This is a genomic window from Microbacterium sp. cf332, assembly GCF_900102175.1.
Lineage (GTDB): Bacteria > Actinomycetota > Actinomycetes > Actinomycetales > Microbacteriaceae > Microbacterium.
Genome location: NZ_FNKN01000002.1, coordinates 504,886 through 560,808 on the forward strand (window position 1 = coordinate 504,886; position 55,923 = coordinate 560,808).

The 55,923-nt window shown below is 71.0% G+C and carries 55 protein-coding genes (2 of these 55 cut by a window edge); 23 read left to right on the plus strand and 32 right to left on the minus strand.

Translation table 11 applies throughout. From position 1 onward, the window contains the following. From BLT21_RS09475 to BLT21_RS09485, 3 genes are all read right to left on the minus strand, one after another. Window positions 1-656: the 5' portion of a MetQ/NlpA family ABC transporter substrate-binding protein gene (locus tag BLT21_RS09475; RefSeq protein WP_091501397.1), read on the minus strand. Its footprint begins 178 nt before the window's first position; only the first 656 of its 834 coding nucleotides appear in the window; its start codon is at window positions 654-656; the stop codon falls past the left edge of the window. 75 nt (window positions 657-731) lie between these two features. Beyond that, window positions 732-1,475 carry a methionine ABC transporter permease gene (locus BLT21_RS09480; RefSeq protein WP_091501400.1) on the minus strand — a complete coding sequence of 248 codons (744 nt, stop codon included), beginning with the start codon at window positions 1,473-1,475 and terminating at the stop codon, window positions 732-734. Continuing rightward, window positions 1,472-2,503, minus strand: a complete 1,032-nt coding sequence (locus tag BLT21_RS09485) for a methionine ABC transporter ATP-binding protein (RefSeq protein ID WP_091501403.1) — start codon at window positions 2,501-2,503, stop codon at window positions 1,472-1,474. The genes BLT21_RS09480 and BLT21_RS09485 overlap by 4 nt, the downstream gene beginning before the upstream one ends. A 228-nt stretch (window positions 2,504-2,731) precedes the next feature. On the opposite strand from BLT21_RS09485, the gene BLT21_RS09490 reads away from it, so the two are divergent. Continuing rightward, window positions 2,732-3,940, plus strand: coding sequence for an MFS transporter (locus BLT21_RS09490; protein ID WP_091502203.1), 1,209 nt, complete (start codon window positions 2,732-2,734; stop codon window positions 3,938-3,940). 57 nt (window positions 3,941-3,997) lie between these two features. Here BLT21_RS09490 and BLT21_RS09495 read toward each other — a convergent pair whose 3' ends face one another. From BLT21_RS09495 to BLT21_RS09520, 6 genes are all read right to left on the minus strand, one after another. Beyond that, window positions 3,998-4,879, minus strand: coding sequence for a helix-turn-helix transcriptional regulator (locus BLT21_RS09495; protein WP_091501406.1), 882 nt, complete (start codon window positions 4,877-4,879; stop codon window positions 3,998-4,000). Window positions 4,880-4,948: 69 nt separating this feature from the next. Next, window positions 4,949-5,911, minus strand: coding sequence for a 5-formyltetrahydrofolate cyclo-ligase (locus BLT21_RS09500; protein WP_091501407.1), 963 nt, complete (start codon window positions 5,909-5,911; stop codon window positions 4,949-4,951). Between the two features lie 35 nt (window positions 5,912-5,946). Further along, a complete protein-coding gene (locus tag BLT21_RS09505; RefSeq protein WP_143024965.1) occupies window positions 5,947-7,494 on the minus strand; it encodes an ABC transporter permease in 1,548 nt (515 codons plus the stop codon). After that, window positions 7,491-8,288, minus strand: coding sequence for an ABC transporter ATP-binding protein (locus BLT21_RS09510; protein ID WP_091501411.1), 798 nt, complete (start codon window positions 8,286-8,288; stop codon window positions 7,491-7,493). Before BLT21_RS09510 ends, BLT21_RS09505 begins: the two co-directional genes overlap by 4 nt. Next, entirely contained in the window at window positions 8,285-9,031 is a 747-nt protein-coding gene (locus tag BLT21_RS09515; protein ID WP_091501414.1) for a 5-formyltetrahydrofolate cyclo-ligase, read from the minus strand. Before BLT21_RS09515 ends, BLT21_RS09510 begins: the two co-directional genes overlap by 4 nt. 68 nt (window positions 9,032-9,099) lie before the next feature. Beyond that, window positions 9,100-10,083 (minus strand): ABC transporter substrate-binding protein, encoded by a 984-nt coding sequence (locus tag BLT21_RS09520; protein ID WP_091501417.1) that lies wholly within the window; start codon window positions 10,081-10,083, stop codon window positions 9,100-9,102. A gap of 155 nt (window positions 10,084-10,238) precedes the next feature. Between BLT21_RS09520 and BLT21_RS09525 the strand changes: the two genes are divergently transcribed. After that, complete coding sequence (locus tag BLT21_RS09525; protein ID WP_091502205.1) at window positions 10,239-11,240, plus strand: adenosine deaminase; 1,002 nt, start codon at window positions 10,239-10,241, stop codon at window positions 11,238-11,240. 28 nt (window positions 11,241-11,268) lie between these two features. Here the strand turns inward: BLT21_RS09525 and BLT21_RS09530 are convergent, their stop codons facing one another. Further along, on the minus strand, window positions 11,269-11,937 hold the full coding sequence (locus BLT21_RS09530; protein WP_091501419.1) for a peptidylprolyl isomerase: 669 nt from the start codon (window positions 11,935-11,937) through the stop codon (window positions 11,269-11,271). A 158-nt stretch (window positions 11,938-12,095) separates the two neighbouring features. On the opposite strand from BLT21_RS09530, the gene BLT21_RS09535 reads away from it, so the two are divergent. Next, window positions 12,096-12,542 carry a hypothetical protein gene (locus tag BLT21_RS09535; protein ID WP_091502207.1) on the plus strand — a complete coding sequence of 149 codons (447 nt, stop codon included), beginning with the start codon at window positions 12,096-12,098 and terminating at the stop codon, window positions 12,540-12,542. A gap of 18 nt (window positions 12,543-12,560) precedes the next feature. Here the strand turns inward: BLT21_RS09535 and BLT21_RS09540 are convergent, their stop codons facing one another. After that, window positions 12,561-13,241 carry a hypothetical protein gene (locus BLT21_RS09540; protein WP_091501422.1) on the minus strand — a complete coding sequence of 227 codons (681 nt, stop codon included), beginning with the start codon at window positions 13,239-13,241 and terminating at the stop codon, window positions 12,561-12,563. 329 nt (window positions 13,242-13,570) lie between these two features. On the opposite strand from BLT21_RS09540, the gene BLT21_RS09545 reads away from it, so the two are divergent. After that, entirely contained in the window at window positions 13,571-14,062 is a 492-nt protein-coding gene (locus BLT21_RS09545) for an FBP domain-containing protein (protein ID WP_091501425.1), read from the plus strand. A gap of 28 nt (window positions 14,063-14,090) precedes the next feature. On the opposite strand, the gene BLT21_RS09550 is transcribed toward BLT21_RS09545, so the two are convergent. After that, window positions 14,091-14,657: a TetR/AcrR family transcriptional regulator gene (locus BLT21_RS09550; protein ID WP_091502209.1), complete on the minus strand. Its 567-nt coding sequence runs from the start codon at window positions 14,655-14,657 to the stop codon at window positions 14,091-14,093. A gap of 71 nt (window positions 14,658-14,728) precedes the next feature. On the opposite strand from BLT21_RS09550, the gene BLT21_RS09555 reads away from it, so the two are divergent. Continuing rightward, window positions 14,729-15,304 (plus strand): dihydrofolate reductase family protein, encoded by a 576-nt coding sequence (locus tag BLT21_RS09555; RefSeq protein WP_091501427.1) that lies wholly within the window; start codon window positions 14,729-14,731, stop codon window positions 15,302-15,304. A 70-nt stretch (window positions 15,305-15,374) separates the two neighbouring features. Next, window positions 15,375-15,959 (plus strand): hypothetical protein, encoded by a 585-nt coding sequence (locus BLT21_RS09560; protein ID WP_091501429.1) that lies wholly within the window; start codon window positions 15,375-15,377, stop codon window positions 15,957-15,959. A gap of 66 nt (window positions 15,960-16,025) precedes the next feature. On the opposite strand, the gene BLT21_RS09565 is transcribed toward BLT21_RS09560, so the two are convergent. Genes BLT21_RS09565 through BLT21_RS09600 form a run of 8 tightly spaced genes read right to left on the minus strand, consistent with a single transcriptional unit; the run spans window position 16,026 to window position 24,750 of the window. Next, on the minus strand, window positions 16,026-16,949 hold the full coding sequence (locus BLT21_RS09565) for an NAD(P)-dependent oxidoreductase (RefSeq protein WP_091501431.1): 924 nt from the start codon (window positions 16,947-16,949) through the stop codon (window positions 16,026-16,028). After that, window positions 16,946-18,595, minus strand: a complete 1,650-nt coding sequence (locus BLT21_RS09570; RefSeq protein WP_091501432.1) for a thiamine pyrophosphate-binding protein — start codon at window positions 18,593-18,595, stop codon at window positions 16,946-16,948. The genes BLT21_RS09565 and BLT21_RS09570 overlap by 4 nt, the downstream gene beginning before the upstream one ends. Beyond that, window positions 18,592-19,863 (minus strand): M20 family metallo-hydrolase, encoded by a 1,272-nt coding sequence (locus BLT21_RS09575; RefSeq protein ID WP_091501434.1) that lies wholly within the window; start codon window positions 19,861-19,863, stop codon window positions 18,592-18,594. The genes BLT21_RS09570 and BLT21_RS09575 overlap by 4 nt, the downstream gene beginning before the upstream one ends. 1 nt (window position 19,864) lies before the next feature. Then, on the minus strand, window positions 19,865-20,866 hold the full coding sequence (locus BLT21_RS09580; RefSeq protein ID WP_218125765.1) for a dimethylarginine dimethylaminohydrolase family protein: 1,002 nt from the start codon (window positions 20,864-20,866) through the stop codon (window positions 19,865-19,867). Further along, window positions 20,863-22,011, minus strand: coding sequence for an ABC transporter ATP-binding protein (locus BLT21_RS09585; protein WP_091501436.1), 1,149 nt, complete (start codon window positions 22,009-22,011; stop codon window positions 20,863-20,865). The genes BLT21_RS09580 and BLT21_RS09585 overlap by 4 nt, the downstream gene beginning before the upstream one ends. Beyond that, a complete protein-coding gene (locus BLT21_RS09590; protein ID WP_091501438.1) occupies window positions 22,011-22,823 on the minus strand; it encodes an ABC transporter permease in 813 nt (270 codons plus the stop codon). Before BLT21_RS09590 ends, BLT21_RS09585 begins: the two co-directional genes overlap by 1 nt. Then, entirely contained in the window at window positions 22,820-23,683 is an 864-nt protein-coding gene (locus BLT21_RS09595; RefSeq protein WP_091501440.1) for an ABC transporter permease, read from the minus strand. Before BLT21_RS09595 ends, BLT21_RS09590 begins: the two co-directional genes overlap by 4 nt. Beyond that, a complete protein-coding gene (locus tag BLT21_RS09600; protein ID WP_176786862.1) occupies window positions 23,668-24,750 on the minus strand; it encodes an extracellular solute-binding protein in 1,083 nt (360 codons plus the stop codon). Before BLT21_RS09600 ends, BLT21_RS09595 begins: the two co-directional genes overlap by 16 nt. A gap of 255 nt (window positions 24,751-25,005) precedes the next feature. Here BLT21_RS09600 and BLT21_RS09605 point away from each other — a divergent pair, with 255 nt between their 5' ends. Next, window positions 25,006-26,415, plus strand: coding sequence for a helix-turn-helix domain-containing protein (locus BLT21_RS09605; RefSeq protein WP_176786863.1), 1,410 nt, complete (start codon window positions 25,006-25,008; stop codon window positions 26,413-26,415). Between the two features lie 22 nt (window positions 26,416-26,437). Here BLT21_RS09605 and BLT21_RS09610 read toward each other — a convergent pair whose 3' ends face one another. Together BLT21_RS09610 and BLT21_RS09615 are read right to left on the minus strand one after the other, a co-directional pair. Beyond that, the gene (locus tag BLT21_RS09610) at window positions 26,438-27,625 is read right to left on the minus strand and encodes a M20 metallopeptidase family protein (RefSeq protein WP_091501448.1); all 1,188 of its coding nucleotides are present in this window, start codon (window positions 27,623-27,625) and stop codon (window positions 26,438-26,440) included. Further along, window positions 27,622-28,383 carry a sugar phosphate isomerase/epimerase family protein gene (locus BLT21_RS09615; protein WP_091501450.1) on the minus strand — a complete coding sequence of 254 codons (762 nt, stop codon included), beginning with the start codon at window positions 28,381-28,383 and terminating at the stop codon, window positions 27,622-27,624. Before BLT21_RS09615 ends, BLT21_RS09610 begins: the two co-directional genes overlap by 4 nt. Before the next feature lie 147 nt (window positions 28,384-28,530). On the opposite strand from BLT21_RS09615, the gene BLT21_RS09620 reads away from it, so the two are divergent. The 3 genes from BLT21_RS09620 to BLT21_RS09630 are packed head-to-tail and all read left to right on the plus strand — an operon-like array spanning window position 28,531 to window position 31,541. After that, window positions 28,531-30,051, plus strand: coding sequence for a GMC oxidoreductase (locus BLT21_RS09620; protein ID WP_091501452.1), 1,521 nt, complete (start codon window positions 28,531-28,533; stop codon window positions 30,049-30,051). After that, complete coding sequence (locus tag BLT21_RS09625; protein ID WP_176786864.1) at window positions 30,048-30,650, plus strand: TetR/AcrR family transcriptional regulator; 603 nt, start codon at window positions 30,048-30,050, stop codon at window positions 30,648-30,650. The genes BLT21_RS09620 and BLT21_RS09625 overlap by 4 nt, the downstream gene beginning before the upstream one ends. A 24-nt stretch (window positions 30,651-30,674) precedes the next feature. Next, the gene (locus BLT21_RS09630) at window positions 30,675-31,541 is read left to right on the plus strand and encodes a sugar phosphate isomerase/epimerase family protein (protein WP_091501456.1); all 867 of its coding nucleotides are present in this window, start codon (window positions 30,675-30,677) and stop codon (window positions 31,539-31,541) included. A 16-nt stretch (window positions 31,542-31,557) separates the two neighbouring features. Here BLT21_RS09630 and BLT21_RS09635 read toward each other — a convergent pair whose 3' ends face one another. Continuing rightward, on the minus strand, window positions 31,558-31,830 hold the full coding sequence (locus tag BLT21_RS09635) for a helix-turn-helix transcriptional regulator (RefSeq protein WP_091502214.1): 273 nt from the start codon (window positions 31,828-31,830) through the stop codon (window positions 31,558-31,560). 63 nt (window positions 31,831-31,893) lie between these two features. Here BLT21_RS09635 and map point away from each other — a divergent pair, with 63 nt between their 5' ends. Next, window positions 31,894-32,664, plus strand: coding sequence for a type I methionyl aminopeptidase (gene map / locus BLT21_RS09640; RefSeq protein WP_091501458.1), 771 nt, complete (start codon window positions 31,894-31,896; stop codon window positions 32,662-32,664). Window positions 32,665-32,678: 14 nt separating this feature from the next. Here map and BLT21_RS09645 read toward each other — a convergent pair whose 3' ends face one another. Beyond that, window positions 32,679-33,398: a Pr6Pr family membrane protein gene (locus tag BLT21_RS09645; protein ID WP_256336011.1), complete on the minus strand. Its 720-nt coding sequence runs from the start codon at window positions 33,396-33,398 to the stop codon at window positions 32,679-32,681. A 116-nt stretch (window positions 33,399-33,514) separates the two neighbouring features. Between BLT21_RS09645 and BLT21_RS09650 the strand changes: the two genes are divergently transcribed. The 4 genes from BLT21_RS09650 (at window position 33,515) to BLT21_RS15655 (ending at window position 37,145) form a co-directional block, all read left to right on the plus strand. Next, on the plus strand, window positions 33,515-34,846 hold the full coding sequence (locus BLT21_RS09650; protein ID WP_091501460.1) for a M20/M25/M40 family metallo-hydrolase: 1,332 nt from the start codon (window positions 33,515-33,517) through the stop codon (window positions 34,844-34,846). 12 nt (window positions 34,847-34,858) lie between these two features. Beyond that, window positions 34,859-35,614 (plus strand): GNAT family N-acetyltransferase, encoded by a 756-nt coding sequence (locus BLT21_RS09655; RefSeq protein ID WP_091501461.1) that lies wholly within the window; start codon window positions 34,859-34,861, stop codon window positions 35,612-35,614. A 94-nt stretch (window positions 35,615-35,708) separates the two neighbouring features. Beyond that, the gene (locus BLT21_RS15650; protein ID WP_176786865.1) at window positions 35,709-36,545 is read left to right on the plus strand and encodes a hypothetical protein; all 837 of its coding nucleotides are present in this window, start codon (window positions 35,709-35,711) and stop codon (window positions 36,543-36,545) included. Between the two features lie 18 nt (window positions 36,546-36,563). Further along, entirely contained in the window at window positions 36,564-37,145 is a 582-nt protein-coding gene (locus BLT21_RS15655) for an HNH endonuclease signature motif containing protein (protein ID WP_176786866.1), read from the plus strand. A 92-nt stretch (window positions 37,146-37,237) separates the two neighbouring features. On the opposite strand, the gene BLT21_RS09665 is transcribed toward BLT21_RS15655, so the two are convergent. From BLT21_RS09665 to BLT21_RS09675, 3 genes are all read right to left on the minus strand, one after another. Beyond that, window positions 37,238-38,170: an alcohol dehydrogenase catalytic domain-containing protein gene (locus tag BLT21_RS09665; RefSeq protein ID WP_091501463.1), complete on the minus strand. Its 933-nt coding sequence runs from the start codon at window positions 38,168-38,170 to the stop codon at window positions 37,238-37,240. A gap of 93 nt (window positions 38,171-38,263) precedes the next feature. Continuing rightward, a complete protein-coding gene (locus BLT21_RS09670; RefSeq protein ID WP_091501465.1) occupies window positions 38,264-38,896 on the minus strand; it encodes a LysE family translocator in 633 nt (210 codons plus the stop codon). Between the two features lie 25 nt (window positions 38,897-38,921). After that, entirely contained in the window at window positions 38,922-39,929 is a 1,008-nt protein-coding gene (locus tag BLT21_RS09675) for a LacI family DNA-binding transcriptional regulator (RefSeq protein WP_091501467.1), read from the minus strand. Between the two features lie 214 nt (window positions 39,930-40,143). Between BLT21_RS09675 and mmsA the strand changes: the two genes are divergently transcribed. The 8 genes from mmsA to BLT21_RS09720 all read left to right on the plus strand — a co-directional run bounded on the left by mmsA (window position 40,144) and on the right by BLT21_RS09720 (window position 50,030). Further along, window positions 40,144-41,667, plus strand: coding sequence for a multiple monosaccharide ABC transporter ATP-binding protein (mmsA, locus tag BLT21_RS09680; RefSeq protein ID WP_256336052.1), 1,524 nt, complete (start codon window positions 40,144-40,146; stop codon window positions 41,665-41,667). Continuing rightward, window positions 41,664-43,007 carry a multiple monosaccharide ABC transporter permease gene (gene mmsB, locus BLT21_RS09685; protein ID WP_091501470.1) on the plus strand — a complete coding sequence of 448 codons (1,344 nt, stop codon included), beginning with the start codon at window positions 41,664-41,666 and terminating at the stop codon, window positions 43,005-43,007. The genes mmsA and mmsB overlap by 4 nt, the downstream gene beginning before the upstream one ends. Before the next feature lie 50 nt (window positions 43,008-43,057). Continuing rightward, a complete protein-coding gene (locus tag BLT21_RS09690) occupies window positions 43,058-44,176 on the plus strand; it encodes a substrate-binding domain-containing protein (RefSeq protein WP_091501472.1) in 1,119 nt (372 codons plus the stop codon). Between the two features lie 180 nt (window positions 44,177-44,356). Further along, on the plus strand, window positions 44,357-45,403 hold the full coding sequence (locus tag BLT21_RS09695; protein ID WP_091501474.1) for an amino acid ABC transporter permease: 1,047 nt from the start codon (window positions 44,357-44,359) through the stop codon (window positions 45,401-45,403). Continuing rightward, window positions 45,400-46,167, plus strand: coding sequence for an amino acid ABC transporter ATP-binding protein (locus BLT21_RS09700; protein WP_091501476.1), 768 nt, complete (start codon window positions 45,400-45,402; stop codon window positions 46,165-46,167). The genes BLT21_RS09695 and BLT21_RS09700 overlap by 4 nt, the downstream gene beginning before the upstream one ends. Before the next feature lie 55 nt (window positions 46,168-46,222). After that, window positions 46,223-47,215: an ABC transporter substrate-binding protein gene (locus tag BLT21_RS09705; protein WP_091501478.1), complete on the plus strand. Its 993-nt coding sequence runs from the start codon at window positions 46,223-46,225 to the stop codon at window positions 47,213-47,215. 30 nt (window positions 47,216-47,245) lie between these two features. Further along, window positions 47,246-48,298, plus strand: a complete 1,053-nt coding sequence (locus BLT21_RS15855; protein ID WP_256336012.1) for a GNAT family N-acetyltransferase — start codon at window positions 47,246-47,248, stop codon at window positions 48,296-48,298. A 124-nt stretch (window positions 48,299-48,422) separates the two neighbouring features. Then, window positions 48,423-50,030: a molybdopterin-dependent oxidoreductase gene (locus BLT21_RS09720; RefSeq protein WP_091501480.1), complete on the plus strand. Its 1,608-nt coding sequence runs from the start codon at window positions 48,423-48,425 to the stop codon at window positions 50,028-50,030. A 111-nt stretch (window positions 50,031-50,141) separates the two neighbouring features. Here BLT21_RS09720 and BLT21_RS09725 read toward each other — a convergent pair whose 3' ends face one another. The 5 genes in view from BLT21_RS09725 to BLT21_RS09745 are tightly spaced (each overlapping or abutting the next) and all read right to left on the minus strand, a layout consistent with a single transcriptional unit that may run on beyond the window. Next, complete coding sequence (locus tag BLT21_RS09725) at window positions 50,142-51,554, minus strand: MFS transporter (protein WP_176786867.1); 1,413 nt, start codon at window positions 51,552-51,554, stop codon at window positions 50,142-50,144. Continuing rightward, window positions 51,551-52,654, minus strand: a complete 1,104-nt coding sequence (locus BLT21_RS09730; RefSeq protein ID WP_091501484.1) for an LLM class flavin-dependent oxidoreductase — start codon at window positions 52,652-52,654, stop codon at window positions 51,551-51,553. The genes BLT21_RS09725 and BLT21_RS09730 overlap by 4 nt, the downstream gene beginning before the upstream one ends. After that, window positions 52,651-53,526, minus strand: coding sequence for a DUF1684 domain-containing protein (locus BLT21_RS09735; RefSeq protein WP_091501486.1), 876 nt, complete (start codon window positions 53,524-53,526; stop codon window positions 52,651-52,653). Before BLT21_RS09735 ends, BLT21_RS09730 begins: the two co-directional genes overlap by 4 nt. Continuing rightward, window positions 53,523-54,866, minus strand: a complete 1,344-nt coding sequence (locus tag BLT21_RS09740; protein WP_091501488.1) for a M20/M25/M40 family metallo-hydrolase — start codon at window positions 54,864-54,866, stop codon at window positions 53,523-53,525. Before BLT21_RS09740 ends, BLT21_RS09735 begins: the two co-directional genes overlap by 4 nt. Further along, on the minus strand, window positions 54,863-55,923 hold the 3' portion of the coding sequence (locus tag BLT21_RS09745) for a dipeptide ABC transporter ATP-binding protein (protein WP_091501490.1). Its footprint extends 589 nt past the window's final position; 1,061 of the gene's 1,650 nt are visible here — the last part of the coding sequence; its start codon lies off the right edge, out of view; it ends in the stop codon at window positions 54,863-54,865. The genes BLT21_RS09740 and BLT21_RS09745 overlap by 4 nt, the downstream gene beginning before the upstream one ends.

The window sequence follows — 55,923 nt, forward strand, 5'->3', positions numbered from 1 at the left end:
TCGGCCGTGAGGCCTGCGGGCAGCGCGAAGCTGATCGTGACGAAGGCGGCGTCGACGTCGGGCACCGCCTGCGGCAGCGTCGCGTTCTCGATCTCCTGGAACTGGAAGTCGCGCGGGTTGTCGGTGATGCCGGTGAGGTCGGCGACGTCGTCGGAGACCTCGATGAGACCCTCCTGCGCGAGCAGCTTGAGCGCGCGGCCCTCGTTGGTCGGGTCATTCGGGATGGCGATCGTCGCGCCGTCCTCGAGGTCGTCGAGGCTGTCGACCTTGTCCGAGTAGAACGCGGCCGACGGCAGGTAGGCCTCGCCGACGCTGATGAGGTCGGAGCCGGTGTTGGTGTTGAAGTTCTCGAGGAACGTCGAGTTCTGGAACAGGTTCGCGTCGATCGAGCCGTCGACCAGCGCCGTGTTGGGGGTGTTGTAGTCGGTGAACGGCACGAACTCGATCGTGAGTCCCAGCTCGGCGGCGCCGTTCTCGGCGATGTGGTTGAGGATGTCGCCCGCCGGGGTCTGCAGCGCGCCGACCTTGATGGTGCCGAGGCTGTCGCCGTCGGCGTCGCCCGAGTCGGATGCCGGCGAGCCGGCGCAGCCGGCGAGCAGAAGCGCGGCCGAGGCGACGGCGGCGAGGAGGAGCGGGGTGCGTGCGGTACGGGACATGGAGGGTTCCTCTCGGGATGACATGCGGTGCTGGCGGTGCTGAGGAGCGGTGCTGGCGGAGCGTGGGTGAGCGGGTCAGGCGGTGCTGCGGGCGTCGGCCCGCTGCATTCGGGCGCTCGACGCGGCCGTGCGGGCTCGGGGCGAGCGGCGGGCGAGACGACGCGCGCCCCAGCTCGCGAGGCCCTGCAGCACCATGACGATCGCGAAGATCACGACGATGACGCTGACGATGTGGATCCAGCTGTACTGCTGGTACCCGTAGCGGATGGCGACGTCACCGAGGCCGCCGCCCGCGACAGTGCCGACCATCGCCGAGAAGTTGATGATCGAGGTCACGGTCGTCGACAGGCCGAGCAGCATCGCGGGCGCTGCCTCGGGCAGCAGCACCTTGGTCACGAGCTGCCAGCGGCTCGCCCCCAGCGAGGCGGCGACCTCGAGCAGGCCGTCGTCGACTTCCTTGATCGCGATCTCGACCATGCGGGCGAAGAACGGGATGGCGACGACCGAGAGCGGCACGATCGCCGCGGTCGGTCCGATGAAGGTGCCGACGATGAGGCGCGTGAACGGGATCAGCGCGACCATCAGGATGATGAACGGCACCGAGCGGCCGAGGTTGACGATGAAGTCGAGCACGCGATTGACGACGACGCCGGTGCGGCGCGAGCCGAACGGGGTCGCGAGGAAGCGTCCCTGCTCGGTGCCGACGAGCACCACGCCGAGGGGCAGGCCGATGACGATCGTCGCGAGCAGGGCGACGCCGACCATGTAGAGGGTCTGACCCGTCGCGACGAGCAGCAGGGTGAGCAGTTGCTCGTTCATGCGGCATCCCCTCGGTCGGTCGCGGGGCCGGCGCCCGCGGGGATGACGGCGCCGATCCCGCGCAGCACGTCGACGATGAGCCCCTGTCCGCGCAGGTCGGCGATGACGGCGGATGCCGCGGCCGCGGGCACCTCGAGGCGGGTGCGGCCGGCCTGCGTGCCGGCGATCTGTTCGACGAGAGCGCCGAGCAGCGAGACGTCGACCTCGTGCTCTCGCGCGATCCGGGCGATGACGGGACGGTCGGCGGTGCCGCCGGCGAAGGTGATGTCGATGACCGTCGCGCTCGGGTCGGCCCCGACAGGGATGGGTCCGAGCGGGAAGAGCTGCGAGGTGAGGCGCGAACCGGGTGTGCGGATGACGTCGGTCAGGCGGCCGCTCTCGATGATGCGCCCGTGCTCGAGGAGCGCGGCCGAGTCGCACGTCGACTTCACGACATCCATCTCGTGCGTGATGAGCAGGACCGTCAGCCCGAGCTCCGCGTTGATCCGGCGGTAGAGGTCGAGGATGGCGGTCGTGGTCTCGGGGTCGAGCGCGCTCGTCGCCTCGTCGGACAGCAGCACGCTCGGCCCGCTCGCGAGGGCGCGCGCGATGCCGACGCGCTGCTGCTGGCCGCCCGACAGCTCGTGCACGGCCGCGTCTGCGCGGTGTCCGAGCCCGACGAGGTCGAGCATCTCCTGCGCGCGGGCGCGACGGCGGGCCTTCGACGTGCCGTCGAGCTCGAGTGCGAGCTCGACGTTGCCCCGCACCGACCGGCTGCCCAGCAGGTTGAAGCGCTGGAAGACCATGCCGATGCGCCGACGTGCCGCGCGCAGGCTGCTCGCGTCGAGGGCGGTCAGATCGACGCCGTCGACGACCACCCGGCCTGTATCCGGGCGCTCGATGAGGTTGACCATCCGGGCGAGGGTGCTCTTTCCCGCGCCGGATTGGCCGACGATGCCGAAGATCTCCCCCGAGGGGATCTCCAGCGAGACGTCGTCGACGGCGGGTACGCCGGCGTACGTCTTCGATACGTGCTCGAGCGCGATCACGGTCGGCCTTTCCGGAGGTCTGCGCCGTCGGGTGGTCGGCGTCACCCCCGAGTTTCCCGCCCCCGGCGCCCCGCACCGAATTCCCGTTACCCCAGATGTCGCTGCGGCTTGCGGTCACGCGGTCGCGACCCGTCGCGCGAGCCGGCACCGAGCCGGCGGCGGACGGACGGTCGGATGCTGCGGACGTTCGGTCGGGCGCGCGCTCTCCGGTGCGGTCAGGATCGGATCATGACCTCGACCGCATCCATCCCCCTCGCCGCGCGACCCGCCGAGCCCATGAGGTACGGCGGCCTCGTCGTCGTCATGCTCATGGGGTTCCTCGTGGTCACCGCGGAGTTCCTTCCCAATGGCGTCCTGACCGAGATGGCCGCAGGCCTCGGGGTGACCCCGGGGCAGGCGGGTCAGTCGGTGACGATCACGGCGCTCGCCGGTCTCCTCGTGGCTCCGACGATCGGGCTGATCTTCCCGCGCCTCGACCGCCGCGCTCTGCTCGTCGGGGCGGCGGTCGCGGCATCCCTGTCGAGCATCGTCGTCGCGCTGTCGCCGCACCTGATCACGATCCTCGTCGCCCGTTTCTTCCTCGGCGCCGCGATCAGCGCGTTCTGGTCGATGTCGATCACCGTGGCAGCCCGCCTGGCGGGCCCCGATCGCATCGGCCGGGCGATGATGTTCACCTCGGCGGGGGTGTCGCTCGCGACCGTGGCCGGTGTGCCGCTCGGAGTGCTGCTCAGCGAGGTGCTCGACTGGCGCATCGCCTTCGCCGTCGTCGGGGCCGCCACCGCGGTCGTCGCGCTCGCCGTCCGTCTGACCCTGCCGGCGGTGCCCGCCGCGGCCGCGTCGAGCCTGCGCCCGCTCGTCGACTCGTTGCGCCGTCCCGGCATCGCGGCGGGCATGCTCGGCCACGTCCTGATCGTGCTCGGTCACTTCCTGGCGTACACCTACATCCGACTGGCCCTCGAGCGCGTCCCCGACGTCGGCGCCGAGACGATCGTCGTGCTGCTCGCCGTGTTCGGCGCGGGCGGCCTCATCGGCAACCTCGTGATCGGGATGCTGGTCGACCGGGCCTTCCGGGTGCTGGCGGTCACGGCCCCCGTCGTCATCGCCGTCGCGATCGCCCTGCTCGTGGTGATGCCCGCGTCGATCCCGCTCGTCGTGCTCGCCGTGTTCGTGTGGGGGTTCTTCTTCGCCTCGTGGCTCATCATCGTCAACACGTGGGTGGGGCACCGGCTGCCGGATCGCCTCGAGGCCGGCGGCAGCCTCACCGTCACCGGGTTCCAGCTCGCGATCATGATCGCGGCGGGTCTCGGCGGCGTGCTCGTCGACCTGACGGGTGTCGTGGCGGTCGACCTCGTGGCGCTGGTGCTGCTGGGTGCGGGTGCGGCGCTGTTCGGCTGGGTGGTTCGCGGTCACGTCGCGGCGCGGCCGGGACACGAGTGACCCGCGACCGCTGACCCGCGAGCGGGACGCGGCGGGTTCGGTGTCGCTGCGGGGCCGTCAGCGCAACGACGGCGCCGCGTCCCGGACCCGCCACAGCGACGGCGCGACTCCGGTGAAACGGCGGAACGCGCGGCTGAAGCCCTCGTCGGAGCCGTAGCCCAGGGTGCGCGAGGTCTCCGAGACAGAGGCGCCCGATTCGAGCAGGTCCTTCGCGTGCCGCATCCGGACCTCGGTCACGTAGCTCGCCGGCGACCGGCCGTAGGCGCGGCGGAACCGGGCCGCGAACACGGTGCGCGACATCGCGCTGAGGCTCGCGAGCTGGTCGATCGTCCAGTCGCGTCCGGGCTCGGCGACGACCGCCTCGGCCGCGCGGCTGAGGAAGGGGTCTGTCGTGGGAGCGGGCCAGGCCGATGCGCCGGCCGAGCGAGCGGCCCACGCGCGGATCGCCGACAGCAGCACCGTCTTCACCATCATCCGGCAGATGACGGCGTCGCCCGATCGGCCGTCGGCGACGTCGACGCCGAGGTGCGCGACGAGCGCGGCGGCCGCCGGCTCGAGGCCGACGAAACCGTCGATGAAGACGAAGGGCGGCAGCGGGGTGACCGCGGCGAGCGACACGTCGGCCGGCACGACGGTCAGCTCGGCGCCCGACTGCGAGGTGAGGGTGATGGGCCGGCATCCCAGGCTCATGAAGGCGTCACCGGCCAGGAGCGTGCGCGGGCCCGCTCCGGTCGCGGCGTCGGGGCCGGCGGCGCCGACGGTGCAGCTGGTTCCGGATGCCGGGGCGCCGGTCAGCTCGCCGGAGCGCACGTAGACCAGCGTCGCATCGCCGACGCCGAGCTGCAGCGACTCTCCCGGGGCGAGGCTCGCGCGGTGTGCGCGGCCCGGACGGATGTCGAGGGACGACAGGGCCTGCTCGAGAGCGATCGACGGGGTCACGCTTCGATCAACGCCGCGCTGCGCGGGCTCATTCCGCCGAGCACCGCGCGGGTGTCGCCCGCGGTGGGGTCAGCGGCGGGCGGCGAGCTCGCGGAAGTACCGGGAGTTCGCGGCCTGCCGGCCGCTGCTCCATTCGTGGTCGATGGCCGCCGGCTTCTGACGTGCGTGCGCGAGGTCGACGCGGCGGGTGTCGGTCAGCACGACGTCGACGGGCAGGTCGGTCGCCTTGACCTCGAGGGGCACGTCGAGGAACTGGCACTCGTGCACGAGGGCGACGACAGGCACCTCGGCCGTCACGAGCCCGAGCTCGAGCAGGATCGCCCATTCCAGGTCGAGATATCCCTCGCCGCCGCCGACGTGCACGCCGTCCGCTGTGACGGCCACTGCGCCGGTCACGACGGCGTCGACGGCGCCGACCCGCGCCAGGTCGTCGAGCGACAGCAGGCGGCCGACCTCCTCGGCGCCGTCGAGGGTCGAGGCGAAACGCGCGTCGTCACGCAGGTCCTCGAGGAGCAGCATCCCTCGGCGTCCGCCGAAGACCGGCTGCACGAGGCGCACTCCCCGCGCGATCAGCTCGCGTCGCAGGGCGATGAGCGAGTTGTCGGGGGTGATGAAGACCGTGGACGCCGTCGCGAGGGCCGGGTGCGCCAGCGCCTCGGCGGTGGCGTGCTCCGAACCCGTGAAGTCCGGCACGAACATCGTGATGTCGAGGTCGAAGCGCGAGTCGGGCAGCGAGACGGGCAGCAGCTGCTCGCGCACGGTCCGACGCACCTGCGTGTGCTTGTTGACGTAGGTGCCGCGACCGGGCTGGATGCGCAGCAGTCCTTCGCGCGCGAGCTCTTCGGTCGCGCGTCGCAGGGTGCCTCGCGAGACGCCGAGCCGGTCGGCCAGCTGCGCCTCGGGCGGCAGCGGCGACGTGTCGTCGATGTCCGTGCCCATCGCGATCGACCGGAGCGCTTCGAGGGCCTGACGGTGCAGCGGCGGCAGCGCCGCCGATCGGCCCGGGAGGGGCAGGATCGGTGGGGTGGTCATGGGGTGTTCTCCTCCGGCAGACCCGTGGTCCGATGCTAGCGGCGTCGCCGCATCACGCCGTCCTCGACAGCTTGGGCCAGCCCGTAGAGGGCGAGCGAGAGGGCTGCCACGACGGCTGCGATGAGCCACATCATGCGGTAGTCGAGCATGCCGCGGCTCTCGCTGAGCAGGCGGCCCAGCCCGGTGCCGGTGATGAACTGCTCGGCGATCAGCACCCCGGTCAGGGCGCGGGGGACGGCGAGGCGGATGCTCGCCAGCAGATACGGGAGCGCGTTGGGCACGACGACGGCGCCCAGCGTGCGCAGCCGGCCGGCGTCGACAGACCGCATGACGAGGAGCGGGCCCGCGGGGGCGGCGGCGAGGCCCTGCATGATCGTCACGAGGCTGGGGAAGAACGTCACCGACACCGTCACCGCGACGATCGTCGCGGGTCCGCGACCGGAGACGAGAGCGATGAGCGGCGCGAGCGCGACCAGCGGCACGGTCTGGCTGATGAACGCGAACGGCAGGACGGATGCGTGAAGCGCGGGGAACGTCGAGAACGCGACGGCGAGGACGAAGGCGAACACGATCCCGATGACGGCCCCGAGGCTCGCCGGTCCGGCGCTCTCGACCAGGGCGGCGGCCAGCCGTTCGCGGACCAGTTCCGAGCGGGAGCTGAAGAACAGCGAGTCGAGGACATCGGTCGGGGAGTTCATGAGCGTGGTGGGCAGACCGGTCGAGGCGATGAAGCCGTACCAGGCGACGATGAGGACGGTGATGCCGCCGAGGGTCCAGCCGAGGGTCCGCGCCCGCCCGCCGCGACGACGGCCCTGATGCACATCCGTCGTCAGCAGCTTCTCGGTGCCGTCGCGAACGAAGCGGCGGGCGATGCCGACGACGCCGTAGAGCACGGCCGAGAGCAGTGTCGCCGTCAGCCCGATCGCCCACAGCGCGGCCGCGTCGCCGCGGCTCATCGTGCCGACCAGGTAGATGCCGAGCCCCCAGCGTCCGCCGAGGAACTCGCCGAGCACGGCCCCGAGCACCGCGGCCGGTGCGGAGATCTGCAGACCCGACAGGATCTCGGGGAGGGCGGCGCGCAGCCGAACGAGCACGAGGGCGCGCACGGCGCCTCCGCCCGCCGAGCGCACGACGGCGACGGCCTCGCCCGGCGCGCTGCGCAGGCCGACCTGGGTGGCGACGTAGGTCGGGAAGAAGACCAGCAGCACGGCGAGGGCGATGGCGGGCCACGACCCGTCGAAGGCGATGTCGAGGATCGGCGCCGCGACGACCACCGGCAGGCAGAACAACACCACGAGCGTCGGCCGCAGCAGCCTCTCGATCGCCGGGACGAGCTGGCCCACGACGGCCAGGGCGACCGCGACGAGGTTGCCGATCGCGAAGCCCGCGGCGGCCACGCCGGTCGTGGCGAGCACGTGGGGCGGGTAGTCGGAGCGGTTCTCCCACCAGGCCGCGACGATCGCCGTCGGCGCGGGGAGCGCGCCGCCGGCGACGAGCCCGAGCCGGCCGGCCAGCTCCCACACGAGCACGATGAGCAGGGCCGTGGCCGTGATGCGCATCCGGTGCGCCGTCGTGGCTCTCACGAGTCGAGAGCGGCCGCGTCGGCGACGCCGCTGGCACGGATCGCGGCGGAGAGCGTCGCCGAGACCCGGTCGCACAGGGCATGGAACGACGGATCGCTGAGCAGGGTCTGAGCGCGTGGGCGGGCGAACGGCACCTCGACGATCTCGTGGACGCGGCCGGGGCGCGAGCCCATCACGACGACGCGGTCGGCGAGGAAGACCGCCTCCGAGATGGAGTGGGTGACCATGACGGTCGTCGGCTGTCGTTCGAGCCAGATGCGCTGCAGTTCGCGGTTCATGTCGCCGCGAAGCAGCTCGTCGAGAGCGCCGAAGGGCTCGTCGAGCAGCAGCACCTGCGGGTCGAGGGCGAGCGACCGCGCGATCGACACGCGCTGCCGCATCCCACCCGAGAGCTGGCCGGGCCGCGCCTGTTCGAACCCGCCGAGGCCGACGAGACGGATGAGGTCGTCGATCGCGGTCCGGTCGACCGTGCGGCCCGCCGCCTCGAGCGTCAGCGAGATGTTGCGGCGCACCGAGCGCCACGGCAGCAGCGACGGATCCTGGAAGGCGACGCCGACACGTCCCGCCCGGCGCAGCACCGATGGGCGCTCGCCGCCGATCGTGACCGTTCCGGCGGTGGGCTCGTCGAGGTCGCCGATGAGTCGCAGCAGCGTGGACTTGCCGCAGCCGCTCGCCCCGATGAGGGCCGTGAACGAGCCGGCCGGCAGCTCGAGGTCGACGCCGTCGAGCGCGAGCACGGCCGACGATCCGGTGCCGTAGATGCGCCGGAGGTCGCGGATCGCGATCGCCGTCATCGGCCGGCCTCCCGCTCCTGACGCAGCTCGACGATCGGCGGGAGGAACTCGTGCTCGCCGCCGGGGATGAGGTCCCAGAACACCTGCCCGGGGTCGCGGCCGTGACCTTCGACCCGGATGCGGCGCTCGGGGGTGATGATCCAGTCGACGGCGACGTCGTGGGCCTCGCCGGCGAGGTCCTCGTCGACGTACTGCTCGTCGTGCACGATGTCGACGACCTCGCTGCGATCGTCGGTCAGGCCGATCTCGCTGAGCATCCCCCACTCGAGGTCGAAGAAGCCGTGGCCCTTCCCGAACCGGATGCCGTTGCGGCTGATGGCGCTGCCGCCGGTGACGAGCAGGCGCAGGGGAGCGCCGCCGCGCAGTTCGGCGAGCGTGCGCGGTGTCGCGTACCTGTCGAGGCCGTCGAGGGTGGCGGCGTAGCTGATCTCGGCGTCGGGCACGACGCCCGGGGCGACCTCGAGGAAGCCGCGGCGGATGCCGTACGTGGTCACGAGCAGCGTCTTGCCCGCCCGCAGCGCTTCGCGCCGGAGCAGCTCCGTCGAGTTGTCGGGTGTGATGAAGACCCGGTCGGCGGCGCGCCAGGCGTCGAGCTCGAGGATGCGCGCGGTCGCGCGGTCGTTGCCCTCGAAGTCCGCGATGAAGGAGGAGAAGTCCCAGTGGAACCGCGAGTCGGGCCGCCCGACGCGCTCGAGCACGCTCCAGATGCGGTCGCGGTAGGCCTGTGTGGGGTCGGTGATCATGCGGAGCTCCTGGAACAAGGGGGAGGGGCGGACGCCGGCGGCGCCGGACGTCCGCCCGAGGGGGATCGTCAGTCGAACAGCGACATGTCGAACATGTCGGGGGTGGCCTCGATGTCGATGAGGGCGAGGGCGTCGATCGTGTCCTGGATGGACTCGTCGCTCATGCGGTAGAAGCCGTCGCCGCTCTCGATGAGGGGCTGCTGCGCGGCGTTGAAGAACTCCTCGTTCGCGATCGTGCGGCCGGTGCCCTCGAACCAGCTGTCGGCGAAGCGCGTCGGGTAGGCGGCGGGGTCGCGGAAGTTTTCCTCCCAGCCGCGCGAGCTGGCCTCGAGGAACGCCTTCACCGTGTCGCGGTTGCTCTCGAGGTATGAGCGGCTCACCACGACGGTGTCGTTCGGGATGCGGTAGCCGGCGTCGTACAGCGTGAAGCTCTGCGCCTCGGCGCCCTGCTCGCCGATCGAGTACGGCACGTTCGTCACGAAGTCGAGGGTGGCGTCGACCTCGCCCTGCACGAGCGGGGTCGGGTCGTATGCGTAGGGGACGACGGTCACGTCGGCGGGGTCGATGTCGTTGACGGCGAGCATCGCCTCGAAGGCCAGCCGGTTCACGTCGGGGACGGCGACGGTCTTGCCGACGAGGTCGGCGGCCGAGTCGATGCCCGATCCGACGAGGCTGACGACGCCGAGCGGGTTCTGCTGGTACTGCGCGCCGACAATCACGAGGTCGGCGCCCTGCTGCGAGATGGCCGAGATGGTCGTGTCGGGGCTCGTCAGCGCGATGTCGGCGTCGCCGGCGAGCAGGGTGCTCTCGGGGATGACGCTCGGCCCGCCCGGGAGATATTCGAGGTCGATGCCCGCCTCGTCGTAATAGCCGTTCTCGAGGCCGACGAAGTAGCCCATGAACTCGGCGTCGTTGATCCAGGACGACTGCAGGGTCACTGCGGTCGAGCCGTCGTCGCTCGTCTCGCCCGAGCCCGTGCTGCTGCAGGCTGCGAGGCCGAGCACGCCGAGCGTCAGGCCGGCGACGGCGATGGTCCGGATGGTGCGGGGCATGCGCGCTCCTCTGTTCGGGTGTGGGACCGGATGTCGCCGAGCGTAGGCAGATCGGATGACGGCGGAATCACTCGTGCGTTTCATACATGTAAACATCTGAACGTCTATACCTATTGCAGAACGGCGGATGCCATCATCGGGTCATGCGATCCGTCATGACCTTGCCGAAGACCGAGTTGCACGTGCACATCGAGGGCACCCTCGAACCCGAACTCGCCTTCGCGCTGGCCGGGCGCAACCGCGTCGACCTGCCGTTCCCCGACGTCGACGCGTTGCGCGCGGCCTACGACTTCGACGATCTGCAGTCGTTCCTCGACCTCTATTACGCGACGATGGCGGTGCTCCTGACCGAGCGCGACTTCACCGATCTCACCGTCGCCTATCTCGAGCGGGCCGCGGGTCAGGGCCTCGCCCACGCCGAGGTGTTCTTCGACCCGCAGGCGCACACGAGCCGGGGCGTCGACCTGGCGGCCGTGATCGACGGGATCAGCGCGGGCCTCGAGATCGGACGCGAGCGGTGGGGGGTCTCGAGCGCCCTCATCCTCTGCTTCCTGCGAAACCTCCCGGCGGAGTCCGCGATGCAGACCCTCGAGCAGGCGATGAGCATCCGCGCCGACGCGATCGACGGCGTGGGCCTCGATTCATCCGAGGTGGGCTTTCCGCCGAGCCTCTTCGACGCGGTGTTCGCGCGCGCCGCGCAGCTGGGTCTGCGCAAGGTCGCTCATGCGGGCGAGGAGGCGCCACCCGCCTACATCCTCGAAGCGCTCGACGTCCTCGGGGTCGAGCGCATCGATCACGGTGTGCAGGCGGTCGTCGATCCGGCACTGCTCTCGCGCCTGGCGGACGAGCGGACGCCGCTGACGGTGTGCCCGCTCTCGAACGTCCGGCTGCGCGTCGTCGACGATCTCGCGCAGCATCCGCTGCGCGCGTTTCTGGAGGCGGGCGTTCTGGTGACCGTCAACAGCGACGATCCCGCCTACTTCGGCGGCTACGTGGGCGACAACTACGTCGCCGTTCGCGACGCACTCGCCTTGACCGATGCGCAGCTGGCGCACCTCGCGCGCAACGGCGTCGAGGCGAGCTGGGCGACGGCGGAGCGCAAGGCGGAGCTGCACGCGGCCATCGACGCGTGGGAGTCGGACGGGCGCCCCGCCTGAGCCGGCGTGCGTGTGTGCGCCGGGCGGATCAGCCCAGCGAGATGCCCGTGATCGTCACCGCGGTCGCGGGCGCGCCGTCGGGGGCCCCGCCCTCCGCGCCCGCCGCCGCGACCTCGCGAACCACGGCCAGACCGGCCTCGTCGAGCTGACCGAAGACGGTGTACGAGGGGGGCAGCGGGGTGTCCTCGTACACGAGGAAGAACTGCGAGCCGTTGGTGTCGGCGCCAGCATTGGCCATCGCGACGGTTCCCGCGGGGTAGGTCTCGCTGCCGTCGAGCTCGTCGCCGTACCGGTATCCGGGGCCGCCGCGACCGGTCCCCGAGGGATCGCCGCACTGCAGCACGAAGATGCCCGAGGTGGTCAGCCGGTGGCAGGGCGAGTCGTCGTAGTAGCCCTGCTCGGCGAGCGAGACGAAGCTGCCGACGGTGCACGGGGTGCGGTCGGCGTCGAGGGTCATCGGGATGTCTCCGACAGACGTCTGCAGCACGGCGGCGACCTCGCCGGAGACCTCCGCTTCCGCGGGCGGCGCCGTCGCGTCGCGCACGCCGCCGGCGGCCTCGACGTACGCGCACGCGCCCTCGGGAACCGAATCGGCCGTCGGCATCGTGTCGGCCGCATCCGGTGCGGCCGAGGAGGAGCAGCCCGCGAGGGCGAGGACCGACAGGACGAGCAGGGTGGAGCCGAGACGTGCGCGCATGTGCAGAGCCTACGGTCTCGGCGGTCACGGTTCGGGACGGCGGCCCGGACGTCGTCGGCGGTGGGGGCGCCGCCGCGCGGTCGGGCCTGGTCAGGTGGGCCGAGGGCTGGCACGATCGGACCGGGACGCCCGGAGACCGCGGGCCGGAAGGGATGACGATGGCCGACGGAACGACCGGTGGCGCGGGCTTCTCCGACGAGGAGAAGGCGGCGATGAAGCAGCGCGCCGACGAGCTGCGCTCGACGAAGGGGCTCAAGGGCGCGGCGAAGCTCGCGAAGGAGCTCGAGGCGTGCATGACGGCGATCGAAGCGCTCGAGGGCATCGACGGCGAGGTGGCCCGCACCGTGCACCGGATCGTGTCGGAGGAGGCATCCGACCTCGACCCGAAGACGTTCTACGGCTTCCCCGCCTACGCGCGCGCGGGCAAGGTCGTGATCTTCGTGCAGCCCAAATCGAAGTTCGACACCCGGTACCCCACGCTCAACTTCGACGAGACGGCGACGCTCGACGACGGGGCGATGTGGCCGACATCGTTCGCGATCGTCGAGGTGACGCCGGAGGTCGAGCGCCGGGTGCGCGAGCTGGTGCGCGCCGCGGTCGACTGAGCGCCCGCGGCCCGATCCTCACGACAGGAGTGCCTCCGCGCGCAGAGTGAGCGCGATCGCGACGACCGTCGACAGCAGGCCCGCGGCCAGCAGCAGGCCGGGATGCGCCAGCCCGACGACGATCTGCCGCGTGCGCGGGGCCTCGGCGAGGAAGTGCTCCGGGATGCGGTGGCGCGTGGGCACCGCCGACCAGCCGCGCAGCCGCGCGAGGTAGCCGGCGTAGCGGATGATCAGCACGCAGTAGAGCAGCACCGTCACGGGAGGCACGATCCGGGCGAAAAGCTGCGCCGCGGTCAGCCAGGCGGTCTCGATGTCGGTGCCGCTCTCGTCGGCCAGCTGCACGGCGATCGCTCCGCCGACGACGACCGAGCCGAGCCAGAACACGAAGGCGCTGAAGAGCGCCAGGAACCGGGCGAAGAAGTGGGCGAGGATCGACGGCTCGTACTCGAGGTGCGACCGGGGCGTCTGCGACAGGACGATCAGGGTCGCGATCAGCGGGGGCAGCGCAGCGGTGAGGCTGAGCACCGCGCGCAGCCAGCCCGGCCCGCCGAGCAGGTCGCAGACGACGAGCAGTGCCACGACGGCGATCATCCACACCAGGCCGAGCGCGGTGGGGTGGGACGTCACGAACGACGGGTGGCGCGACTCCAGCCGCGCCCCCGCCCGCTCGACCAGCCGTCGGCCCCGATCGTTCGTCATCACGGGCGATCGTAGCGCCGGCCGCTCTCGGCCGCTCTCGCCCGGGTGAGGAGTAGCCTGGGAGTGTGAGTACCGTCCGTCTGCCGATGCCCTCCGGGCGTGAGGGGGTCTCCGGCGCGCACAGCGCCGGTGGCACAGGCGCGGCATCCTTCGTCCTTCTCGCCGGTTGATCCGGCGCGCATCGCGTCGACATCCGTCCGCGGTGCGCCTCCCCCATTCCGGGCGCCATCGTTCGTCCCGGGGTGATCTGCGCTCGACTCCGCGCGCGGCCCGTCACGGCCGTCCGTGCCGCAGTTCGTGCGCGAACGCGTACTCAGACAGGACCCTCCATGTTCGCTCTCACCGAGAAATCCATCCGCTCATCCTTCGTCAACGTGTCGCTCCGCGAGCGCAACTCGATCGTCGTCCCGTCCGACCTCGGCGACGTCGACTGGTCGACCCGCGACTACTTCGGCTGGCGGGAGCCCAAGGCGCCCCTGCTCGGCTTCGTCGTCGCAGAGATCGACGGCGAGGCGGTGGGCCTGCAGCTGCGCCAGTCCGACCAGGCGACCCGGACGCGTCCGCAGTGCTCGTGGTGCTCCGACGTCACGCTGCCGAACGAGGTCGTGTTCTTCGCCGCCAAGCGCGCGGGCAAGGCCGGACGTTCCGGGAACACCGTCGGCACCCTCATCTGCGCGAGGTTCGAGTGCTCACGCAACGTCCGCCGCCTCGACCCGCCGCCCTACCTCGGCTTCGACGCAGCGGCCGCTCGCGACCGCCGGATCGAGGGGTTGCGCACCCACGTCGACGGATTCTTCCGCGACCTGCGCGACGGGGTCTGACGGGTCGGGCCGGCGCGATGCCGCGCGGTCACGGGAGGAGGCGATCGACGAGCTCGCCGATCGCCGCGTCGGCGGACAGTCCCGTGTCGATCGGCGCGGTGAGGTGATCGAGCATCAGCCCATCGATCGCGTAGTGGAAGAGCGCGATCTCGGTTCGCTCTCCGGGAAGACCGGCAGCCGTGTGGAACGCGACGTCGTCGTGGAACGCCCGCTGTCGCCAGGCCGTCAGGGCCAGGGCGACAGCGGGCCGCCGTGCCGCTTCGAGCCGGAGCTCGAAAAGGGCGAGCGACACATGCGGGTCAGCGCTGAGCCGTCGCACGATGTCGCGCACGTACTCGGCGAACAGCGCCCGGTCCGGCACCCGGGCGGCGCGTGAAGCGATCGCTTCGGGGTCGGGCGTGAGGCGCTCGCCGATGCGGTCGACGAGCGCGGAAATCAGGTCGTCGCGCGTCGCGAAGTAGTTCGAGGTCGTGCCGCGCGGCATGCCCGCTGCGGCGTCGACGGCACGGTGAGTGAGCCCGCGAGCCCCTTCTCGAGCGAGCACCCGGATTCCGGCATCGGCGAGTGCGGAACGTCGTTCGTCGTTGCGGACCATGCCGGTCATGCTATTGCAACCACGACTCCTGTTGTACTCTAACTACGACATACGTCGTGATTGGAGAAGTGATGAGAGACCTCGTGTATTACGTAGCCGTCAGCATCGACGGCTTCATCGCCGACCCGGACGGCGGGTTCGACGCGTTCACCGTCACGGGTGAGCACGACTCGGTGGTGCTCGGCGAGTACGCGGACGCGCTGCCTGCCCACGCACACGCCGCGTTGGGAATCGAACCGCCCAGGACCCGCTTCGACACGGTCGTCATGGGGTGGAACACCCTCACCCCCGCGCTCGATGTCGGCGTCCCCAGTCCCTACCCGCATCTCCGTCAGATAGTCGCGAGCCGGCGGACCCGCGACGTCGACCCCGCGATAACCCTCACGGCGGACCCCCTCGCCACGGTCCGGAGCCTCAAAGCCGAGGATGGTCTCGACGTCTGGCTGTGCGGAGGCGGGCAGCTTGCAGGTGCGCTGCTGCCCGAGATTGACCGCATCGTCGTCAAGCGCCACCCCGTCGTGTTCGGCGCCGGCATCCGGATCTTCGACGGCGCGGCGTACGAGCCGCGCACGTTCTCATTGACCCGTGCGCGCTCCTTCGAGACGGGCGTCGTCATCGAGGATTACGTCTCCGCGAGCGGGGCGTGAACGTCCGCGTCGCGAAGGAAACCGCCTGAGTCGCGCTCACCGGTGCCGCGGAGGACGGCAGGATGGAGCGATGGAAGACCTGTACGCGCGTCTGCGCTCGCTCGAGGCGGAGCTGAATGACGCCGGCTACGAGGATGTGGCGGGTCAACTCCGAGATGCGGTTCTGGCGGGTGCGACGGGCACCGAGGTCCTGATGCGGGTGAGGTGGGTCCTGCGGAGCGACAGGGTGCGCGGTGCGCAGCCGCCGGCACTGAGAGCTCAGCTCGCGACCGTCTGGGCGGACATCGACGGGATGCTGCCCCGCTTCCCGGTCCGCTCCAAGGAACTGCTCGAGGAGTGGCTCGCGGACTTCCTCGCGGCCGAGGGTGTGCGCACCGCGTCGACCTTCAAGGTGGCCGAACAGGACGGCTCACTGGGGCGGGATACGGGCCTCGTCACGATGATCCCGGTCGGTACCCCCATCGAGGTCTACATGGAGCCCGCCGGCCTCGATCGGTCCGATTGGAAGGTCACGTTGACCGCGCGCGACGAGGACCTCAGGGTCGACGGGTGGCAGCTCGCCCGCTTCGCCGCCGAGATGCGGATCGCTTCCGAACTGTGCAGCTACCTCCAGTACCGCTCGATCAGGTGGGACCGGATGTCGGGTATGGGCTGACATCACAGCGGCCGCGACGCGACGAGAAGTCGCGCGCGGGGGTCGGCCACACCGTCCCGGGGGGCGTCACGCCTGTCGGCCGAGCCGCTCGATGATCGTGCGCGCGGGGTCGAGCTCGTACCGCTCGACCGACGCCGTCGACATGAAGCCCATGTGCGGCGTGACGATCGCCCGCGGGTGATCGCGCAGCGGATCGTCGGACACGGGTGGTTCGCCGTCGAGAACGTCGGCGGCATACCCGCTGAGCGCACCCGAGTCGAGGGCAGCACGCACGGCCGCGGTGTCGACGAGTTCGCCGCGCGAGACGTTGACGAGCAGCGCACCGCGGCGCATCGCCGCGACGCGTTCGCCGCCGAAGAGGCCGCGCGTCGCGTCGTCCACGGGGAGGTGGAGCGAGACGACATCCGCCGCCGCGACAAGGGCGTCGAGGTCGACGAGCTCGACGCCGTCGCTCGCCTCGGTCACGAACGGGTCGGTCGCGAGGATGCGGGCGAAGACGGGCCGCGCGAGGCGCGCGGTCTCACGGGCGATGCGTCCGAACCCGACGAGTCCGAGCACGAGCTCACCGATCGGGCGAGGGTTGACCTCGAGGTCGACCGTCCAGCCGCCCCGGCGGACGACGCGGCGGCCCGCGGGCAGCTCGCGCAGCGCCGCGAGCATGAGGGCGAGCGCGTGCAGCGCGACTTCGCGGGTCGCGACCCCGCCGAGGCCGACGACGTCGACCCCCCGCTCGGCCGCTGCGGCGAGGTCGACCATGTCGACGCCCGTCGACGTCGTGCAGACGAGGCGCAACGCCGCGAAGCGGTCGAACTCGGCCGAGCCGAAGGGCGCGAATCCGACGATCGCGGCGATCGCCTCAGCGGCTCGCGGGGGCAGCGGCGCGGTGAGCCCGTCATGCAGCACGACGACCTCGAAACCGGCGCGCTCGAGCAGCTCGACGCCGGGACGCACGTCGAGGTCGCCGACCTCGGTCACGACGACGACGCTCACGACGCCTCCCGATCGCGATGGGTCGGGGCGAAGAGGCCGATCGCCTGCGGCAGCAGCACCACCGACGGGCCCGGAGTCGCGAGCGCCTCGCGAAGATCGGCGGCGAGGGCGGTCGGGGTCGTCTGCACCGCGTGCGCGCCGAACGAACGGGCGAGAGCGACGAAGTCGGGCATGACGAGGTCGGTGGCCGTCGCGGCTCCGAACGCACCGTTCATGTACTCGGCGAGGATGCCGTAGCCGCCGTCGGCGACGATGAGCCACGTGACGTCGAGGCCGAGCTGCAGGCACGTCGCGATCTCGCCGAGGCCGTACATGGCGCCGCCGTCGCCCGACACCGCGAGCACGGGTCTCGACCGGTCGGCGAAAGCCGCGCCGACGGCGGCCGGGAAGCCGTAGCCGAGGCCGCCGGCGCCCTGTGCGGTCGCGAAGCGGCCCGCACGGCCGTCCCATGCGGACCACGCCCAGTAGGCGATCATCGTCATGTCCCAGAAGCTGTCGGCGTCGTCCGGCAGCGCCTCGCGGATGGACGCGAGGATGCCCCGCTCGAGTTCGAATCCCTGCCCGTCGATGCGCGCGCGCACCGTCGCCGCGACTTCCGCGACCTCCGCGATGCGGCGGGCACGGCGCTCGGGGTCCGATGTCGACTCGAGCGCGGCGGCGATGCGCTCGAGCGCATCGCGCGCGTCGCAATGCAGCCCGAGGCCCGCATGGTTCGAGCCGATGACGCGCAGCTCCGCGTCGAGCTGGACGAGCCGCCCGCCGGGGCGGAGCGTGAAGTAGTTGCTCGACACCTCGCCCAGCGCGCTCCCGACCACGAGCAGCACGTCGGCGCTCTCGAGGTACTCGGTCGTCGCGATGTCCTCGATCCACGCGCCGGCGGCGAGCGGATGCCCCGCGGGCACCGCATCCCGTCCGCTGAACGTCGAGAAGACGGGCGCGTCCAGCGCCTCGGCGACGCGCATCAGCTCGCCGCCCGCCGCCGCGCGGGCGGCTCCGCCACCGGCGAGGATGACCGGTCGCTCGGCGTCGTCGAGCTCGATCGCGGCCCGCGCGACGAGCTCGTCGCGTACGCGAGGTATCCGCGGTGCGATCTCGACATGCTCGACCGGCGGCACATCGTCGCCGACCGGCGCGAGCAGCACGTCCTGCGGGATCTCGACGAGCACGGGCCCCTGGGGCACGGACGCGGCGAGCTCCCACGCCTCGATGAGCGCCGACGGGATCTGGGCGGCGTTGCGCACCGTCCAGCTGCCCTTCACGACCTGCGCGAACGCGGCCGACTGGTCATCGAGCTCGTGGAGGTGGCCGCGGCGGGCGCCCCCGAGCCCGTCGACGGGGATCTGCGCGGAGATCGCGAGCACGGGGATCGACGAGCCGGCCGCCTCCATGAGTGCGGGGAGCGCCGTGAGCGCGCCCGGACCGGTCGAGAGCAGCAGGGGCGCGACCCCGCCGCCGACCCGAGCGAGTCCGTCGGCCATGAAGCCCGCGTTGTTCTCGACGCGAGCGGGCAGCAGCTCGATGGGCGCGCGCCGCAAGGCGTCGAAGAGCCCGAGGGCGTGCTGGCCGGGGATGCCGACGAGCCGGTCGACGCCGAGCGCCCGCAGCGTCTCGACCGCCACGTCGCCGCCGGTGCGCTCGTGCGTCACGATGCGTCGCTCGAGAGCGGGGCCGCGGGGGCTTCGGCCGCCGAGAGGTCGCCGGCCACGACGCGGCCGAGTACGGCCGTGAGCACCTCTACGCCCGCGAGCATGTCGGCATCCGACGTGAATTCGCGCTCGTTGTGCGAGATGCCGTCGACGCTCGGCACGAAGAGCATCACCGTCGGCACGCGCTCCTTCATGTTCGTCGCGTCGTGACCCGCCACCGTCGCCGAACGGCGGTGCGTGTACCCGAGACGCTCCGCCTCGGCCGCCGCGAGCAGGATGCCCTCCTCGAGGAACGGGCCGCTCGACCACTCGACGACCTTCACGATCTCGATGTCGACCTTCGCGAGCTGTTCGATCTCGCTCATGCGCTCGCGCAACCGCTCCACGGCGGTCTCGAGCGTGGCGCGTTCGGGCGACCGGATGTCGACGAGCATCCGCACCTCGCGTGCGATCGCGACGGGGGAGTTCGGGTCGAGGTACATCTCGCTCACGGCGGTGTGCAGCTGCTCCGGCTCGAACCCGTCGATCAGGCGGCGCGCGGCGACGATCAGCTCGGCCGCGCCGTGCAGGGCGTCCTTGCGGTCGGCCATGCGGGCGGCTCCCGTGTGCGACTGCTCCCCGGTCACGACGACCTCGAGCTTGTGCGCTGTCCACGTCGTCGATACGAGGCCGATCGTCGTGCCGGTGTCCTCGAGCTCGCGGCCCTGCTCGACGTGTACCTCGAGGTACGCGGCGACGTCGAGACCGTCGAACGTCCCTCGGCCGTCGATCGCGTCGAGCGCCTCGGCGACGGTCGTGCCCGACGGGTCGGTCGTCGCGAGCGCCGTGTCGAGCGGCAGCATGCCCGTGAAGACGGCGCTGCCCATCATGCTCGGCTTGAACCTGCTGCCCTCCTCGTTGAACCAGTCGACGACCGCGAGGTTGAAGCGCGGCTCGGCGTCGCCCGCTGCGATCGCGGCGGCCGTGGCCCGCGCGGCATGGGCGCCGGCGAGCACGCCGTAGGCCCCGTCGTACCGGCCCGCGAGGGGCTGGCTGTCGAGGTGCGAGCCGACGACGACATAGGGCGCGCCGGGGACGGTCTCGATGAGCCCGAAGATGTTGCCGACGGCGTCCGTCCGCAGCGTGAAGCCGTTGTCGACGAGCCACGAGCCGAACCACGCGCGGTTCTCACCGTCGGCCGCGCTCGCGGCCTGACGCTCGACGCCGCCGCCGGGCGTCGCGCCGAAGGCGGACATCTGACCGAAGTCGGCGAGGAAGTCGCTCGTCATCTCAGCTCCAGTCCCGCGCGAGTTCCATCGTCGAGCAGTGCAGGCCGCCGCCGTTCTTCAGCATCTCGCGGAACTCAATTGGGATGATCTCGACCCCGTGCGCGTCGGCGAGCATCTCGGCGGTGCGCTCGAGGTGCGCCGGCATGATGGCGCGACGGCGATCGGTCACGAGCAGGTTCGTCGACCACTCCTCGTCGGGGTGGACGTCGACCGTCTCGATGCCGAGGTCCCAGAGCGCCGACATGTAGTCGTAGGGCGCGAGGCGGGGATTCACGAGTGCGAGATCGTCGTCGAGCATGACCGAGCACATGTCGAGGTGGATGAGGTAGCCGGGCAGGCTCACGGTCTGAACGCGGATGCCGTAGGGCTCGAGGATCCGGCCGAGCTGGCGACCGCCCTCGGCGTTGCAGCGAACCGAGGTGCCGAAGAACGCGAGGTCGGGGCGCACCTTCACGAAGCTCCCGCCCTCGGCCAGGCCCGCACCCGTGACCGTCCCGAGGATCGGCATCCCGGCGCCCGCGACGGTCGCGGCGATCGACTGCTCCTCGCTGCGCCGCATGCGCGGCGCGAGGCGCCCGATGATCGCGCCGCCGGGCACGGTGACGAGCGGGTCGCGGGTGTACACGGCTTTCGTGAAGCTCGGGTCGAGGTCGGGCGCGAACACGATCTCGACGCCCTCGGCCTCGAGCGCCGCGACGAAGCCGTCGTACTGCGCATTCACGAGGTCGAGGTCGGGAAGTTCCTCGCCGGTCCAGTACCACCGACGGTCGGGGTCGACGAACGCACCCATCTCGGCGTCGTAGGCGTCGGCCCGCACGGCCTGCAGGCCCGCGCTCGGGCGGCGCATCATGACCGTGCGGAGCTTGCCGACCTCGTCGGCCGCGCCCCACTTGCGGCCCCAGACGTCCTCGATCTCGTCGTGGAAGGCAGGCAGGGCCTCAGGCCCCATCAGGTGGTGGAACCGGCCGTCCGAGACCTCCTTGGTGGAATCGATCGTGCTCACGATGCGGCGCTTTCTGTGGTGGTGATGGAGGTGGTGGGTGCGGCACCGATGCGTGTGACGACGGATGCGCGCGGAGACCAGTGCAGCGTGACGCGCGCGTCGACCACGACATCCGTGGGACGCGAGGCGTCCTCGCGGGAGATGAGCTCGACGCCCGTCGCCGTCCGCACGATGATCTTCCGCGAGTCGCCCGCGTAGACGATGCCGCGCACGGTGCCGTCGACGCGCGAGTGCGCCTCCGGCGCGGTGCCGGGCGCGGCGATGTCGACGAGCGACGGGCGCACCATGACGGCGACCGGATCGGCGCCGACCGCGGAGCCGTCGACGAGCAGCGGCGGTGAGAAGACGACGCCGTCGGAGATCTCCAGCGTGCCGTCGCCGCGTACGTGACCACGGAAGAGGTTCGACTCGCCCACGAAGGCGGCGGCCGTGTCATCCGCGGGCCGGTGGTACAGCTCGTCGGGGGTGGCGAACTGCACGAGTCGGCCGTGGTCGAGGAGCGCGATGCGGTCGCTCATCGTGAGCGCCTCCTCCTGGTCGTGCGTCACGTTGATGACGGTGAGACCGAGCTCCCGGCTCAGGCGGCTGATCTCGAGCTGCAGGGCGTCGCGCAGGTTGCGGTCGAGCGCGCCGAGCGGTTCGTCCATGAGGAGCAGCCGGGGGCGGCTCACGATCGCGCGGGCGAGCGCGACGCGCTGCTGCTGCCCACCCGAGAGCTGCGTGATGCGGCGTCTACCGAACTCGGGCAGCCGCACGGCCTCGAGCGCCTCGGCGACGAGTCGGCGGCGCTCGGCCGACGGGACGCGGCGCATCCGCAGCGGGTAGGCGACGTTCTGCTCGACGCTCAGGTGGGGGAAGAGCGCGTAGTTCTGGAACACCATGCCGATGTCGCGCTTGTGCACGGGCACGTTGCGCAGCTCCTGGCCGTCGAGCAGGAGCGACCCCTCGTCGGCGTCGCCGAAGCCGGCGATGATGCGCAGCAGGGTCGTCTTGCCCGAGCCCGAGGCGCCGAGCAGCGTGACGAACTCGCCCGCCCCGATCTCGAGGTCGACGGCGTCGACGGCCGCGGTCGCGCCGTAGCGCTTCGTGATCGCGCGGACGCTCAGGGCGGCGCCGGGGGTGCGCGTTGCTTCGTTGGGACTCATCATGAGCTCCTCGGGGTTCTCTGGCCGCGGCGGGCGAGTCGGGCACGGATGGGGCCGACGAGGGAGACGATCAGGGCGATCGCGAAGGTGACGACGGTGACGATCAGCGCCACCGCCGAGACGGACGGCTCGACGCCGGACCGGATCTGCGTGTACATCAGCACGGGCAGCGTCTGGAAGCGCGCGTCGCTGAGGAACGTCGCGACGACGACCTCGTCCCACGAGGAGATGAAGGCGAGCAGGCCGCCGACGACCGTCGCGGGTGCGACGAGCGGCAGGGTGATCGTGACGAGCGTCATGAACTGTCCGGCGCCGTGCACGCGCGCCGCCTCTTCGACGCGGGCGTCGAGCGTGCGCAGGAGCGCGAGCACGTTGACGAACACGTACGGCAGCCCGAGCACGCCGTGCGCGAGCGCCAGGCCGAGCACGTTGCCGGTAAGGCCGACGCGTACGTACACGAGATAGAACCCGACCGCGCCGACGACGAGGGGAAGGATCATCGGCAGCACCGAGACGGCCGTGAACACGGTCGAGATCGCGCCCCGGGCACGGGCGGCGCCGAGCGCGAGCGCGCCGCCCGCGATCATCGCGAACGCGGCGGCGAGCAGGCCGACGGCGAACGAGTTGCCGAAGGCGCGCATCCAGCGGCGGTCGCCGAGGATCTCGTCGATCCAACGCGTCGAGAATCCGTCGGGCGGGAACGTCACCTGGGTGCCGCTCGTGAAGGCCGTCGCGCAGATGATGATCGTCGGGAGGATCAGCAGCGCCGCGACGACGACGCCGATGACGCGCACCGTGATGCCGGCGTTCATGCTGAGTTCCTCTCGAGAGCGATGCCGAGGACCTTGCCGAGCCCGAGGAAGCGGGCGGTGACGGCGAGGATCACGATGACCGCCGCGAGTAGCAGCACGGCCATGGCCGACCCCACCCCCGTGTTGAGCAGCGTGTTCGTCTGCTCGACGATCGATTGCCCGATGACCTGGTTGCCCGCGCCGCCGAGCAGCTGCGGGGTGATGTAGAAGCCGAGCGTGAGCACGAAGACGAGGAGGCTCCCGGCCGCGAGTCCGGGGATCGAGAGCGGGAAGGTCACGCTCCAGAACGCGCGCGCACGTGTTGCGCCGAGGCCGTGGGCGGCGATCGCGAGATCGGGCGAGATGCCGCGCAGCTGCGAGTAGATGGCGAAGATCGCGAACGGCACGAGGATGTGCGTCATCCCGATGAGGGTCGCTGCGGGCGTGCGGATGAGCCGGAGGGGTTCATCGATCAGCCCGATCGCCTGGAGCATCGTGTTCACGAGCCCGGTGTCGTTGAGCAGCACCTGCCAGGCGTAGCTGCGCACGAGCAGGCTCGTCCAGAACGACAGCATGAGGGCGATGAGGAGGATGCGCGAGAGGGTCTTGCCCGAGCGGGCCATGGCGTACGCGTAGGGGTAGCCGATGACCGCCGAGCTGATCGTCACGGCGAGTGCGAGCACCGCCGTGTTGCCGATCGAACGGATGAAGGCGGCCGACGCGAGGGCGTCGGCGAAGTTCTGGAACCCGGCGTCGAAGGCGCGTTGCACCACGATCGCGAGGGGGAGGATGAGCGCCAGGACGACGAAGAGCAGGCCGAGGAGGCCGACGCTGATCCACCAGCGCCGGCCCCCTCTCTCATCGGTCAGGACGCCACCCATGCGGACACGCTCTCGAGCACGTCGGCGCGGTTCTCGTTCCACCACTCGAAGTCGGGGATGATCGGCGCGGCGTCGCCGGTTCCCTCGTTCGAGGTCGGCACGTCGGCGAGCTTGTCTTCCGGGATCGTCGCGTGCGGGTTGCCGGGGCCGTAGGTGAGGTACTCGACCAGGTCGCCCGAGTGCTCGGTCGACGTGATGTAGGCGACGAGCGCCATGGCGTTGTCGAGGTTCGGGCTGTCGGCGGGGATGGTCACGTAGTCGGCCGACTGGATCTGTCCGTCCCAGGACATCGCGATCGGCTGACCCTCGCCGGTGGCCTGGGTCACCCGGGCGTTGTAGCACGCGCCTACGGTCGCCTCGCCCGAGGTCACGAGGTCGATGCACTCGGCGCCGCTCGTGATGAAGATGAGGTTGTCCTTGATCGGGTCGAGCTTCTCGAGCACGCGGTCGATGTCGAGCGGGTACAGCTCGTCACGGCTCACGCCGTCGGCGAGGAGGATCGCCTCGGCGAGGCCGAAGAAGCCCTCGCCGGCGTTGATCGCCCGCTTGCCCGGGAACGCGTCGGTGTCGAGCCAGTCGGCCCACGTCTGCGGGCCCGCGTCGCCGAAAGCATCGGTGTTGTAGGTGACGACGGTCGAGTAGACGAACATCGGCACGCCCTTCGCCGTGACGGGCCACTGCCCGTCGAAGGCGTCGCACTCGACGATGTCGCAGTCGATGTCGGCGAGGCCCTCGTTCTCCTCGGTGAGTCCGAAGTCGAGGCCGGCCTCGGCGACATCCCACGTGACGTTGCCGCTCTCGATCATCTGGAGCAGCTTCGAGTTGTCCATCGAGGGGTCGAGGATGGCGTCGACTCCGGTCTCCTCGGAGAACGGGTCGAGCCACGCCGCCGTGATGGCGTCGCCGCCTGCGCCGCCGTAGCCGGCGAAGGTGACCTCGCCGCTCAGGCCGGAGTCGGCGTCGGAAGAGGACGAGGAGGGAGAGCCGGACGACGAACATGCCGTCAGGGCGAAGAGCGCGGCGGCGGTCGCCGCGGTGGCGGCGATCACGGTGCGGTGTCGGAGCATGGCTGGCCTTTCACGGGTGTCGAGGTCATGCGGGGAGGCGGTTCGAAGAGGTCGCCTGGAGGAGCGCACGCCTATCCTGTTCATGTCACCGAGAGGCGCGGAATTGGATGAAACGCCTGTCTCGAGGCGCCGCGTTGGAGAGTTCTCCAACGCGGAGGGCCTTTATTTCGGCGCCGTTTCGTGGGCCGGCATCCGGTGTTTCGATCGGAAACACCCCATGTGACGAACCGGTCGCAGAGACGAGGAGGGCGTGAGGTGAAGGTCAGCGAACTGCTCGCCGCTCCCGGGCTCTCGCTCACGATCGCGTTCTCCGGCGACGTCGATGTCGAGATCGAATGGGTGCACGCGGTCGACCGCTTCCCGGCATCCGAGTTCATGTCGGGCGGCGAGGTCGCGCTCACGTCGGGGCAGTGGTGGCCGGCCGTCGCGGCCGAGGTCTACGTGCAGGATCTGGTCGAGGCGGGCGTCATCGCGCTCGGCTTCGGTCTCACGAAGACGATCACCGATCTGCCCTCGCAACTCCTCGCCGCGTGCGAGGCGCAGGGGCTCACGTTCTTCCTGGTGCCGATCGAGGTGCCGTTCATCCGGGTCATCAAGACCTTCGTGCAGGCCGAGCGTCGCACGTGGGAGCGACCCCTGCGCCGGCACCTCGACTACTACCGCACCTTCGTCGCGGCGCTGCGCGAGGATCGCAGCCTCGCGTCGATGCTGTCGTCGCTCTCGAGCGGACTCGGCACGACGGTCGGTCTCGTCGCCGATCGCGAGGTCTCGGGTGTCGCGTCGGTCGAGGGGATGCACCCGATCCCGCTCGCGAGCGAAGGCGTCATCGACGCCGAGCTGTTCAGCGAGGCCGACCCGGCGAACTTCTCGGTCGAGCAGCAGGCCGTGCTCTCGGTCGGGGTGCCGTTCATCGCGTTGGAGGTCGAGCGCATCCGCTCGGTGAAGCGGACGGTCGACGGATACACCCGCGAGCTGTTCACGTGGCTGCGCAGCGACGACCATGACGTCGTCACGGTGCTGGCCCGCCTGCGGTCGCTCGGCATCGAGGGTGCCTCCGACCTCGCGGTGCTGTCCGTCTGGCACGCGGATCCCGATGCCGTGCTCGTCGCGGTGCGGCGCGAAGCGGGCTCGTCGGCGGCCGCCGCCGCGCGCTTCGACGACGCCGTCCTCGTGTGCGTCGCGGGTGCCGACGTCGCCGACCGTATCGTCGCGGGCCTCCCTCGCGGCGCGTCGACCGGCCGCGGATCCTCGGGAGCGGCCGACCGGCTGAGGCTCTCGCTCATCCAGGCCGAGCACGCGCTGTCGCTGGCGCGACGCGCCGGCCCGGGGATGGTCATCGGTGCCGACGAGCTCAACAGCCCGTCGACCATCATGTACTCCGAGGCGTCCGACCTCATCCGCGAGACCGGCGCGGCATTGCTTCGTCCGCTGCGCGAATACGACGAGGCGCGCGGCGGGCAGCTGCTGCACACGCTCGAGGTGTTCCTGCGCACGGGCGGACGCCTGAGCGTCGCGGCGAACGAGCTCTACGTCCACCCGAACACGCTGCGGCACCGCGTGCAGCTCATCGAGGACATCACGGGTCGCAACCTCGACTCGACGCGCGACCGCACCGACTTCGACCTCGCGATCGCGCTCGCCGACCGGGGCGGCCTCGAGGGCTGACCCACCGGCGCGCCCGGTCGGTTCAGCCGGCGGCGCGGTCGAGCCGGCGCGCGGCGAGCGTCGCGAGCGCGGCCGCGAGGTCGCCGACCACCGCGTCGTCGAAGCGCACCCGCGGAGAGTGGTTCCACGCGGCGGGGTCGGCGTCGGCAGGCGACGCCGCGAGCAGCACGAACGCGCCCGGCACGGCCTCGAGCACGCGCGAGAAGTCCTCGGAGGCCATGAGCGGATCCGGCGCGATCGTGCTGCGCGCGACGCCGAACGTCTCGGCGAGCACGTCGTGCGCCCAGTCGGCCTCCGCGTCGTCGTTGACGAGCACGGGGTAGTCGGCCGAGAACTCGACGACGGCGCGGCATCCGTGTGCGGCGGCGACGGCGGTCGCGAGCCGCGCGACCTCCCCGCGCACGCGCTCGTCGGCCGCGCGCGAGAGCGTGCGCACGGTCGCGCCGAGTGACGCGGTTTCGGGGATGACGTTGATGGCATCACTCGCGGCGAGCTGCGTCACCGTGATCACGACAGGGTCGAACACCGAGAAGCGGCGCGTGATCATCACCTGGAGCGCCGTCACGAGCTCCGCGATCGCGACGACGGGATCGATGGCGTCGTGGGGGCGTGAGCCGTGCCCGCCGACGCCGTGCAGTTCGATGCGCAGGTCGGCGACACCGGCCATGAGCGTGCCGCGCCGTGTGCCGAAGCGCCCGGCCGGTCCCGGCACGACGTGCGCGGCGTACGCGGCGACGGGCGCGGACCCGGATGCCTCGAGCACACCCTCCGCGATCATCGTCGCCGCACCGTCGTCGCCCTCCTCGCCGGGCTGGAACATGAGCACGACATCGCCCGCGAGGCGGTCTCGCGCGCCGGCGAGCAGTCGCGCGGCCCCCACGAGCCCCGCGGTGTGGAGGTCATGGCCGCAGGCGTGCATCGCGCCCGACGTCGACGCGTACTCGAGCCCGGTCTCTTCGGTGAGCGGCAGCGCATCCATGTCGGCCCGCAGCAGCACGGTCGGGCCGGGCCGCGCGCCGTGCAGCACGGCCGTGACCGACGTCGACGCCGCGCCCGTCGTGATCTCGAGGCCGAGTCCGTCGAGCGCGTCGAGCACGCGCCGCTGCGTGCGCGGCAGATCGAGGCCGACCTCGGGATCGCGGTGCAGGGCCCGTCGCAGCGCGACGAGCTCGGGCAGCAGAGCGGCGGCCCGAGGGACGAACGCCGTCACACGCTGCGCGCGAAGATGAGGCTCTGTGCGAGCGCGGCGTCGTCGTCGCCGACGTTGTACTCGATCGTGTACGACCGCACCGCCGGCATGTCGCGCAGCTGCGCGGCGAGCTCGGCCGCACCGACCGAATCGGCGAGCAGGGGGCCGCGCTCGGTGGCCGCGAGGTGCACGAGGCTGATGGCCTCCGCGTGCTGCCGCATCGACGCAACGGGGTCGATCTCCTCGACGACGACGTGGTACCAGTCGGCAAGAAGGCCGACGCGGTCGTCGTGGCCGATCATCGACCGCACGAGCGCCGAATGGTCGAGCGTGTTCATGAGGAAGCTTTCGATCCGGCGCAGGCCCTCGAGCGCGATGCCGACGTCCGAGGGCGTGTCGGGCAGCACCTCGGCGATGGATGCCGCAGCGCGCTCGAGCCCGCGGATGCGCGGCTCGTCGGTCCACGGATCCTTCCGGCACGCGGGCAGCACGACGATCTGCGAAGCCCCGAGCTCGTGCGCCTGCTCGAGCGCGCCGCGGAGATAGGTCTGGGCCCGGGCGCGCGAGGCGGGATCGGGCGACCCGAGCTCGCTCTCGCTGTTCCAGGCCCAGCACATCGACGGCACGGCGAGCCCGGCGGCGGCGAGGTCGTCCTGCAGCGCCGCGATGTCGATGCCCGGGATGGCATCGAGTTCGATCGCGTCGAATCCGGCTGCGGCCGCGCGGCGGATAGCGGTCGGGCGGTCGCCGAGCACCCATTCACTGGCGCTGATGCGCATGTCGTCTCCCTCGAGGGCCGCCCGCGGCGGCGATGGTCGGCGGTATCGCCGCGAATTCTTTACGGGCGTTCAGATTATGTGTACGCTCGGCGACACGTCAAGGCGACCCGGCCTCGACCTCGAATCGACCACCGCAGGAGCAGCAGCATGGCGACCCCCGACCTCCACGACGTCCTCATCGTCGGCAGCGGGATGATGGGAGCCGCCATCGCGCGGCAGTTGCGCGACGCCGACCCGGGCATCCGCATCGCGATGATCGCCGGCGGCCCGACCGTCGGAGCGAAGGCCGGTCAGCACCTGCATGACGTCGAGGATCCGGAGGTCTGGGCGCAGTACAACCGCAAGGTGTCGTCGGGCGTGCAGGCGTTCTACACCGGCGTCAAGCCGAGCCAGGGCGTCGGCGGAAGCATGCGGGACGTCACCCCCGGCATGTACCACCTCACCTCCCTCGGCGAGAAGGCCGACGAGATGCCGAGTGCGACGGTCGCGTGGAACGCGGGCGGCATGGGCATCCACTGGACGGCCGCGACCCCCACGCCGTGGGGATCCGAGCTCGACCCTGTGCTCACGCCGGTTGAATGGGCGGACGCGATCGCCCGGGCATCCGACCTGCTCGAGATCAACCGCGAGCCGTTCCCGCTCACTCCCGCGGGCGAGACCGTCGCGCGGGAGCTGCGCGCGCACTTCGACGCCCGCCAGGCGCCCGGCCGCGAGGTGCAGAACATGCCCATGGCCGTCAACGACCGGGGCACGGGCCGCAAGGAGCGCACGAGCCCCTCGGTCATCTTCCCCGCGCTCGGCGACCCCGCGAGCGACGCGGCCTTCACCTTCGTCGCGAACAGCATGAGCACGTCGCTCATCCACGAGGGCGGGCGCGCGATCGGAGCCGTATGCCGCGACCTCGCGACCGACGAGACCTTCGAGGTGCACGCCGCGCATGTCGTCGTGTGCGCCGACGCCATCCGCACGCCCCAGCTGCTGTTCGCGTCCGGCATCCGACCCGCGGCGCTCGGCCGCTACCTCAACGAGCACTACTTCCTCACCGGCCAGGTGATCGCCGACCCCGAGCGCATGGGGTTCGCGGTCGACGAGCTCACCCCGCCGACCGATCTCGAATGGGCGTCGGACTGCCTGTGGGTGCCCCAGAGCGATGACACGCAGCCCTTCCAGGTGCACATCATGACGAAGACGCTCGTCGACGAGCAGCACGCCCCCACCGGGTACGCGGTCGGCATCGAGTACTACATCCGCACCGAGGTGCAGCGTGACAACCGTCTCGAGTTCTCGGACACCGAGGTCGACGCCGCGGGCATGCCGCGCATCACGGTGCACTTCACCTACACCGACGCCGATCGCGATGCCCTCGAGAGCGCTCGCGCCGACCAGATCGTCGCGGCGTCGCGCATGGGCGACTTCGACCCGGCGACCGAGTCGGCTGCGCTCGGCGCCGGCGGATCGCTGCACTACACGGGCACCGTGCGCATGGGTGCGGCCGACGACGGCACGAGCGTGTGCGATGTCGACGGCCGCGTATGGGGCTTCGAGAACCTTTTCGTCGCGGGCAACGGCGTGGTGCCGACGTCGCTCGCGTGCAACTCGACCCTCATCGGGATGACGAGCGCCGTGCGCGCCGCCGACGCCCTGCTGCGGGATCTGGAGACGGCGTGAGCGGCACCCGCGGGCCGTACCGCACCGGTATCGAGACCCGGCGGGCGCTCGTCGAGCACGCGATCCGCGTCTTCGGCGAGCACGGTTACCGCGGGGGCTCGCTTCGCATGATCGCCGAATCGGTCGGCGCTCCCGCGTCGCAGATCGTGAACCACTTCGGCAGCAAGGACGGCCTGCTGACGGCCGTGCTCGACCACTGGGACGCCCTTCAGGTGGCCGACGGCGGCCGGCGCGGGCTCGCCTACGTCGAGGAGCTCCGAACGCGCATCGCATACAGCCGCGACAACCCGACCTGGGTGGAGTTCTTCCTCACGCTCGGCTCCGAGGCGACGGCCCGAGACCATCCCGCACACGACTACTTCGTCGCACGCTACGCGCACATCGCCGACCGCCTGCAGGAGGAGATCCTGTACGCCGCGGCGTCCGACGAGATCGCACCGATCGACCCGAGCGCGGCGCGCGTCGAGGCCCAGCGCCTCAGCGCCATGATGGACGGCCTCCAGCTGCAGTGGCTCCTCGACCGCGAACTCGACCTCGTGGGCGCCTTCGACGACTACCTCGACGCCGTCATCGACCGCTGGCGTCGCCCCATCATCTGACCCACGAGAACGAAGGAGACGGCCATGGCCATCCAGATCGGCATCCAGCTCTACTCGGTGCGCAATTCGCTCGCCGCCGACCCCGAGGGCACGCTCAACGCGCTCGCCGACATGGGGCTCACCCGGCTCGAGGGTGCGAACCACCGCGCGCTCACCGAGGACGGCATCGGCTTCGGCATCCCCGCCGACTTCCTCGCGCGCATGATGGAGGAGCGCGGCATCGAGATCATCGGATGCCAGATCAATCCGCTCGACCTCGACCGCCTGCCCGCCGTGCTCGACTTCCAGGAGCAGATCGGCAACCGTCGCATCGGGTGCGACATCGAGTTCTACCCCTACGGCGACCTCGAGTACGTGAAGCGCCGCGCCGACTTCTTCACCGAGGTCGGCCGCGTCGCCGCCGAGCGCGGGATGACGTTCTTCTATCACAACCACTACCAGGAGTTTCAGCGCTTCGGCGACCGCACCGTCTACGAGCTGCTCATGGACTACACCGACCCCGACCTCGTGAAGTTCGAGCTCGACACCTATTGGGCGTACCGCGGCGGCGCGGACCCGATCGAGCTCTTCCGCACCTACCCCGACCGCTTCGTCATGAGCCACCAGAAGGATTTCCCGGCCGGCGCCGCACGCCCGCTCAACATGTACGAGGGGTCGGTCGCACCCGACGCGTCCATCGACATGCCGCTCTTCCTCGAGCTCGAGAAGCCCGAGGAGTTCGGCGAGGTCGGCACGGGCGTGCTGCCGATCCAGGACATCATCGACGCGGCCGCGCAGCTGCCGAACTACGAGTACATGCTGCTCGAGCAGGACTACGCCCCCGGCGCCGAGCTCGACTCCGTGCGCCGTAGCGTCGAGGCGTTCTCGCGCTACGAGGGCATCACCCTGTAGAAGCCGGGCTGCCCGGTCAGCGCGCCGTGTCGGTGGCCGCGGTGGCGGGCGCGAAGGCCTCAGCGGCGACGGTGTCGAGGGAGAGGTCGAGGCTGGTGGCGACGGCTGCGACGATCGCGAAGGAGGGCGTCGCGAGGCGGCCGGTCTCGATCTTCCGCAGCGTCTCCGGCGAGACGCCGGCTGCGCTCGCGACGTCCGTGATCGACCGATCGCCGCGGGCGCGCCGCAGGACGAGGCCGAGGCGGCGGCCGCGGTCGCGTGCTTCCGGGGTCAGTGCCCGACGGACCATCATGCGCCCATCGTAGCGGTATAGTTTGACCGGTATTTGTATACCGCTTCGGAGGAGCTGCCGATGATCGAGATCTTCGCACCGCACGAGATCGACCGAGCCCGCGAGACGGGTGCGATCGTCGGCAGCATCCTGCACGAGCTGAAGTCGCGAGCGCGCGTCGGCGTCAACCTCCTCGAGATCGACGAGTGGGCTCGCCGGCTCATCGCTGAGAACGGCGCGACCTCCTGCTACGTCGACTACGCCCCGTCATTCGGGAGCGGGCCGTTCGGCCACTACATCTGCACGGCCGTGAACGACGCGGTGCTGCACGGGCTGCCGCACAACTATCGCCTCGCAGACGGAGACCTGCTCACGCTCGACCTCGCGGTGATCAAGAACGGCATCGCCGCGGATGCCGCCATAAGCTTCGTCGTGGGCACGCCGCGCGACGCCGAAGCCCTCGCCCTGATCGACGCGACGGAGCGCGCGCTCGCTGCGGCGATCGAGGTCGCCCGTCCGGGCAACCGGGTCGGCGACATCTCGCGCGCGATCGGCACCGTGCTCTCGGGCGCCGGCTACTCGATCAACACCGAGTTCGGCGGCCACAGCATCGGGTCGGTCATGCACGGCGACCTCCACATCCCCAACAGCGGGCGGCCGGGACGGGGCTACACGCTGCGTCCGGGGCTGCTCATCGCTATCGAGCCGTGGGTCATGGCCGACACCAAGGAGCTCGTCACCGACGCCGACGGGTGGACGCTGCGCAGCTCGACCGGATGCCTCACCGCCCACACCGAGCACACGATCGCGATCACCGAGGGCGCGGCTGAGATCTTGACGCTGCCGCGCTGACCCGGATCGGGCTCTCAGGTGGTCGGGCGCCCGGATGCCGCGCCGACGGCGCGCGCGCGACGCCGGGTGACCCAGACGGTGAAGAACCCGACTGCGACGAAGGCGATCGCGATGACGACGACGTAGGCGGCGACCATGCCCCATCCGCCCGGGTTGTTGGGGTTGAGGAACGGGTAGGGGTACCAGTACGGCTGCCCGTTGGCCGGGTTGGTGACGAGTGGGCCGCGGACGAGCGTGTACGCCACCCAGAGCAGCGGGAACGCGATCACGACCCACACCGTCTGCCACCGCAGCGCTCGCCGGCGTGTGCCGATCAGCAGATCCAGCAGCAGGAAGATCGGGCCGATCAGGTGCAGCACCTCGTTCGACCACGGCACGGGCTCCGAGCCCTGCGGCAGGGTGATGCCCCGCAGCAGCGTGTTGTAGACGATGCCGGTGATGACCATGTAGGTGGTCGCGCACGCGAGCGCGGCCGAGAGCCCGAGCGACGACGTGGCGCCCCGCGGGTCGCGCAGCGTCCGCAGGCCCGCCCATGCCAGCACGACCGCTGCGATGACGTTCGAGAGGATCGTGAAGAAGCTGAAGAAGTTCGCGAACACCGTGGCGACGTCGCCGCCGGTCTCGGCCGTGCGGGTCAACGACACCGTCAATTGGGTCACGACGGCAGCGACGATCACCGCTGCCATGACGAGACGGGCCAGCGACCATGCGGTCTTCGGAGTGGAGGTGCTCACGAGGGCACCTTATCGCCGAGCCGCTCCGTGAACGTATGTGGCAGGGCGCCCGACGGCCGCGTGTCGGAGCGGTTAGCGTCGCGGTGCGGCGTCCGAGCTGCGGGGGAGGGAGTGCCATGACCGGCGAACTCGAGAACGAGGCGCTGCAGTTCGTCCGCGACCTCATCCGTATCGACAGCGTCAACACGGGAGTGGCCGACACCATCGGCGACGGTGAGACGCGCGCGGCGCGCTACGTGCGGGAGCGTCTGGCCGAGGTGGGCATCGACTCGGAGCTCATCGAGCCGACACCGGGCCGCGGCTCGCTCGTGGCGCGTCTGCAGGGAAGCGACCCGGATGCCGGGGCGCTGCTCGTCCACGCGCACCTCGACGTCGTGCCGGTGGCCAAGGACGACTGGACGCACCCGCCGTTCGGCGCCGAGATCCACGACGGCTACCTGTACGGTCGCGGCGCGGTCGACATGAAGGACTTCGCCGGCACGATCCTCGCCGTCGCACGTCATTATGCGCGCGAGGGCATCGTGCCCCGGCGCGACCTGGTGTTCGCGTTCCTCGCCGATGAGGAGAGCGGCGGCGTGTGGGGCGCCGACTGGCTCGTGCGCCATCGCCCCGACCTGTTCGACGGCGTCACCGAGGCGCTCAGCGAGGTGGGGGGCTTCTCGGTTCCGCTCGACGTCGACCAGGGCTCGGCCGGGGGAGGGCGGCGAGCCTACCTCGTCGCCACGACCGAGAAGGGCGTCGCCGGCGCGACCCTCGTCGCGCGCGGTCGGGCCGGCCACGGTTCGCGCCCGACGGGTGATACCGCGGTGGTCCGCCTCGCGCGCGCCGTCGCGGCGATCGGCAGCCACCGGTTCCCGGTGCAGCGCACGGCGGCTCTCGAGGGCTTCCTCCGCGAGTTCGGGGCGGCTCGAGGGCTCGCCTTCACCGAGACCTCGCTCGAGGAAGACCTCGCCACGCTCGGCTTCGTCGACACCATCGTCGGCGCGTCGCTGCGCAACACCGTGACACCGACCGTCCTGCGCGGCGGCGAGAAGGTCAACGTTATTCCCGCCGAGGCGTCGGCCCTCCTCGACATCCGGCTGCTGCCGGGCCAGGACGACGCGCTCCGCAGCGAGCTGCGCGAGCTCGTCGGCGACGATGCCGACGTCGTCGAGGGCCGGTGGTGGTCGGCGACCGAGGCGCCGGCCGATGCGGCGCTGCTCGCCGTGCTGCAGGCCGCCGTCTCGGCGGAGGACGACTCGGGTGTGGTGGTGCCGTACCTGCTCCCCGCCAGTACCGACAACAAGCACTTCGCACGACTCGGCATCCACGGGTATGGATTCGTGCCTTTGCGTGTTGATCCTGACTTCGACGTGTTCGCGCAGTTCCACGCCGCCGACGAACGGGTGCCCGTCTCGGCCCTGTACTTCTGCGCACGCGTGACCGAGCGCATCCTGCGGTCTGCTTGAGAGGACGATCCGATGACCATCACCCCGCCCCAGGTTCGCGACGGCGTGGACGTCCGCGACAACGCCGCCTGGTACTCGCTCACGGGAGCCCACGCGCACCTCGCGATCGGCGACGACCTCGTGCGGCGGTACCCCGACGACGTCGCCGGCTTCGTCGGGGTGCGCACGTGGGACGATCCCGCCGTCTGGCGGTCGCTTGCGACCGTGGTCGGCTCCGGGAATGAGTTCAGCATCAGCTCGCCGGTGTCCGATCCGGGAGCCGCCGCCGACGGTCCTGACCCGGTCGCCGCCGCGCCGGAGCTCCCGGCGGGCTGGATCGAGACGTTCCGCGGGGCGGGCGTGCAGCTCGTCGAGACCGACCGGCTGCGTCCGCGCCCGGACGACGAGGCGGTCGAGCTGGGTGAGGCGGACGTCGCCGATATGTTGGCGCTGGTCGAGCGAAATCGCCCCGGGCCGTTCCGGCAGCGGACGGTCGTCCTGGGCAGATACGTCGGGATCCGCCGCGAGGGGCGATTGATCGCCATGGCCGGAGAGCGTCTGCAGCCGGGCGAGTGGACCGAGATCAGTGCGGTCGCCACCGACGAGGCCTACCGGCGGCAGGGGCTCGCGTCGCGCCTCGTGCTGGATGTGGCCTTCCACATCCACCAGCGGGGCGGGCGCGCCCTGATGCACGCGGCCGCCGCGAACGTCAACGCGATCGCCGGGTATGAGAAGCTCGGCTTCGAGCTGCGCCGACGCACCAGCTTCACGGGTGTTCGGATTCCCTGAGCGCTCATTCCTCCCCAGGGCACGACCGGATCGGATCTCCGCGTTCGAATAAAACTTCGAGTGTGATGTCAGACCCCAATGCCAAAATGGGAACATGGATGCGAGCGGCGGTGGTGGAGCGGGCGAGGTCTTCGACTCGCCGCACGGCGCTGCGTTCGCGGCCTACAGCGAGGCGCTCGTACTGGCGCACCACGCCGATGTCACATCGATCCGCGCCCTGGCCGAGCTCGGGCGATCGGCTTTGCGTGAGGCGCGCCGCGACGGAGTGCGCGGGATGGCGTCCGACATGGAGTTGCGCTCGGTGGCCGCCGAGGCGGCGGGGCTCGCGCGGCGGACGGATCGCCGTCTGCAGCGCGACATCGATCACGCCCTGACGATCGTCGACGACTTTCCCGCGGTGTTCTCCGCCTGGGAGTCCCGGCTCATCACGCGCGATCACGTCGAGGTCGTCGTGAAAGCGGGCGCCGTCCTGCCCGGGGAGGTGCGACCGGAGTTCGAGCTCGCCGCCATCGCGATCTGCGAGGGCGACATCGCGACCCGAGTCCGTCAACCGTTGCAGGTCCTCGCCGAGAAGATGCACGGACGCACGTTCACCGAGCGGCACCGCGAGGCAGCCGCGGACCGCTGCGTGCGGGTCTTTCCGGGCGCCGATGGGATGTCGAATCTCGTGGCGACGCTGCCGACGGTGATCGCGGCGGGGATGTTCGACCGTCTCACGCAGATGGGGCACGCGGTGAAGGACGCCCGGGCGGATGCGGGCGCTGCGGCGGTGGGCGATGGCGCTGCGGCGGCGGATGCGACGGCGGATGCCGCGGCGGAGCCCGATCTGCGGACGATGGACCAGCTCCGCGCCGACATCCTCGGCGACCTCATCCTCGCCCGCGCGCCCGTCGTCGACCCCACCACCGGCACCGACCGGGCCGGCGGGTAGGGCGCGATCCGCGCACGCGTGCAAGTCGCCGTCACCGCGGAAACGCTCACTGGCGGCGACGAGCATCCGGCGGAGGTGGTCGGGGCGGGGTTGATCGACGCCGAGTCCGCCCGCCGCCTCGCGGGACAGACCCGCGAGTGGGACCGGCTGTTCGTGGATCCCGTCGCCCGCACCCCGGTCGAGGTCGACACGTACCGGCCGACCGCGGCGATGGCGAAGCTCCTGAAGGCCCGGGACCAGCACTGCCGGTTCCCCGGATGCCGCCTCGCCGCCATCCGCTGCGAGATCGACCACACCCGCGACCACGCCCTCGGCGGGCACACCCACCTCGCCAACCTCGCGCACCTGTGTCAGCGGCACCACTCGATGAAGCAGTTCACGCGGTGGCAGGTTCGGCAGCTCGGCGGGGGCGTTCTGGAGTGGACCTCACCGGGCGGCCGGATCTACCGCGAAGACGTCCCGATACCGGCCGTCTGCTTCACCACCGACACAGTGAGCGCGCGAGCCGGTGGACCGCCCGACCCGGCGGCCGAACCTCCGGGCGCCTCCGATCCGCCCGGTCCCATCGGCGGTCATCGCGGCGAGTCACCGCCGTTCTGACCGCCCTCGCAGGCTCCGAAAACCGACCAGTGACAGGGAGCGGTGCCACCGACCCGCGCTACTGGTGCGGGTGCGGTGCGGGTGGTGCTGTCTCAGCGCGTCGGGGCGATGGCGATCTTGCCGTGCACGTGTCGACTGCGCTGGTGCGCGACGGCGTCGCGGAATCGATCGAGACCGTAGACGGCGGCGACGGGGATCCGCAGCTCGCCGCCGGCGATCAGGGCGAGGAGGCGGGCGAGCGCGTCCGGGCGGGCATCGGAACCGTTCACCTGCAGCACCCCGGAGGGCGGGTCGTCGGCTTCGATGGTGACGACCCGCTGCGGCGGGATGCCGAGCTCCAGGGCCGTCTTCGCGGTGTCGATGCCGTGCAGGTCCGCCGCCGCAGCAAGCGCCATGCCGCCCGCGGCGAGATGGTGGGCGAGCCGAGCGGCGAGGTCGTCGCCGTAAGCCACCGGCTCGGCGCCCAACGACCGGATGTGGTCGGCCGACGCGGCGGACCCCGTGCCGATCACCTGCACGCCGTCGCGCACGAGCAGCTGCGTCAGGATCGAACCGACCCCGCCGCCGGCGGCGCCGACGAGCACCGTCTCACCGGGTTGCGCCGACAGGGCGTCGGCGACGGCCGATGCGGTGCGTCCGGCGATGTCCAGCACCCCGGCCTGGAGATCCGAGACGCCGGCAGGCAGACGATGCAGGCTCGGGTGGGTCTCGTCGAGAGTGATCGATGTGGCGACGGCGCGGCCGCGCGCTCCGCCGAACACGCGGTCTCCCACGTCCCACCGCCGCACGGCCCCACCGACCTCGGCGACCGTGCCGGCGAAGTCGTTTCCGAAGCCCGAGGGCACGTCGATCCCGAAGACGGCGGCGAGCTCCGGAGACTCCACGATCTGCCAGTCCACCGGGTTGAGGCCCGCGACCGAGACGCGGATGCGCACCTCCGATTCGCGGAGCGGGGGGAGATCCCGATGCTCGAGGGCCAGACCGCTGACGTCACCGAATCGATCGAGCACAACCGCGGAGTCCATGGATGGTGCAGCGGTCGCCGTCCCGGCGCTATTCCCCGGGCCTCCCCTGAACGTCGGGGGAGACGGTGTCCGCTTCCGCCCGCCCGGGTCCGGCTAGCTCTTCGCCCCCGCGAACGCGAGGGTGCCGCCGAGCCCGATCATCATCACGCCGCCCGCCCCCGTCAGGGTCGACATCCGTCGCGGCGATCCGCCGAACCACGTCCGCGCCGTTCCGGCCGCCAGCGCCCAGATGCTGTCGCACGCCAGCGCGAGCACCTGGAACAGCAGACCGAGTGCGAGCAGCTGCATCCAGATCGGGCCCGCGTGGGGCGCGACGAACTGCGGCAGGACGGCGACGGAGAACGCGATCGTCTTCGGGTTGGTGATCCCCACGACGAAGCCCTGCGCCAGCAGGCGACCCGTCGAGGAGCGCTCGCCGCCCGGCGCCTGGATGTAGGCGTGACGGTGCCGGATCGCCTGCACGCCCAACCACACCAGATACGCGGCGCCGGCGAGCTTGATCACGGTGAACGCGACGACCGACGACGCGACGATCGCACCGACCCCGAACGCCACCGCGAGCACCGCCGGCACCGTGCCCAGCGCGTTGCCGACGACGCTCAGCACCCCGGCGCGGCGTCCCAGCGCGATCGAACGCCCGATGACGAAGAGCACGCTCGGGCCGGGGATCACGATGATGACGACCGCGGCGAGCAGGAACGCCAGCAGGTTCTCGAACGGGATCACGCGAGCACACTACTCCCGAGATGTTTCAGCCGTGGGGCGGGCGCTCGCCCGACCCTCGCCGGACGAGCGATGTCGCGATCTCGACCCGTCGCGGCGGCGCCGTCGGACGCTCGATCCGGTCGACCGCCAGCAGTGCTGCGGCGCGCCCGAGCGCGTGCGCGTCGTGTGCGACGACCGATATACCGAGCATCTCGGCGAGCTCGAAATCGTCGAAGCCGATCAGCGCGCAGGGCGAGTCGAGGTCGCGCAATGCCTGCAGCGTCGCCGTCGTCGCCCGGTTGTTGCCCGTCACGATGGCGGTGGGCGGCTCGCTCGAACGCATCAGGTCGATGACGGCGTCACGCGTGCTCGCCGTCGGGTCGTCGCCCAGGCTCAACCAGCGGTCGGTCTCACCGACCCCGACCTCCGCGAGCGCGTCTCGGTACCCCGCCAGTCGCTCCCGCACCGTGTGCACCGAGGCCGGATTCGCGACGAATGCGATCCGTCGGTGCCCGAGAGCCGTCAGCGATCGCACGGCCTCGGTCATCCCCGCTCGGTTGGTGAGCAGCACCGTGTCGGAGAGCAGGTTCTCGAGCGGCCGGTCCACGCCGACGATCGGTGTGCCGAAGTGTCGTTCCCCCTCGAGGTACGACTGGTCGTCCGCGACCGGGATGAGCAGCAGCGCACGAACACCTTGCGACAGGACCGCGTCGACGACCCGCCGCTCGGTCTCGGCCGAGTCGTCCGTGGTCGCGAGCAGCATCGTGTAGCCGTGCTGCGCGAGCTCGTACTCGATGCCGCCGGCCACCGTGAAGTAGAACGGGTTCTGGATGTCGCCGATGACGAAGGCGACGGTGTTGGTCACCCCGCCGCGCCGCAGATCCCTCGCGACCCGATTCGGGCGGAAGCGCAGTCGCTCCGCGGCGGCCCGCACGCGCTCCTGCGTATCGGCCCGCACCTGGTCGGACCCGTGGAAGACGCGCGAGACCGTCTTCGCGCTCACCCCGGCGAGCCGCGCGACGTCCTGGATCGTCGCCCGCGTCGGATTCGGCATCCCCGCTCCCTCCGATGACAACGGTGGACATTCTATCGGCGGGGCGCTGCTTCACACATGGCGGGCCGGAGCGTAGAGTGACGACGCTCGATGACAACGTTGACATCCGATGATCTGGGGCAGAGGAGCTTTGGTGATCGATTCAGAATCCGGCGTGCCCGGAGGCGGCCGGCAACGGCCCGAACGGCGTGGACCCGGGCGGCCCCTGCTCGAGATGCGCTCCATCACGAAGCGGTTCCCGGGCGTCATCGCCCTCGCCGACGTGTCGCTCACGGTGCAGGCCGGCGAGATCCACGCGATCTGCGGCGAGAACGGCGCCGGCAAGTCCACGCTCATGAAGGTGCTCTCGGGGGTCTACCCCTACGGGACCTACGAGGGCGACATCGTCTTCGACGGGCAGACCGTGCAGTTCCGCGACATCCGGGCGAGCGAGGATGCCGGCATCGCGATCATCCATCAGGAGCTCGCCCTGATCCCCGAGCTCTCGATCGCCGAGAACATCTTCATCGGCAACGAGATCTCGCGCTTCGGCCGCATCGACTGGGACGCCTCGCGAGCCCGGGCACGTGAGCTGCTGCAACGCGTGGGCCTGCACGACGACCCGGCCACGCCCATCAAGCAGCTGGGCGTCGGCAAGCAGCAGCTCGTCGAGATCGCCAAGGCCCTGTCGAAGAACGTCAAGCTGCTCATCCTCGACGAGCCGACCGCCGCACTGAACGAGAACGACTCGCAGCACCTGCTGGGCCTCATCACCGACCTGCGAGACCGCGGCGTGACCTCGATCATCATCAGCCACAAGCTCAACGAGATCGCCCAGATCGCCGACTCGATCACGATCATCCGCGACGGTCGCACGATCGAGACCCTCGACGTGCACGCCGGCGACGTCGACGAGGACCGCATCATCCGCGGGATGGTCGGCCGCTCGCTCGAGAACCGGTTCCCGCCGCGCGACGTGAAGATCGGCGAGGTCTTCTTCGAGGTGCGCGACTGGACGGTGCGGCATCCGCTGAACGCCGACCGGCTCGTCGCGAAGTCGTCGCACCTCACCGTTCGTCGAGGTGAGGTCGTCGGCCTCGCGGGACTCATGGGCGCGGGCCGCACCGAGCTCGCGATGAGCCTGTTCGGCCGCTCGTACGGCCTCTACGAGGGCGGTCAGATCCTCATCGACGGCGAGCCCGTGACGCTCAAGGACGTGCCGGCGGCGATCTCGCACGGGCTCGCCTACGTCAGCGAGGACCGCAAGGTGCTCGGTCTCAACCTGCTCGATCCGATCCGTCGCTCGGTGGTGTCGGCCAAGCTGCGCAAGATCGCGCCGCACGGCGTGCTGCGCAAGGACGAGGAGCGGGCGATCGCCGACGACTACCGAGGGAGGCTGCGGATCAAGACGTCGAACGTCGACAACGGCGTCTCGAAGCTGTCGGGCGGCAACCAGCAGAAGGTCGTGCTCGCCAAATGGATGTTCACCGACCCCGACCTGCTCATCCTCGACGAGCCCACCCGGGGCATCGACGTCGGCGCCAAGTACGAGATCTACTCGATCATCAACGACCTCGCCGCACAGGGTAAGGGCGTCCTGCTCATCTCGAGCGAGCTGCCGGAGCTCCTCGGCATGGCCGACCGCATCTACACGGTCTTCGAGGGACGCATCACCGACGAGATCGACGCGCGCAGGGCCACACCCGAGGAACTGATGCGGAGCATGACCGCAGACCGTGGAAAGAAAGTGACCGCATGACTCAGCCCGACACCGCCCCCGTCCGCACCGGCGGGCTGGCCGACATCCGCAAGGCGTTCGGCAGCGGGCAATCCACCCTTCGGCAGTTCGGCATCCTCGGATCGCTCGTGCTGATCATCCTCGTCTTCCAGATCTGGACGAACGGCCTGACCCTGTCGTCGGGCAACCTCATCAACGCGATCAATCAGAACTCCTACATCCTGATCCTCGCGATCGGCATGGTGATGGTCATCATCATGGGCCACATCGATCTCTCGGTCGGGTCGGTCGCCGCCTTCACCGGCATCGTCGTCGCCAAGTCGATGGCCGACTGGAACCTGCCCTCGTACCTCGCGATCGTGCTTGGTCTCGTCGTCGGTGTGCTCATCGGCGCTTGGCAGGGATTCTGGGTCGCCTACGTCGGCGTGCCCGCGTTCATCGTCACGCTCGCCGGGATGCTGATCTTCCGCGGCCTCAACCAGATCGTCGGGCAGTCCACGACCCTCGCCGTGCCCGCGGACTTCCAGGTGATCGGCGCCGGCTACCTGCCCGAGCTCCCCTTCATCCCGTTGCCCTTCAACGTGCTGACCCTCGCGCTCGGCATCCTCGGGGCGTTGTGGATCGTGATCAACGAGATCCGCCTGCGCCGGCGCCAGGCCAAGACCGGAGCCGAATCGGCCCCGCTGTGGGTCTCGATCCTCAAGGTCGTCGTCGTGGGCGGTGTCATCCTCATCGCCGCCTACCTGTTCGCCACCGGGCGGCCGGGAACCGGGTTCCCGATCTCGGGTGTCATCCTCGTCGCCCTCGTCATCCTGTATTCGTTCATCACCAACAACACGACCTTCGGCCGACGCATCTACGCGGTCGGCGGCAACCGTCTCGCTGCGACGCTGTCGGGCGTGAAGGACCGGCGCGTCGACTTCTTCGTGATGATGAACATGTCGGTGCTGGCCTCGCTCGCGGGCATGATCTTCGTCGCCCGCTCGGGTGCCTCCGGACCGCAGGACGGCAACGGCTGGGAGCTCGACGCGATCGCGGCCGTCTTCATCGGCGGCGCCGCCGTCTCGGGCGGCATCGGCACCGTCATCGGTGCGATCATCGGCGGTCTCGTCATGGCCTTCCTCAACAACGGCCTCCAGCTCGTCGGCACGGGCGCCGACCTGGTCTCGGTCATCAAGGGAGTGGTGCTGCTGCTCGCCGTCGGCATCGACGTGCTGAGCAAGGCCACCGGGCGCCCCTCGATCATCGGCCTCTGGTCGGCCCGACGCCGCGCCCGCGCCGATGCCCCCACACCTCCGACGGTCCTGCCGACCGCCGGAACCAATGAGACCAGTCAGCCCGTCGATGCCGGTCGTCGATGACGACACCGCTCGCTGATGGCTCTCCGCACCGAAGAAAAGAGATGAATGCAATGAAGAAGATCGCTCTCGCCGTCACCGCGCTCGCGGTCACGGCGCTGGCCCTGTCGGCGTGCTCGAACGCGCGCACCGACGCGGGCGCCGGCGGCGACGCCTCCGCCTCGGCGGGCTTCGCTGCCGACGCGACGATCGGCGTCGCCCTGCCCGACAAGACCAGCGAGAACTGGGTGCTCGCGGGCGACCTGTTCACGAAGGACCTCGAGGCCGCCGGTTTCAAGGCCGACGTGCAGTACGCGCCGGCATCCAACACGGTCGCCGAACAGCAGAACCAGATCTCCGCGATGATCACCAACGGTGCGAAGGTCATCGTCATCGGCGCGAAGGACGGCAAGCAGCTGGGCACCCAGCTGCAGCAGGCCGCCGACGCGGGCGTGAAAATCATCGCCTACGACCGGCTGCTGGAGAACAGCGAGAACGTCGACTACTACGTCGCGTTCGACAACTTCAAGGTCGGTCAGCTGCAGGGGCAGGCGCTGCTCGACGGGCTCGAGGCGCGCTCGGGCCACGGCGCGCCGTGGAACATCGAGCTGTTCTCGGGCTCGCCCGACGACGCGAACTCCGCGGTGTTCTTCAACGGCGCGCTCGACGTGCTCCAGCCGAAGATCGACGACGGCACCCTCGTCGTGAAGTCGGGTCAGGACGAGATCGCGCAGACGGCGACCCAGGGCTGGAAGGCCGAGAACGCCCAGAGCCGCATGGACTCGATCCTGACGTCGACCTACAGCACCGACACGCTCGACGGTGTCCTGGCGCCCAACGACACCCTGGCGCGCGCCATCCTCACCTCGGTGAAGCAGGCCGGCAAGGACGTCACGACGTTCACGGTCACCGGCCAGGACTCCGAGGTCGAGTCGGTGAAGTCGATCATGGCCGGCGAGCAGTACTCGACCATCAACAAGGACACCACGCTGCTCGTCGAGCAGACGGTGAAGATGATCGGCGAGCTGCAGCAGGGCGAGGATGCCGATGTCAACGACACCGAACAGTACGACAACGGCGTGAAGGTCGTCCCGGCCTACCTGCTCGAGCCCGTGATCGTCACGAAGGAGAACGCGGCAGAGGCGTACGCCAACGTCCCGAGCCTCCTCGAGATCGTGCAGGCGGCGCAGTAAGCACCACGTCCCTCCGAACCGGCCCCCAGCCCTGCCGGCTGGGGGCCGGTTCCTCGTGTTACGCCGTATCTCTCTTCGTGTCGTCGTGTGAGCGGACGCCGCGACACCGGGTTCCTCCGAGACCTACTGTCGTGCGATCCGCAGCAGCCGCTGCTCCCGCGACGTCCCGAGGAGATCCGCATGACCGACACCGTCCCGCGCGTCGACCGCGCCGGCGACGCCGTCCCCGCATCGGCGCCCGTCGACCTCGGCGACATCCCGGTCGTCCGCACGCGCCACTGGTTCCGGTGGGCCATCGCCGCGATCGTCGTGTTCGTCGTGGCCCAGTTCGTGTGGTCGCTCGTGACGAACGAGAACTACGAGTGGGACTACTTCGCGCAGTACTTCTTCTCCGACCCGGTGCTGCAGGGCCTCGGCCTCACCCTGGTCTACACCGCCGTCTCGGCGACGATCGGATTCCTGCTCGGCACGGTGCTCGCGCTCGCGCGGCTCGCCAAGTCGCCGCTGCTCAATGCCGCGGCGTGGGGCTTCATCTGGTTCTTCCGCTCGGTCCCCCTCGTCGTGCAGCTGGTCGTCTGGTACAACCTCGGCTACCTGTACCCGACGCTCGGACTCGGCACACCCTTCACGACCGACTTCTGGATCGTCGAGTTCCCGACGGTGCAGCTCATCAGCGCCTTCGCGGCGGGCGTGCTCGGCCTGAGCCTGCACCAGGCGGCCTACTCCGCCGAGATCATCCGCGGCGGCCTGCTCTCGGTCGACCAGGGCCAGCTCGAGGCGGCCGCCGCCCTCGGCATCCCGCCGCGTCGCCGACTCAGCCGGATCGTGCTGCCGCAGGCGATGCGGTCGATCATCCCCAACGCGACCAACGAGGTCATCGGGCTCGTCAAGGGGACCTCGGTGCTGTTCGTCATCGCGATCCCCGAGCTCTTCTACGCGGTGCAGGTGATCTACAACCGCAACAGTCGCGTCATCCCGCTGCTGCTCGTCGCGGTGGTCTGGTACACGATCATCACCACCGTCCTCAGCATCCTGCAGTACTACATCGAGCGGCACTATGCCCGCGGCGCTGTGCGTGTGCTGCCGCCGACCCCGCTGCAGAAGGCGCGTCATTGGATCGCGGTGCAGTGGGCCCGGTTGGGCGACGACGCACCGGCGCCCCGCCCGCTTCCGGGGGCCGACGCGCCACCGGTCAGCACGCGTGCCACCCCCGGAGGAGAATCATGAGCCGCGGCCTCGTCGAGATCCACAACGTCCACAAGAGCTACGGCGGGGTCGAGGTGCTCGGCGGCATCGACCTCACCGTCGAGCCGGGCGAGGTCGTCGCGATCCTCGGCGCCAGCGGCTCGGGAAAGTCCACGCTGCTGCGCACGATCAACCACCTCGAGACGGTCGACCGCGGCTCGGTCACCGTCGACGGCGAGCTCATCGGATACGAGCAGCGGAACGGGAAGCTCTACGAGCTGCGCGAGAAGGCGGTGCTCGAACGCCGCACCCAGATCGGCATCGTCTTCCAGAACTTCAACCTCTTCCCGCATCTCACGGCGCTCGAGAACGTCACCGAGGCGCCCATCGCCCTCGGCCGATTGTCGAAGGACGACGCTCGCGAGCTCGCCCTCGGCCTCCTCGACCGGGTGGGGCTCGGCGACAAGGCCGGTCACTACCCGCGGCAGCTCTCGGGCGGCCAGCAGCAGCGCGTCGCGATCGCGCGGGCGCTGGCGCTGAAACCGAAGGTGATCCTGTTCGACGAGCCGACGAGCGCGCTCGATCCCGAGCTCGTCGGCGAGGTGCTCGACGTCATCCGAGACCTCGCTCAGCTCGGAACGACCCTCATCATCGTGACCCACGAGATCGGCTTCGCCCGCGAGGTCGCCGACCGCGTCGTCTTCCTCGACGGCGGCCGGGTCATCGAGCAGGGTCCGCCCGCCGAGGTGCTCGTGACCCCGAAGCACCCGCGTGTGCAGGAGTTCCTCGCCAAGGTCCTCGCCTGAGCTCCCCTCCATCCCGCTCCATCCGCACCCCACCCTTTCGAGAGAGATCCACAGCATGGCCATCAGCAAGAAGCAGGGCATCGCCGCCGGACTTGGCGTCGTCGCGGTCGCCGCGATCGTCGGCGGCATCGTCACCGCGGTCAACCTCAACCGGCCCGCCGAGGCCGAAGCCGCCGCCCCGGCGGCCACGACCGCGAACGTCGCGACCGACGACATCCACTGGGTGCACCTCGACGAGCCCGTCGCCGAGGCCGTCGCCGCCCTCGAGGCGAGCGGGTTCACCCCCGTCGAGGAGGGCAAGCTGACCGTCGCGCACTCCGCCTATCTGCCGCCCCTCGGCTACATCCCCGAGGGCGAGACCGAGGCCGCCGGCACCGAGCCGAACATCGGCTCGCTCGTCGCCGAGGCGCTGGGCCTCGAGTACAACCCCGTCGTCGTCGCGTGGGCCGACTGGCCCCTCGGCATCCAGTCGGGCAAGTACGACCTCATCACCTCGAACGTCACGGTCACGGAAGAGCGCAAGGAGCTCTACGACTTCGCGAGCTACCGCGAGGACCTGCTCGGCTTCTACGTCCGCGCCGACAGCGACATCGACACGATCGAGCAGGCCGCCGACATCTCCGGTCTGAAGATCGTCGTCGGCTCGGGCACGAACCAGGAGCAGGTGCTGCTCGCCTGGAACGAGGAGCTCGAGGCCGCCGGCGAGGCTCCCGCTGAGCTGCAGTACTACGACGACAACGCCGCCGCGGTGCTCGCGCTGCAGTCGGGACGCGTCGACGCCACCTTCGGGCCCAACGCCACGGCGGCGTGGTCCGCCCGCGAGACGGGCGACACGAAGCTCGTCGGCCTGGTGCCGGGCGGCTGGCCGCAGACCGCCAACATCGCCGCCGCGACCGCGAAGGGCAACGGGCTGATCGAGCCCGTGTCGATCGCCCTGAACGCCATCATCGAGGGCGGTCAGTACGACGAGGTCCTCGAGACCTGGGGCCTCGAGTCGGAGCGCGTCGAGAAGAGCGAGATCAACCCTGCCGGACTCCCGAAGTCCTGAGCGGGTCGCGGTGAGAGGTAGCGTCGCATCGTGACATCGACCGCGACAGCGCTCACCATTCGGCTCGTCCGCACCGAGGAGTTCGATCGGGCGGGCGAGCTGACCGCTCGTGCCTACCAGCACAGTTACGGCGGGCTCTCCGGGCACTACCTCGCCTCGCTGCGCGACGTCGCGGTCCGCGTGCAGAGCGGAGACGTGTGGGTGGCCGTGGATGCCGCCGCGGGCGACCTCCTCGGGACGGTGTGGGTCGCCCGGCCCAACCGGCCGCTCGCCGACATCGCGCAGCCCGGCGAGACCGACTTCCGTCAGCTCGCCGTCGCCCCCGAGGCGCGGGGGCGGGGCGTCGGCGAGGCGCTCACGCGGCACGTGATCGAGCTGGCCCGCGAGCGCGGTTCGCACCGCGTCGTCATGAACAGCGGACCCGAGATGACCGCGGCGCACGCGCTGTACGCCAAGCTCGGCTTCACGCGGCTCACCGAGCGCGAGGGGCGGATCGAGGTCGAGCCCGGCCGCTTCATCGAGCTGCTCGCCTTCGGATACGACCTCGAACCGCTCGCTGCGGCGCCCTCCGCCACCACCGGTCCGGCGCCGACCTGGCTGCTGGAGGAGGTCGACTACGCCGACGCGCGCGCCGTCGCGCTCCGCGCCGAGATGGACCGCGAGGTCGGGCCGCGCTACGCCGACCGGTTCGACGACGCCGACCCCGAGGCCGCCGCCCGGTCCGCTCGCGCGTTCGCGATCGACCCCGCGACGATCGTGGCGACGGTGCTCGTGACGGATGCCGCGGGCACGGCCGTCGGCCACGGCGCGCTGCGCGACCTCGCGCACGACGGCACCCGCGACCTCGAGATCAAGCGCGTGTTCGTGCACCAGCGGGCGCGGGGCCTCGGCGCCAGTCGGGCGCTGCTCGCCGAGCTCGAGCGCATCGCGCGCGACCGGGGTGCGTCGCGCGTCATCCTGCAGACCGGCGACCGCCAGCACGACGCCGTCGTGCTGTACGAACGTCTCGGCTACACACCGATCCCGATCTACGCCCCGTACACCGAGTACGACTTCTCGCGCTGCTTCGCGAAGGCCCTCTGAGGCTCGCGGCCGACCCCGGTGCGTTCTCGCAGCACCATCGGCTGCGGATATCCATCCGTTGCGGGCTCGGCGACGAACACACTAAGCACGGTAGGAGTGATCTGCCGATCGAGAGGCGACAGCGATGGCGAAATCAACCGCACCAGCGAATACGGCGAAGACCCGCCGCTGGGTCTGGGGCCTGTGGAGCGCACTCGCCGGCGTCGTCAGCGCCGCCGCGTTCCTGGCTGTCGCCGAGCTGATCGCGCTCCTCGTCGCGCGCGAGAGCAGCCCGATCCTCGCCGTCGGCGCGTTCGTGATCGACATCGTGCCGCAGCCCCTCAAGGAGTTCGCGATCTCGGCCTTCGGCTCGGCGGACAAGATCGTGCTGCTCGGCAGCCTGGGTCTCGCCGTCGTCGTCGCCGCCGCGATCGCCGGCATCCTGCAGTTCTTCGCGCGCCCCTTCGGGCTCGTCGTCATCGGCCTCGCCGGGGTGCTCTCGACCGCCGCGATCGTGACGCGCACCGGCGCGAGCCCCCTCGCGTTCGTGCCGCCCGTCGTCGGCATGCTCGTCGGGGCGTTCGTGCTCGTCCTCCTCATCACGCGCCTGCGTCGGTGGGCCGGCGAGCCGGGGGCGGTCGACGCCGACACTCCGGCGACGCCCGTCGCGGAGCAGCGCGGTCTCGGCCGCCGCTCGTTCCTGATCGCGACCGGCGGGGTCGGGCTCGCGGCCGTCGTCGTCGGCGTCGGCGCGCGCCTGTTGAACGCCACGACCGCTTCGATCGACGCGCTGCGCCGTGAGCTGGCGCTGCCCGAGCCGCGCTCGACCGTCACGATCCCCGAGGGCGCTGAGCTCGACGTCGAGGGCATCTCGCCGCTCATCACCCCGAACGCCGACTTCTACCGCGTCGACACCGCGCTCACCGTGCCCACGGTCGACCCCACCACCTGGCGCCTGGTCATCGACGGCATGGTCGACCAGCGGGTCGAGCTGAGCTTCGACGATCTCGTCGGCATGGGGCTCGACGAGTACGCGGTGACCCTCACCTGCGTCTCCAATGAGGTCGGCGGCGGCCTCGTGGGCAATGCGATCTGGCAGGGCGTGCCGATCCGCGACATCCTGCGCATGGCAGGCCCGCAGTCGGGCGCCGACATGGTGCTCTCGACCAGCGTCGACGGCTACACGGCATCGACCCCGCTCGACGCCCTCACCGACGACTCGCGCGACGCGATCTTCGCCGTCGCGATGAACGGCGAGCCGCTGCCGCTCGAGCACGGCTTCCCGGTGCGCATGGTCGTCCCGGGCCTGTACGGCTACGTCTCCGCCACGAAATGGGTCACCGAGCTCAAGGTCACCACGTTCGAGGCGGATGAGGCGTACTGGACGCCGCGCGGCTACGCGGCGGAGGCGCCGATCAAGTTCTCGTCGCGCATCGACACCCCGCGCGTCGGCACCCCGGTCGCCGCCGGAACCGTCGCCGTCGCGGGCATGGCATGGGCGCAGACCGTCGGCATCGAGCGCGTCGAGGTGCGCATCGACGACGGCGACTGGCAGGCCGCGACGCTCTCGACCCCCATCAACGCCGACACCTGGGTTCAGTGGGTGCTCGAGTGGCAGGCCGAGGCCGGCACGCACTACGTCGAGGTGCGCGCCGTCAACAAGAACGGCGACACGCAGACCGAGGAGCGTGCGCCGATCGCGCCCGACGGCTCGAGCGGCTGGCAGCGCGTCCTCGTCACCGTCAGCGCCTGACCCCCGCCCGCCCGCCCTTTCCACCCCCCGTCGACTCGCCACGAACTGCGGATCCTGGCCCCGCCGCATCCGCCGTTCCTGGCGACTCGACGGGGTGGTGAGGGGAGCGGGTCACGGGGCGAGGGCGGGATGGGGTGGCGTCGCGTCGCCGCGGAGCGCGGGATGCAGCGCGGCCGCGAGCGACAGGGCGCTCGCGAGGGCGCAGACCGCGACCGCGGCCTGCAGCGAACCGGCCGTCGCCTGGCCGCCGGCGGTCAGCAGGATGCCGGTCGTCAGCGCCACCAGGAACGTCGCCGCCAGCCGCTGCGTCAGCTGCAGGAAGGATGCGGCGACACCGTGCAGTCGCGTCGACGCGAACGACAGCGTGAGCGCGCGGATCGGCGGCTCGACCAGCCCGCCGGCGAACCCGAGACCGATCTGCGCCGCGGCCGCGATCACGAGCAGCGGGCCGTCGTCGACGAGCGGTGCGCTGACCGCGATCGTCGCGAGCAGCAGGAGCTGGATCGTCAGCCCGAGCGCCACGGCCGTCGCGCCGATCCTCGCGAACACGCGCTGGCTCAGCAGGGAGGCCACGAGTCTGGCCACCGCCCCCGGCGCGAAGAGCAGGGCGATCGCGATCGGTGTGAGCCCGGGCTGCTGCAGGAAGTACAGGGTCACCGCCGATGCGAAGGCCATACCGCTCCCGAACCACAGCAGGGCCGACACGTTGCCCGCGACGAATCCGCTCGAGCGCACGAGTGCCGGCGCGAACAGCGGGAGACGTCCCCGCCGGGCGTAGTGACGCTCCCACCCGATCAGGGCCAGGGTCAGCACGCCGGCGGCGGCCGCGACCCCCATCCCGGCGACGCCCGACAGGCCCGGCTCGACGACCGGCAGGGTGGCTGCCACGACGATCGCGCAGAGCAGAGCGATGCCGGGCAGGTCCAAGGCGACTCGGCGCCTCTCGGGGCGTGCCTCGCGGATCGGCCCGGGAAGCCCGCGCGCCCCGAGCGCGAGCGCCGCGATCACGAACGGCAGGGGCATCAGCAGCACGATGCGCCAAGCGCCGCCCGGCGGTGCGGCATCCGATACGAGAGCCGCCGCGACCGGCCCGAGCAGTCCCGCGAAGGCCCCGGTCGCCGTGTAGGCACCGAGGGCGCGCAAGCGGGCGGAGCCGGTGAACAGGTCCTGGACGGTGCCCAGCACCTGCGCACTGATGACACCCGCACCCAGGCCCTGGACGAAGCGGGCCGCCACCAACAGCCCGATCGATGGAGCCGTCACCGCCACGAGCCCGCCGACCAGGAAGACCGCCAGGCCGAGCACGAACAGCCGGCGCCGCCCGTACACGTCGCCCAGTCGGCCCGAGGGAATCAGCCCCAGGCCGAAGGTGAGGGAGAACGACGCGAGCAGCCACTGCACGCCGGCGGTCGACGCGTCGAGGGATGCCGCGACATCCGGCGCCGCGTACGTGATGACGGTCGCGTCGAACAGCGTCGCGAAGCCGGCCGCCAGGCACGCCCACAGCGCCGCCCGGGAACTCACGCGGGCACGGCCACCTGGTCGGCGGCGGCGGCCCGCGCCCGATCCGCGGCGGGGTCGCGCTCGGTCCACAGGTCTGTCGGCAGCTCGCGCCGAAGCACCGGGGCGACCTCTGTGGCGAAGCGATGCAGGATCTCCAGCTGGCGCGGGAAGGGCACCGTCGTAGGCAGGCTGATTGACTGCAGGTCGTGCCCCAGCCGACCGTGGAAACGTGCGATCTTGTCGATCACCTGCTGCGGCGTGCCGACGAGGGCCGGCCCGTCGGCGACGGCGTGCTCGATGTCGCGGAACGGGGTGTTGTTGCCCGGTACGTTCGTCGCGGCGACGAGCGCGTTGTACACCGGGCCGTAGGCCGCGACGGCCTCCTGGGTGGTGTCGGCGATGAAGAGCGCGCCCGACCCGGCGCCGACGAAGGCGCCGCGGGGATCGTGCCCGTGCCGGGCGAACTCGGCGCGGTAGTGGTCGACGAGCACGCCGTAGTTCTCGAGCGGTTGGATGGCGTTCGCGCTGAACAGCGGATCGCCGTACTGCGCGGCCAGCGCCGCCGAGAACAGGGTGGTCGCCGAGCCGTGCCAGACCCGCGGCGCACCGGCGAACGGGCGGGGGAGCGTCGTGACTTCCGTCAGCGGTCGCGTGTAGGGCGAGCCCGCCCACGACACGCCCTCGTGGCGCCAGAGGGTGCGCAGGAGCGCGTACTTGTCGGCCAGCAGCTCCCACTGATCGTCGATGTCGAGTCCGAACAGCGGGAACTGCGCGACCTCGTTCCCCTTTCCGATCGTGATGTCCAGGCGGCCGCGCGAGAGCTGATCGATCGTCGCGTAATCCTCGGCGACCCGAACGGGATCGAGGACCGACAGCACGGTGACGCCCGAGTTGAGGCGGATGCGGCTGGTGCGCGCCGCGATCGCCGCGAGCAGCACGGTCGGCGAGGACGAGATGAAGTGGCCCGCGTGGCGTTCGCCCACGGCGACGGCGTCGAGCCCCCATTCCTCTGCCCGGACCGCCTGCTCGACGGTCTCGGCGAACCGGTCGGCCGGCGACACCTGGTGGCCGGTGACGGGATCGGGGCGGTAGGGCACGATGTCGAGCAGCTGGAACCTCATCGCGACACCTCAGCGACGGCGCTCACGCGGGCCAGCGGCGTCTTCTCGCCCGCCTCGATGCCGATCGGCAACCGGTTCTCCGCCGGCGGCAGGGGGCACGTCGCGTGGTCGGTGTAGGCGCACGGCAGGTTCACGGCGCGGTTGAAGTCGATGACCGTCGAGCCGTCGGCGTCGGGCGCCGCGACCGAGACCGACCGGTTGGCGGCATAGGTCGTGAGTCCGCTCGTCGCGTCGGTGAACAGGACGAGCAGGCTTCCCGGCTCGGCATGCCCCGGGAAAGCGGTTAGCGAGAACGTCTCACTGCGCCACTCGAACTCCAGCACGCCCGGAGCGTCGTACACGTGGGTGAGCCCGTCGACGGCCGCGCCCACCGTGGTCGGACGGGGCTCGTCGAACGCCCGGAACCGCGCCGCGACCCGCCAGCGCGGATTGGGAACGTACGTGGGTGTGCCGGTGTACGACGCCAGGAAGGGATGGTCGGGGCGCCGCGGACGCACGATCGTGTGACCGCCCCGCTGCGCGAGCTCGATCACCCCGGTGACGTCGCCGTCGACGAAGCCGAGGTTCACGCCGCCGCGCTCGGGGATCTCACCGAAGGCGTGCTCGCCGCGCAGCGTCTCGCCGTCGAGCTCGAGCGTCTCGCCGTCTGCCAGGCTCACGACCGGCCCGCCCGGTCCGAGCGTCCACGTGCCGGGTGCGTCGGGCAGCGTGACGGCGGCATCGCCGAGCCAGTGCAGCCCCGTCACCGCGAGGAAGCCGTGGGGGTCGGCCCGCCGCGCCTCGTGCTCGCGGTGCCAGGTCTCCCAGTCGCGACCGAAGGCCGCGCGGTCGATCGTGCCGCCGGGGATGCGGTCATCGGTCGTCGTGCTCATGTGTTCTCCTGATCGTGGAAGGTGCGCACGACGTGGTCGAGCGCGTGGACGGTGAGGTCGAGCGAGGCGAGGTCGATGCGCTCGTTGTGGCCGTGGAACAGCCGGCGGAAGGTGCCGTAGTCCCAGCGTTCGCTGAGCACCCCGAACCCGTAGGCCGGAATGCCGCGCCGCCGGTAGAACCGGCCGTCGGTGCCGCCGATGCCGAGCATCGGAAGCAGCTCCGCCTGCGGGTAGGCCCGGCGCACGGCGCTGCCGAGCGCGGCGAACAGCGGGGTGTCGGTCGGCGAGATCGTCGACTCGCCGAACCAGTCGCCCTCGATCTCGATGTGCTCGAGCAGGTCACCGAGCGCCTCACGCAGGTAGCCGTGCACGTCGTCGGGTGTCACGCCCGGCAGGATCCGGATGTCGAGCTGCACGGTCGCCTCGCCGGGGATGACGTTCGCCTTGTCGCCCGCGCGGACCACGTTGGGCGAGATGGTCGTGTGGGTCGAGGCGTGTGCGAATCCGTTCAGCTCGCCGAGCGCGTCGACGCCGTCGAAGAACCGGGCAGGGTCGGTCACCGCCGCGCCGACGTCGGGGTCGAGGTCGAGGGCATCGGCATACGCGCGCCACTGCGGGGTGATGACCGTCGGACCGCGGAAGCGCGCGAGCCGCGTCACCGCCTCCGCTGCGATCACGCCGGCGTTGCGGGTCCCCCACGGCGCGGATCCGTGCCCCGGCACGCCCCGCGCCCGCAGCAGGCGGCCGGCTCCGCCCTTCTCTCCCACCATGACTCCGAGCGACGGTGTCGAGCCGGCGTGCGCGCCGCCCGACTCGGTCAGGACGTAGTCGGCGTCGATGAGGTCGAGCCGGTGCTCGGTGAGCCAGCCGACACCGAACCTGCTGCCGCTCTCCTCGTCGGCCACGGCCGCGAACACGAGGTCGCCGCGCGGTCGGAAGCCGCTCGTCGCGATCGCCCGGGTGACGACGGCGTAGGCCGCGGTGAGGTTGAGCATGTCGATCGCTCCGCGTCCCCACAGCACACCGTCGACGATCTCGGCTCCGAACGGATCACGCTCCCAGCCGGCCGGCTCGACGGGCACGACATCCGTGTGGCCGACGAGCGCGAGCGACGGAGCGCCGCGGTCGGTGCCCTCGATCCGGACGATCAGCGACTGACGTCCCGGATGCGGTTCGACGACGACGCCTTCGACGCCGGAGCCGGCGAAGAACTCCTGCAGCGTGCGCACCTGGCGCCACTCCTGCCCCGAGTCGGGGGTGCCGTCGTTGACCGCGGCGTTGCGGATCAGCTGCTGCAGCAGCTCGGTCGTCTGCTCGGCGAGCCCCGGTGCTCCGCTCATGCGACGGCCTCTCGTGCGCGTCCGGGGATGGCGTTGATCAGGCGGCGCGTGTACTCCTCGCGCGGGTACGTCAGCACCGTGGCGGTCGCCCCCTGCTCGACGACGCGCCCCTTCTGCATCACCGCGACGCGGTCCGAGATCTCGCGCACGACCGCGAGATCGTGGCTGATGAAGAGGTACGACACCCCGAGCTGCTGCTGCAGCTCGACGAGAAGGTCGAGGATCTGCGCCTGCACCGACACGTCAAGGGCCGAGACCGCCTCGTCGAGGACCACCAGGTCGGGGTCGGTCGCCAGAGCGCGCGCGATCGCGACGCGCTGGCGCTGCCCGCCCGACAGCTCGGCCGGTCGGCGCCGCGCGGTGTCGGCGGGCAGTGCGACGCGATCGAGCAGCTCCCGGACGCGCGCCGCCCGCCGTTCCCGGTCACCGATGCCGAACGCGCGCAGCGGCTCGTCGATGACGTCCGCGATCGTGAACCGCGGGTCGAGCGAGGCGTACGGGCTCTGGTAGACGAGCTGGAACCGCCGACGGAGCGACCGCAGCTGCTCGCGCCCGGCCGTCACGAGATCCACGCCGTCGAAACGGATGCCGCCGGCCGTGGGCTGCTCGAGTCGCAGGGCCAGCCGTGCGGTCGTGCTCTTGCCCGACCCCGACTCGCCCACGACCGCGAGGGTCTCGCCCCGCCCGACCGTGAACGACACGTCGTCGACGGCGACGAGGCGGCGACGGCCGGGGAGCGCGAACTCCTTGCGCAGCCCGGAGACCTCGAGGAGCGGAGCGGACGGCCGGCTCGCGTGCGGCTCGATCGTCTCGGCCGTCACGGCCGTCACGGGCCGCACATCCGTCGCCCGCAGTCCCGGTGCCGCCGCGATGAGCGCGCGCGTGTAGGGATGCCGGGGGTCGGCGAGCACGGCGCTCGACGACCCCTGCTCGACGATGCGTCCGTGCTGCATCACGATGATGCGGTCGGCCCGGTCGGCGGCGACGCCGAGGTCATGTGTGATGAGCAGCACCGCGGTGCCGAGGGTGTCGGCGAGCGTGTCGATGTGGTCGAGGA

Bases quoted from the DNA above. Each gene is read 5' to 3' on its own strand.
- BLT21_RS09480 (WP_091501400.1), bottom strand. From the start codon at position 1,475: ATGAACGAGCAACTGCTCACCCTGCTGCTCGTCGCGACGGGTCAGACC.
- BLT21_RS09490 (WP_091502203.1), top strand. From the start codon at position 2,732: ATGACCTCGACCGCATCCATCCCCCTCGCCGCGCGACCCGCCGAGCCC.
- BLT21_RS09500 (WP_091501407.1), bottom strand. From the start codon at position 5,911: ATGACCACCCCACCGATCCTGCCCCTCCCGGGCCGATCGGCGGCGCTG.
- BLT21_RS09510 (WP_091501411.1), bottom strand. From the start codon at position 8,288: ATGACGGCGATCGCGATCCGCGACCTCCGGCGCATCTACGGCACCGGA.
- BLT21_RS09515 (WP_091501414.1), bottom strand. From the start codon at position 9,031: ATGATCACCGACCCCACACAGGCCTACCGCGACCGCATCTGGAGCGTG.
- BLT21_RS09520 (WP_091501417.1), bottom strand. From the start codon at position 10,083: ATGCCCCGCACCATCCGGACCATCGCCGTCGCCGGCCTGACGCTCGGC.
- BLT21_RS09525 (WP_091502205.1), top strand. From the start codon at position 10,239: ATGACCTTGCCGAAGACCGAGTTGCACGTGCACATCGAGGGCACCCTC.
- BLT21_RS09530 (WP_091501419.1), bottom strand. From the start codon at position 11,937: ATGCGCGCACGTCTCGGCTCCACCCTGCTCGTCCTGTCGGTCCTCGCC.
- BLT21_RS09535 (WP_091502207.1), top strand. From the start codon at position 12,096: ATGGCCGACGGAACGACCGGTGGCGCGGGCTTCTCCGACGAGGAGAAG.
- BLT21_RS09540 (WP_091501422.1), bottom strand. From the start codon at position 13,241: ATGACGAACGATCGGGGCCGACGGCTGGTCGAGCGGGCGGGGGCGCGG.
- BLT21_RS09545 (WP_091501425.1), top strand. From the start codon at position 13,571: ATGTTCGCTCTCACCGAGAAATCCATCCGCTCATCCTTCGTCAACGTG.
- BLT21_RS09550 (WP_091502209.1), bottom strand. From the start codon at position 14,657: ATGGTCCGCAACGACGAACGACGTTCCGCACTCGCCGATGCCGGAATC.
- BLT21_RS09555 (WP_091501427.1), top strand. From the start codon at position 14,729: ATGAGAGACCTCGTGTATTACGTAGCCGTCAGCATCGACGGCTTCATC.
- BLT21_RS09560 (WP_091501429.1), top strand. From the start codon at position 15,375: ATGGAAGACCTGTACGCGCGTCTGCGCTCGCTCGAGGCGGAGCTGAAT.
- BLT21_RS09575 (WP_091501434.1), bottom strand. From the start codon at position 19,863: ATGACGAGCGACTTCCTCGCCGACTTCGGTCAGATGTCCGCCTTCGGC.
- BLT21_RS09585 (WP_091501436.1), bottom strand. From the start codon at position 22,011: ATGAGTCCCAACGAAGCAACGCGCACCCCCGGCGCCGCCCTGAGCGTC.
- BLT21_RS09590 (WP_091501438.1), bottom strand. From the start codon at position 22,823: ATGAACGCCGGCATCACGGTGCGCGTCATCGGCGTCGTCGTCGCGGCG.
- BLT21_RS09595 (WP_091501440.1), bottom strand. From the start codon at position 23,683: ATGGGTGGCGTCCTGACCGATGAGAGAGGGGGCCGGCGCTGGTGGATC.
- BLT21_RS09600 (WP_176786862.1), bottom strand. From the start codon at position 24,750: ATGCTCCGACACCGCACCGTGATCGCCGCCACCGCGGCGACCGCCGCC.
- BLT21_RS09615 (WP_091501450.1), bottom strand. From the start codon at position 28,383: ATGCGCATCAGCGCCAGTGAATGGGTGCTCGGCGACCGCCCGACCGCT.
- BLT21_RS09620 (WP_091501452.1), top strand. From the start codon at position 28,531: ATGGCGACCCCCGACCTCCACGACGTCCTCATCGTCGGCAGCGGGATG.
- BLT21_RS09630 (WP_091501456.1), top strand. From the start codon at position 30,675: ATGGCCATCCAGATCGGCATCCAGCTCTACTCGGTGCGCAATTCGCTC.
- BLT21_RS09635 (WP_091502214.1), bottom strand. From the start codon at position 31,830: ATGGTCCGTCGGGCACTGACCCCGGAAGCACGCGACCGCGGCCGCCGC.
- map (WP_091501458.1), top strand. From the start codon at position 31,894: ATGATCGAGATCTTCGCACCGCACGAGATCGACCGAGCCCGCGAGACG.
- BLT21_RS09650 (WP_091501460.1), top strand. From the start codon at position 33,515: ATGACCGGCGAACTCGAGAACGAGGCGCTGCAGTTCGTCCGCGACCTC.
- BLT21_RS09655 (WP_091501461.1), top strand. From the start codon at position 34,859: ATGACCATCACCCCGCCCCAGGTTCGCGACGGCGTGGACGTCCGCGAC.
- BLT21_RS15650 (WP_176786865.1), top strand. From the start codon at position 35,709: ATGGATGCGAGCGGCGGTGGTGGAGCGGGCGAGGTCTTCGACTCGCCG.
- BLT21_RS09665 (WP_091501463.1), bottom strand. From the start codon at position 38,170: ATGGACTCCGCGGTTGTGCTCGATCGATTCGGTGACGTCAGCGGTCTG.
- BLT21_RS09675 (WP_091501467.1), bottom strand. From the start codon at position 39,929: ATGCCGAATCCGACGCGGGCGACGATCCAGGACGTCGCGCGGCTCGCC.
- mmsA (WP_256336052.1), top strand. From the start codon at position 40,144: ATGCGCTCCATCACGAAGCGGTTCCCGGGCGTCATCGCCCTCGCCGAC.
- mmsB (WP_091501470.1), top strand. From the start codon at position 41,664: ATGACTCAGCCCGACACCGCCCCCGTCCGCACCGGCGGGCTGGCCGAC.
- BLT21_RS09690 (WP_091501472.1), top strand. From the start codon at position 43,058: ATGAAGAAGATCGCTCTCGCCGTCACCGCGCTCGCGGTCACGGCGCTG.
- BLT21_RS09695 (WP_091501474.1), top strand. From the start codon at position 44,357: ATGACCGACACCGTCCCGCGCGTCGACCGCGCCGGCGACGCCGTCCCC.
- BLT21_RS09700 (WP_091501476.1), top strand. From the start codon at position 45,400: ATGAGCCGCGGCCTCGTCGAGATCCACAACGTCCACAAGAGCTACGGC.
- BLT21_RS09705 (WP_091501478.1), top strand. From the start codon at position 46,223: ATGGCCATCAGCAAGAAGCAGGGCATCGCCGCCGGACTTGGCGTCGTC.
- BLT21_RS09720 (WP_091501480.1), top strand. From the start codon at position 48,423: ATGGCGAAATCAACCGCACCAGCGAATACGGCGAAGACCCGCCGCTGG.
- BLT21_RS09730 (WP_091501484.1), bottom strand. From the start codon at position 52,654: ATGAGGTTCCAGCTGCTCGACATCGTGCCCTACCGCCCCGATCCCGTC.
- BLT21_RS09735 (WP_091501486.1), bottom strand. From the start codon at position 53,526: ATGAGCACGACGACCGATGACCGCATCCCCGGCGGCACGATCGACCGC.
- BLT21_RS09740 (WP_091501488.1), bottom strand. From the start codon at position 54,866: ATGAGCGGAGCACCGGGGCTCGCCGAGCAGACGACCGAGCTGCTGCAG.